The 53,503-nt window shown below is 62.8% G+C and carries 52 protein-coding genes, 2 tRNA genes, 1 other RNA gene and 1 pseudogene (1 of these 56 running past the window's edge); 27 read left to right on the forward strand and 29 right to left on the reverse strand.

Annotated elements, in window-relative coordinates; translation table 11 throughout:
* The 3 genes from ACXAHG_RS04550 to ACXAHG_RS04560 form a co-directional block, all read right to left on the reverse strand.
* A protein-coding gene (locus ACXAHG_RS04550) for an SLC13 family permease (RefSeq protein ID WP_475056115.1) crosses the window boundary here: on the reverse strand, positions 1–1,388 show its 5' portion. 391 nt of this gene lie to the left of the window's left edge; only the first 1,388 of its 1,779 coding nucleotides appear in the window; the start codon lies at positions 1,386–1,388; the stop codon falls past the left edge of the window.
* A gap of 200 nt (positions 1,389–1,588) precedes the next feature.
* On the reverse strand, positions 1,589–2,401 hold the full coding sequence (locus tag ACXAHG_RS04555) for a TIGR00282 family metallophosphoesterase (RefSeq protein WP_475056117.1): 813 nt from the start codon (positions 2,399–2,401) through the stop codon (positions 1,589–1,591).
* A 74-nt stretch (positions 2,402–2,475) separates the two neighbouring features.
* Positions 2,476–2,973, reverse strand: coding sequence for a lactoylglutathione lyase family protein (locus ACXAHG_RS04560; RefSeq protein ID WP_475042310.1), 498 nt, complete (start codon positions 2,971–2,973; stop codon positions 2,476–2,478).
* Between the two features lie 109 nt (positions 2,974–3,082).
* Here ACXAHG_RS04560 and ACXAHG_RS04565 point away from each other — a divergent pair, with 109 nt between their 5' ends.
* Positions 3,083–3,970, forward strand: coding sequence for a LysR family transcriptional regulator (locus tag ACXAHG_RS04565; protein WP_475042309.1), 888 nt, complete (start codon positions 3,083–3,085; stop codon positions 3,968–3,970).
* Here the strand turns inward: ACXAHG_RS04565 and ACXAHG_RS04570 are convergent.
* The gene (locus tag ACXAHG_RS04570; protein WP_475042308.1) at positions 3,967–4,524 is read right to left on the reverse strand and encodes a 5-formyltetrahydrofolate cyclo-ligase; all 558 of its coding nucleotides are present in this window, start codon (positions 4,522–4,524) and stop codon (positions 3,967–3,969) included. The two genes, ACXAHG_RS04565 and ACXAHG_RS04570, sit on opposite strands and share 4 nt — an antisense overlap.
* Before the next feature lie 9 nt (positions 4,525–4,533).
* Positions 4,534–5,922: a magnesium transporter gene (gene mgtE, locus ACXAHG_RS04575; protein ID WP_475042306.1), complete on the reverse strand. Its 1,389-nt coding sequence runs from the start codon at positions 5,920–5,922 to the stop codon at positions 4,534–4,536.
* 143 nt (positions 5,923–6,065) lie between these two features.
* Between mgtE and guaD the strand changes: the two genes are divergently transcribed.
* On the forward strand, positions 6,066–7,352 hold the full coding sequence (gene guaD / locus ACXAHG_RS04580; RefSeq protein ID WP_475056119.1) for a guanine deaminase: 1,287 nt from the start codon (positions 6,066–6,068) through the stop codon (positions 7,350–7,352).
* 64 nt (positions 7,353–7,416) lie between these two features.
* Here the strand turns inward: guaD and ACXAHG_RS04585 are convergent, their stop codons facing one another.
* The 3 genes from ACXAHG_RS04585 to ACXAHG_RS04595 form a co-directional block, all read right to left on the reverse strand.
* Entirely contained in the window at positions 7,417–8,751 is a 1,335-nt protein-coding gene (locus ACXAHG_RS04585; protein WP_475056121.1) for an 8-oxoguanine deaminase, read from the reverse strand.
* A gap of 108 nt (positions 8,752–8,859) precedes the next feature.
* The gene (gene hisN, locus ACXAHG_RS04590) at positions 8,860–9,660 is read right to left on the reverse strand and encodes a histidinol-phosphatase (RefSeq protein WP_475042302.1); all 801 of its coding nucleotides are present in this window, start codon (positions 9,658–9,660) and stop codon (positions 8,860–8,862) included.
* A gap of 96 nt (positions 9,661–9,756) precedes the next feature.
* Positions 9,757–10,128: a helix-turn-helix domain-containing protein gene (locus ACXAHG_RS04595; protein WP_291728680.1), complete on the reverse strand. Its 372-nt coding sequence runs from the start codon at positions 10,126–10,128 to the stop codon at positions 9,757–9,759.
* A 350-nt stretch (positions 10,129–10,478) separates the two neighbouring features.
* Between ACXAHG_RS04595 and ACXAHG_RS04600 the strand changes: the two genes are divergently transcribed.
* Complete coding sequence (locus tag ACXAHG_RS04600; protein WP_475042300.1) at positions 10,479–11,444, forward strand: NADPH:quinone oxidoreductase family protein; 966 nt, start codon at positions 10,479–10,481, stop codon at positions 11,442–11,444.
* Between the two features lie 184 nt (positions 11,445–11,628).
* On the opposite strand, the gene ACXAHG_RS04605 is transcribed toward ACXAHG_RS04600, so the two are convergent.
* Positions 11,629–12,510 (reverse strand): LysR family transcriptional regulator, encoded by an 882-nt coding sequence (locus ACXAHG_RS04605; protein ID WP_475042299.1) that lies wholly within the window; start codon positions 12,508–12,510, stop codon positions 11,629–11,631.
* Between the two features lie 125 nt (positions 12,511–12,635).
* Here ACXAHG_RS04605 and ACXAHG_RS04610 point away from each other — a divergent pair, with 125 nt between their 5' ends.
* The 3 genes from ACXAHG_RS04610 to ACXAHG_RS04620 all read left to right on the forward strand — a co-directional run bounded on the left by ACXAHG_RS04610 (position 12,636) and on the right by ACXAHG_RS04620 (position 14,375).
* Positions 12,636–12,857, forward strand: coding sequence for a DUF1127 domain-containing protein (locus ACXAHG_RS04610; protein WP_475042297.1), 222 nt, complete (start codon positions 12,636–12,638; stop codon positions 12,855–12,857).
* Between the two features lie 197 nt (positions 12,858–13,054).
* Positions 13,055–13,813, forward strand: a complete 759-nt coding sequence (locus tag ACXAHG_RS04615; RefSeq protein WP_475042296.1) for a Bax inhibitor-1/YccA family protein — start codon at positions 13,055–13,057, stop codon at positions 13,811–13,813.
* Between the two features lie 88 nt (positions 13,814–13,901).
* On the forward strand, positions 13,902–14,375 hold the full coding sequence (locus tag ACXAHG_RS04620; protein ID WP_475042294.1) for an N-acetyltransferase family protein: 474 nt from the start codon (positions 13,902–13,904) through the stop codon (positions 14,373–14,375).
* 2 nt (positions 14,376–14,377) lie between these two features.
* Here the strand turns inward: ACXAHG_RS04620 and ACXAHG_RS04625 are convergent, their stop codons facing one another.
* Positions 14,378–14,809: a hypothetical protein gene (locus tag ACXAHG_RS04625; RefSeq protein WP_475056123.1), complete on the reverse strand. Its 432-nt coding sequence runs from the start codon at positions 14,807–14,809 to the stop codon at positions 14,378–14,380.
* A gap of 210 nt (positions 14,810–15,019) precedes the next feature.
* Positions 15,020–15,187 (reverse strand): 50S ribosomal protein L33, encoded by a 168-nt coding sequence (gene rpmG / locus ACXAHG_RS04630; protein WP_008554190.1) that lies wholly within the window; start codon positions 15,185–15,187, stop codon positions 15,020–15,022.
* An 840-nt stretch (positions 15,188–16,027) separates the two neighbouring features.
* Between rpmG and ACXAHG_RS04635 the strand changes: the two are divergent.
* Positions 16,028–16,918: pseudogene (locus ACXAHG_RS04635) on the forward strand (adenylate/guanylate cyclase domain-containing protein); the annotation flags it as partial.
* Positions 16,919–17,013: 95 nt separating this feature from the next.
* On the opposite strand, the gene rnpB reads toward ACXAHG_RS04635, so the two are convergent.
* The 5 genes from rnpB to gatC form a co-directional block, all read right to left on the reverse strand.
* Positions 17,014–17,419: RNase P RNA component class A (gene rnpB / locus ACXAHG_RS04640), an RNA gene on the reverse strand.
* Between the two features lie 186 nt (positions 17,420–17,605).
* Positions 17,606–18,295, reverse strand: a complete 690-nt coding sequence (locus tag ACXAHG_RS04645) for an N-acetylmuramoyl-L-alanine amidase (protein ID WP_475042290.1) — start codon at positions 18,293–18,295, stop codon at positions 17,606–17,608.
* Positions 18,295–19,092, reverse strand: coding sequence for a hypothetical protein (locus ACXAHG_RS04650; RefSeq protein ID WP_475042289.1), 798 nt, complete (start codon positions 19,090–19,092; stop codon positions 18,295–18,297). Before ACXAHG_RS04650 ends, ACXAHG_RS04645 begins: the two co-directional genes overlap by 1 nt.
* Positions 19,093–19,132: 40 nt before the next feature.
* On the reverse strand, positions 19,133–20,620 hold the full coding sequence (gatA, locus tag ACXAHG_RS04655; protein ID WP_475042288.1) for an Asp-tRNA(Asn)/Glu-tRNA(Gln) amidotransferase subunit GatA: 1,488 nt from the start codon (positions 20,618–20,620) through the stop codon (positions 19,133–19,135).
* Positions 20,621–20,625: 5 nt separating this feature from the next.
* The gene (gatC, locus tag ACXAHG_RS04660; protein ID WP_475042286.1) at positions 20,626–20,913 is read right to left on the reverse strand and encodes an Asp-tRNA(Asn)/Glu-tRNA(Gln) amidotransferase subunit GatC; all 288 of its coding nucleotides are present in this window, start codon (positions 20,911–20,913) and stop codon (positions 20,626–20,628) included.
* Positions 20,914–21,117: 204 nt separating this feature from the next.
* Here gatC and ACXAHG_RS04665 point away from each other — a divergent pair, with 204 nt between their 5' ends.
* Together ACXAHG_RS04665 and ACXAHG_RS04670 are read left to right on the forward strand one after the other, a co-directional pair.
* A complete protein-coding gene (locus tag ACXAHG_RS04665) occupies positions 21,118–22,185 on the forward strand; it encodes a calcium-binding protein (RefSeq protein ID WP_475056124.1) in 1,068 nt (355 codons plus the stop codon).
* A 116-nt stretch (positions 22,186–22,301) separates the two neighbouring features.
* Complete coding sequence (locus tag ACXAHG_RS04670; RefSeq protein WP_475042283.1) at positions 22,302–22,994, forward strand: metal-dependent hydrolase; 693 nt, start codon at positions 22,302–22,304, stop codon at positions 22,992–22,994.
* A gap of 105 nt (positions 22,995–23,099) precedes the next feature.
* Here ACXAHG_RS04670 and ACXAHG_RS04675 read toward each other — a convergent pair whose 3' ends face one another.
* From ACXAHG_RS04675 to ACXAHG_RS04690, 4 genes are all read right to left on the reverse strand, one after another.
* Positions 23,100–23,723 (reverse strand): DNA-3-methyladenine glycosylase I, encoded by a 624-nt coding sequence (locus tag ACXAHG_RS04675; RefSeq protein WP_475056126.1) that lies wholly within the window; start codon positions 23,721–23,723, stop codon positions 23,100–23,102.
* A complete protein-coding gene (locus ACXAHG_RS04680; protein WP_475042279.1) occupies positions 23,720–24,013 on the reverse strand; it encodes a YciI family protein in 294 nt (97 codons plus the stop codon). The genes ACXAHG_RS04675 and ACXAHG_RS04680 overlap by 4 nt, the downstream gene beginning before the upstream one ends.
* A gap of 21 nt (positions 24,014–24,034) precedes the next feature.
* Complete coding sequence (locus tag ACXAHG_RS04685; protein ID WP_475056128.1) at positions 24,035–24,616, reverse strand: TetR/AcrR family transcriptional regulator; 582 nt, start codon at positions 24,614–24,616, stop codon at positions 24,035–24,037.
* A gap of 86 nt (positions 24,617–24,702) precedes the next feature.
* Entirely contained in the window at positions 24,703–25,152 is a 450-nt protein-coding gene (locus ACXAHG_RS04690) for a nucleoside deaminase (protein ID WP_475045263.1), read from the reverse strand.
* A gap of 242 nt (positions 25,153–25,394) precedes the next feature.
* Here ACXAHG_RS04690 and ACXAHG_RS04695 point away from each other — a divergent pair, with 242 nt between their 5' ends.
* The 6 genes from ACXAHG_RS04695 to ACXAHG_RS04720 all read left to right on the forward strand — a co-directional run bounded on the left by ACXAHG_RS04695 (position 25,395) and on the right by ACXAHG_RS04720 (position 32,013).
* Positions 25,395–26,408, forward strand: coding sequence for a pseudouridine synthase (locus ACXAHG_RS04695; RefSeq protein ID WP_475056129.1), 1,014 nt, complete (start codon positions 25,395–25,397; stop codon positions 26,406–26,408).
* Between the two features lie 174 nt (positions 26,409–26,582).
* The gene (locus tag ACXAHG_RS04700; protein ID WP_475056131.1) at positions 26,583–27,476 is read left to right on the forward strand and encodes a 5-bromo-4-chloroindolyl phosphate hydrolysis family protein; all 894 of its coding nucleotides are present in this window, start codon (positions 26,583–26,585) and stop codon (positions 27,474–27,476) included.
* Between the two features lie 16 nt (positions 27,477–27,492).
* On the forward strand, positions 27,493–28,683 hold the full coding sequence (locus ACXAHG_RS04705) for a toxic anion resistance protein (RefSeq protein WP_475042273.1): 1,191 nt from the start codon (positions 27,493–27,495) through the stop codon (positions 28,681–28,683).
* 32 nt (positions 28,684–28,715) lie between these two features.
* Positions 28,716–29,630, forward strand: coding sequence for a DUF2927 domain-containing protein (locus tag ACXAHG_RS04710; RefSeq protein WP_475042271.1), 915 nt, complete (start codon positions 28,716–28,718; stop codon positions 29,628–29,630).
* Between the two features lie 26 nt (positions 29,631–29,656).
* Positions 29,657–30,841 (forward strand): SPFH domain-containing protein, encoded by a 1,185-nt coding sequence (locus ACXAHG_RS04715; protein WP_475056133.1) that lies wholly within the window; start codon positions 29,657–29,659, stop codon positions 30,839–30,841.
* 53 nt (positions 30,842–30,894) lie between these two features.
* Positions 30,895–32,013, forward strand: coding sequence for a TFIIB-type zinc finger domain-containing protein (locus ACXAHG_RS04720; RefSeq protein WP_475056158.1), 1,119 nt, complete (start codon positions 30,895–30,897; stop codon positions 32,011–32,013).
* A 99-nt stretch (positions 32,014–32,112) separates the two neighbouring features.
* Here ACXAHG_RS04720 and ACXAHG_RS04725 read toward each other — a convergent pair whose 3' ends face one another.
* Positions 32,113–32,532: an Hsp20/alpha crystallin family protein gene (locus ACXAHG_RS04725; protein ID WP_475042268.1), complete on the reverse strand. Its 420-nt coding sequence runs from the start codon at positions 32,530–32,532 to the stop codon at positions 32,113–32,115.
* A gap of 130 nt (positions 32,533–32,662) precedes the next feature.
* On the opposite strand from ACXAHG_RS04725, the gene ACXAHG_RS04730 reads away from it, so the two are divergent.
* From ACXAHG_RS04730 to ACXAHG_RS04755, 6 genes are all read left to right on the forward strand, one after another.
* Positions 32,663–33,343: a nitroreductase gene (locus ACXAHG_RS04730; protein ID WP_475056160.1), complete on the forward strand. Its 681-nt coding sequence runs from the start codon at positions 32,663–32,665 to the stop codon at positions 33,341–33,343.
* A gap of 19 nt (positions 33,344–33,362) precedes the next feature.
* Entirely contained in the window at positions 33,363–33,809 is a 447-nt protein-coding gene (gene dtd / locus ACXAHG_RS04735) for a D-aminoacyl-tRNA deacylase (protein WP_475042266.1), read from the forward strand.
* A 440-nt stretch (positions 33,810–34,249) separates the two neighbouring features.
* Positions 34,250–35,833 (forward strand): ABC transporter substrate-binding protein, encoded by a 1,584-nt coding sequence (locus tag ACXAHG_RS04740; protein WP_475056134.1) that lies wholly within the window; start codon positions 34,250–34,252, stop codon positions 35,831–35,833.
* Between the two features lies 1 nt (position 35,834).
* On the forward strand, positions 35,835–36,791 hold the full coding sequence (locus ACXAHG_RS04745) for an ABC transporter permease (RefSeq protein ID WP_475042263.1): 957 nt from the start codon (positions 35,835–35,837) through the stop codon (positions 36,789–36,791).
* Positions 36,788–37,603 carry an ABC transporter permease gene (locus tag ACXAHG_RS04750; protein ID WP_475042261.1) on the forward strand — a complete coding sequence of 272 codons (816 nt, stop codon included), beginning with the start codon at positions 36,788–36,790 and terminating at the stop codon, positions 37,601–37,603. Before ACXAHG_RS04745 ends, ACXAHG_RS04750 begins: the two co-directional genes overlap by 4 nt.
* The gene (locus ACXAHG_RS04755) at positions 37,600–39,237 is read left to right on the forward strand and encodes an ABC transporter ATP-binding protein (RefSeq protein WP_475056136.1); all 1,638 of its coding nucleotides are present in this window, start codon (positions 37,600–37,602) and stop codon (positions 39,235–39,237) included. Before ACXAHG_RS04750 ends, ACXAHG_RS04755 begins: the two co-directional genes overlap by 4 nt.
* Before the next feature lie 53 nt (positions 39,238–39,290).
* Here the strand turns inward: ACXAHG_RS04755 and ACXAHG_RS04760 are convergent, their stop codons facing one another.
* Positions 39,291–39,455: a hypothetical protein gene (locus ACXAHG_RS04760; protein ID WP_475056138.1), complete on the reverse strand. Its 165-nt coding sequence runs from the start codon at positions 39,453–39,455 to the stop codon at positions 39,291–39,293.
* Here ACXAHG_RS04760 and ACXAHG_RS04765 point away from each other — a divergent pair.
* The 4 genes from ACXAHG_RS04765 (at position 39,454) to ACXAHG_RS04780 (ending at position 42,555) form a co-directional block, all read left to right on the forward strand.
* Positions 39,454–40,095, forward strand: a complete 642-nt coding sequence (locus tag ACXAHG_RS04765) for a DUF1326 domain-containing protein (protein WP_475042259.1) — start codon at positions 39,454–39,456, stop codon at positions 40,093–40,095. The genes ACXAHG_RS04760 and ACXAHG_RS04765 overlap by 2 nt on opposite strands.
* A complete protein-coding gene (locus ACXAHG_RS04770; RefSeq protein ID WP_475042257.1) occupies positions 40,079–40,927 on the forward strand; it encodes a DUF2182 domain-containing protein in 849 nt (282 codons plus the stop codon). The genes ACXAHG_RS04765 and ACXAHG_RS04770 overlap by 17 nt, the downstream gene beginning before the upstream one ends.
* Before the next feature lie 152 nt (positions 40,928–41,079).
* Positions 41,080–41,916, forward strand: a complete 837-nt coding sequence (locus tag ACXAHG_RS04775) for an alkaline phosphatase family protein (protein ID WP_475042256.1) — start codon at positions 41,080–41,082, stop codon at positions 41,914–41,916.
* Positions 41,917–41,997: 81 nt separating this feature from the next.
* Positions 41,998–42,555: a DUF4453 domain-containing protein gene (locus ACXAHG_RS04780; RefSeq protein ID WP_475056140.1), complete on the forward strand. Its 558-nt coding sequence runs from the start codon at positions 41,998–42,000 to the stop codon at positions 42,553–42,555.
* Positions 42,556–42,564: 9 nt separating this feature from the next.
* On the opposite strand, the gene ACXAHG_RS04785 is transcribed toward ACXAHG_RS04780, so the two are convergent.
* The 4 genes from ACXAHG_RS04785 to ACXAHG_RS04800 form a co-directional block, all read right to left on the reverse strand.
* Entirely contained in the window at positions 42,565–43,491 is a 927-nt protein-coding gene (locus ACXAHG_RS04785; protein WP_475056142.1) for an alpha/beta hydrolase, read from the reverse strand.
* Between the two features lie 118 nt (positions 43,492–43,609).
* Positions 43,610–45,499: an acyl-CoA synthetase gene (locus ACXAHG_RS04790; RefSeq protein ID WP_475056144.1), complete on the reverse strand. Its 1,890-nt coding sequence runs from the start codon at positions 45,497–45,499 to the stop codon at positions 43,610–43,612.
* Positions 45,500–45,734: 235 nt separating this feature from the next.
* Entirely contained in the window at positions 45,735–47,534 is a 1,800-nt protein-coding gene (locus ACXAHG_RS04795; RefSeq protein ID WP_475056146.1) for an ABC transporter transmembrane domain-containing protein, read from the reverse strand.
* A 168-nt stretch (positions 47,535–47,702) separates the two neighbouring features.
* Positions 47,703–47,776 (reverse strand) — tRNA-Gly (locus ACXAHG_RS04800).
* 173 nt (positions 47,777–47,949) lie between these two features.
* Here ACXAHG_RS04800 and ACXAHG_RS04805 point away from each other — a divergent pair.
* Positions 47,950–48,657 (forward strand): CbiX/SirB N-terminal domain-containing protein, encoded by a 708-nt coding sequence (locus tag ACXAHG_RS04805; RefSeq protein ID WP_475056147.1) that lies wholly within the window; start codon positions 47,950–47,952, stop codon positions 48,655–48,657.
* Between the two features lie 913 nt (positions 48,658–49,570).
* Here the strand turns inward: ACXAHG_RS04805 and ACXAHG_RS04810 are convergent.
* Positions 49,571–50,959, reverse strand: a complete 1,389-nt coding sequence (locus ACXAHG_RS04810) for a calcium-binding protein (protein WP_475056149.1) — start codon at positions 50,957–50,959, stop codon at positions 49,571–49,573.
* A 609-nt stretch (positions 50,960–51,568) separates the two neighbouring features.
* Between ACXAHG_RS04810 and ACXAHG_RS04815 the strand changes: the two genes are divergently transcribed.
* A tRNA-Cys gene (locus ACXAHG_RS04815) sits at positions 51,569–51,642 on the forward strand.
* A 136-nt stretch (positions 51,643–51,778) separates the two neighbouring features.
* On the opposite strand, the gene ACXAHG_RS04820 is transcribed toward ACXAHG_RS04815, so the two are convergent.
* Complete coding sequence (locus tag ACXAHG_RS04820; protein WP_475056151.1) at positions 51,779–52,588, reverse strand: replication-relaxation family protein; 810 nt, start codon at positions 52,586–52,588, stop codon at positions 51,779–51,781.
* On the reverse strand, positions 52,582–53,503 hold a 922-nt coding region (locus ACXAHG_RS04825; protein ID WP_475056153.1), incomplete at its 5' end, for a type IV secretory system conjugative DNA transfer family protein. The genes ACXAHG_RS04820 and ACXAHG_RS04825, both read right to left, overlap by 7 nt.

Raw genomic sequence — 53,503 nt, forward strand, 5'->3', positions numbered from 1 at the left:
GCACCAATCGCCAACATCGAGAAGATCAGCGCCAACAGCCGCCCATCAACAAAGGAAAACGCTTCATCCGCGTCGATGCAGCGGGTGACAAAGACCAGCGAAACCATCAGCAGCGACAGCATCAGGATCGGTGCGACGCCAAAGGCGGCCAGCAGCACGATGCCCAAGAGCGCAACAACGGCGATCGGCGCATGGCTGCGGCGGTAGGCACGCTGGGTCGGCTGCGAGACGTCAGCCAGGTCCATGTCGGCGGCCAGGCGCTGGATATCGGCAGGCGCGCCCTCCAGCAGCAGAGTGTCGCCGACCCGTACCACCAGGTCATCCAGCTGCACGCCGATATTCTGGTTCCGCCGGTGCACCGCCAGCGTATAAACACCATAGCGGCGGCGCAGGCGCATGGCGCCAAGGCTGCGGCCCACCATGCGGCAGCCGGGGGTGATCAGCACCTCAACAGTCTGGGTCTCCACCGCGGAAACCTGATCAACCCGCTTCAGCTCCTTGTTCGACTGCAGGCTCAAAAGCTCTGTCATGCGGGTGCGCAGCACCACCCGGTCGCCGACCTGCAGCTCCACCCCTTGGAGGTTGCGGCGCAGCGAGGCGTCGCCGCGGATCACGTCGATGAGGCGCACGCCGGGGCGCTTGAACAGCTGCACGCCGGTGACTTCACGGCCAATGAGGTTGCTTTCCGGCGGAATGACCGCCTCGGTGAAGAATTTCATCTTCGATTTGTCACTCAGCAGCTCTGCCATGCTGTCGCGGGCGGGCAGCAGCCGTGGTGCGATGAAGCGCAGGTAAATCATGCCGTAGGCGACCAGGATCAGGCCCAGCGGGGTGACCTCGAAGATCGTGAAAGGCTTCAGTCCCTGGGCACGGGCCACACCATCCACCAGCAGGTTGGTCGAGGTGCCGATCAGCGTCAGCGTGCCGCCCAGGATCGCCGCATAGCTGAGCGGGATCAGCATCTTGGAAGCGGAGACGTTCAGGGTCCGGGCGATCTGGATGAAGACCGGGATCATCACCACGACGACCGGCGTATTCGACACCACCGCAGAGGCGGTGATGACAAAGCCCATCAGCAGGGCCACAGACAGCCGCGGGTTCACCTCTGCCTGTTTCTTGGCGATCTGGGTGAAGGCATCCAGCGCGCCGGTGCGCACCAGGGCGCCCATGATGATGAACATCGCCGCAATGGTCCAGGGCGCCGGGTTCGACAGCACCGGCAGCGCCTGGGCATAGGGCAGAACGCCGGTGGCCAGCATCGCCGCCACGCCGGTCAGCGCCACCACTTCTGTCGGATAGGTTTCCCGCAGGAACGCCACGAACATCGCCAGGACAATCACAAGCGCCAGCACCGCGCTGCCGGTGTCACCAAATTGGAAATACTGCATAAACCGTGACTTTGCCCATTTTGTTTAAGGCGGGGTTAGCGCCCCGCCATCGCGCAGTTTCCCTGAAACCCAAGGGCTGAGCAAGAATTTCCGCAAGGCCAGACGGTTGGCCGGCTCCAAATGGGATTTTTTACGGCAATCGGCCCGATCGGCGGCAATTCATCCCGGCGGCAGGCGGCGGCGAAGGCGAAAAGCGCCGCCTAAGGAGCGGCGTCCTGCAGCAGCCCGCCGTTGCGCACCATGCGAATCTGTTTAGCAGCACCGGTGCGGTCGTCGGTTTCGACAAACACGCCGGACAGGGTTGCCTCGCCGTTTGCCGGAGTAAACCGGGCCTTGGGCATCCCTGTCAGGAACCGGCGCATCGGTTCGGCCTTGTCCATGCCGATCACGGAATTGTAGTCGCCGCACATGCCCGCGTCGGTCAAATAGCCGGTGCCTTCGGACAGGATCTGCGCATCCGCCGTCGGCACATGGGTATGGGTGCCCACTACCAGTGAGGCGCGGCCATTGCAGAAATGGCCCATTGCCATCTTCTCCGATGTTGCCTCGCAGTGCATATCGACGATGATCGCCTGCGCCAGCCCGCCGCGGGGGTGCGATTTCAGCACCGCTTCCACCGCGCCGAAGGGATCGTCGAAGGCGCGTTTCATGAACACCTGGCCCAGCGCCTGGACCACCAGCACCTTGCGCCCGCCCGGCGCGTTGAACAGCCGGTAGCCACGGCCCGGCGCGCCTTTGGCAAAGTTCAGAGGCCGGATGATGCGCTGTTCCTTCTCGATGAACTGCAACATGTCCTTCTGATCGAAGGCATGATCGCCCAGCGTCAGGCAGTCGACGCCCGCGTCCAGCAGCAGCTTGGCGTGCTCGCCGCTCAGCCCCATGCCGTTGGAGGCGTTTTCGCCGTTCACCACAACAAAATCGAGCCGCCACTCATCACGCAGCCGCGGCAGGGTTTCGGTAATGGCACGGCGCCCGGCGCGGCCCATCACATCGCCAAGGAAAAGAATACGCATGCCCGGCTGGTAGGCAACGCGGCGCCAAAGAGCAAGGCCCCGCGGTGTGTTTTCGCGTCAGTGTGGCGCCGCGTTCAGCTGTAGGCGCCCGCCGAGTAGGTCAGCTCGTAACCATGCGAATAGATCTCAAACACATTGCCAAAGGGGTCTTCGACATAGACCATGCGATAGGGTTTCTCGCCGGGAAAATACTCCCGCACAGGCATCCGCTGCTTGCCGCCGGCCGCGACGATTTTCTGTGCCAGGCCCTCAACGTCGGGGTCCTGCACACAGAAGTGGAACAGGCCGTGACGGCGGAAGTCCAGATTATCCGAAGGCGCGTAGTTTCCATCGAATTCGAATAGCTCAATTCCGACGCGGTCAGCGGTGGACAGATGGGCAATGCGCAGCCGCGACCAGCCCGCCCCCAGGACATCAGTGCACATCCGGCCGATATCGCTGTCGTCCTCAACCACTTCTGTTGGGCTCATAATAACGTAGAAGCCCATGACTTCGGAGTAGAACTTCACCGCGGCGTCCAGGTCTGGAACCGACAGGCCGATGTGGGAAAAGCTGCGCGGGGAGGTCAGCATGATAGTCTCCTTGGCTGATGTTTCGCTTGTTTCGAGCCGGAGATAGGCTTGCAGGATCTGAAAGAAAAATTATCATTCTTTATGCTATTCATAACGAATTGAGACAAAGATGCTGAACGCCGCCTGGCTGGACACCTTTACCGTTCTGAGCGGATCGGGCAGTTTCACCCGCACCGCAGCGCGTCTGAACATGACCCAGCCCGGGGTCACGCAGCACGTCAAAAAGCTGGAGCAGCAGGTGGGCAAACCGCTGCTGGTCCGCCATGGCAAAAGCTTCAGCCTGACGGAGGCAGGCGTTGCGGTGGCCGCCCTTGGCCGCAGGCGCCAGGCTGAAGAAGAAGCGCTGCGCCAGGATCTGGGCCAGGATGATCCGGGCCGCGGACATGTGCGCATCGCCTGCCCGGGCGGTCTGGCTGTACTGATTTACACCAAGGTGGAGGCGCATCTGGCGCGCTGGCCGGAGCTTGTGCTGTCGCTGCAAGCGGCACCGCAAGCGTCAATCGAATCCCAGCTGCTGTCGGGAGAGCTTGATTTGGGCATCCTGCACCGCAAGCTGGATGCACCGCGGCTAACGGCAGAACGGCTGGGGCGTGATCCGTTGAAGATGCTCCTGCCGCCGGATGCGGCGGACAGGCCCGATTTTGAAGCGCTGCAAGAGCTGGGGCTGGTGGATCACCCCGACGCCGCCGCCCTGGCGGACCGTCTGCTGGCGGCAAACTATCCCGGCTACCGCGGCGCTGCGGGGGTGCGCAGGCGGGCCTTTCTCAACCAGATCAGCCAGATCCTGAGCCCGGTGTCTGCCGGGGCCGGCTACACCATTCTGCCGCAAAGCGCGGTTCTGGCGCAGCAGGGCCAGGGGCAATTCCGCACCGCAACCCTGGAGGCGCCGCTGGAGGATGATCTGTGGCTGGTTCGGCAGCGGCATCAGACGCCCCCGGCCCGGCTTGCCTTCTTCGAGGCGGCAATCAGGGACGTCTGCGCCAGGCTGGCGGATTAGAACTGCAGGATGCGGCTTTCGGTAACGATCATGTCGAGCGGCTGGTCGGTCGGCTCCAGCGGCAGGTCCTCTGCCTCTTGCGCGTCGAAGGCAAAGCCAATGGCCAAAGTAGCGCGCTTGCCGCGCAGCAGCTCCAGGGTGCGGTCGTAGAACCCGCCGCCATAGCCCAAGCGCCCGCCTTTGATGTCGAAGGCAACCAGCGGCACCACCAGGATTTCCGGCTCAAGAAAGTCATCCACTTCCGGCACCATGGCGCCAAAGGGGCCTTCGCGCAGCGCCCCTTCGGGCTGCCAGCGGCTGAACTTCAGCGGCTGGCCGGCACCCATGATCACCGGCACACCGACAGGCCCATGGGCCGCAGCCTCAGCCATGGCGGGCAGCGGGTCGATTTCGGTGCGGATCGGCATGTAGCCCGAAAGCGGCACGCCGCGGTAGCCGGCCAGAACCTCCGACAGATGGCCAGCGGCGCCGGGGATGTTACGCGCAAAAGCTTCCTTGCGGCGGGCAAAGGCGGCCTTTCGGGCAGCGGCCTTGATTTCGGTCAGATCCGTCATGGCGGTCTCCTAGAGCAGTAGAGCGGCCGCAAGGCCCAGAAAGGCGAAAAAGCCCACCACATCAGTTACGGTGGTCACAAAGGCGCCTGAAGCCAGCGCCGGGTCAATTCCGGTTTTCTCCAATAGAACCGGGATCACGGTGCCCGCCAGCCCGGCCACGACCAGATTGATTACCATAGCGACGGCAATCACAACCCCCAGCATCGGCGAGCCGAACCAGGCAAGCCCCACCAGCCCCATCACGATGGCAAAGATCACCCCGTTGACCAGCCCCACCAGCACTTCGCGCCGGATCACCCGCCAGACGTTGGAGCCGGTGAGGTCGCGGGTGGCAATCGCGCGCACCGCCACCGTCAGCGACTGGGTGCCTGCGTTGCCGCCCATGGAGGCGACGATCGGCATCAGCACGGCCAACGCCACGATCTGAGCAATTGCCGCCTCGAACTGAGCGATCACCAGGGAGGCCAGCACCGCTGTCACCAGGTTCACAGCCAGCCAGGGAAAGCGGCGCTTGGTGGTTTCGATCACCCGGTCGGCAAGCGAGCTTTCCTCGCCCACGCCGGCGAGGCGCAGGATGTCCTCCTCGTGCTCTTCGTCCAGCACGATCATTGCGTCGTCGATGGTGATGACGCCGACCAGCCGCCCTTCGTCATCGACCACCGGGGCCGAAATCAGGTGGTACTGGTTGAAGGCGTAAGCCACGTCTTCCTCGTCCTGGTCAGCGGGAATGACCTGAAAGGTGTCCTCGACCAGATCGGTCAGCGGCACATGGCGCTTGGTCGCCATGATCCGGCCCAGGGTCACATTGCCGATCGGGTGCAGGCGCGGGTCGACCAGGACGACATGATAGAACTGTTCTGGAAGATCGTCGGAGTTTCGCATGAAATCAATGGCCTGCCCGACATTCCAGTGCTCAGGCGCCATCACCACTTCACGCTGCATCAGACGGCCGGCGGAGTTCTCCGGGTAGCTGAGCGACTGTTCGACCGCGACCCGGTCAGCATCTTCCAGCGCGTCCAGGATGGCTTCCTGCTGCGGCACCTCCAGGTCTTCAAGCAGGTCGACGACATCGTCGCTCTCCAGCTCCCGGACCGCGTCGGCCAGCACCAGCGGGTTGAGGGTCTCGATCACCTCCTCACGGATGCTTTCATCCAGTTCCGACAGGATCTCGCCGTCGAACTCCCGGTCGTAAAGACGGATCAGGCTGATCCGGTCGTCGGAATTGATCTGTTCCAGAAGGTCGGCGATGTCGGCTGCGTGCAGATCTTCCAGCAGCTCTGTCAGGGCTTGCTGATCGCCCTGCTCTACCGCGTCCAGAACCTGCGCAACCAGCTTGCGGTCGAGGTCATAGGCGTCTTCCTGAGACTGGTCGCCGGTGATGTTGTCGCCGCTGCTCATCTGATGCCCCCCGGATTTTCTTGGTCTTTGCGTGCAAAATAGAGGACGCCGCCACCGGAAAACAATGCCGATGCCGCAATTTACCCGCGCCCCTTCGGCGGGTATCCTGCGCGGAGCAATTTTGCAAGGAAAGGGTTCAGCGCATGGGCACCGCATACATCCTGAAGGGGCAGGTTCTTGCCTTTTCCGCCTCTCCCTTTACGGGCGAACGCCCGCAGGACGCGGCCCGGCTGCTGGAAGCGGTGGCGGTGCTGGACGGGAAGATTGCGGGCACCGGCACACTGGCGGAGATGCAGGCGCTGCTGCCGGAGGCGGAGACCGTGGATCACTCCGGCAAGCTGATCATGGCGGGATTTGTCGACGCCCATGTGCATTACCCGCAGACCGCGATCATCACCAGCTGGGGCAAGCGGCTGATCGACTGGCTGAACAGCTATACCTTCCCGGAGGAGATGCAGTTTGGCGACCGTGCCTATTCCGATGAAATCGCCAACCGTTATTTGGATCTGACTGCCGCCCACGGCACCACCACGGTTTGCAGCTATTGCACCATACACCCCGAAAGCGTGGACGCGTTTTTCACCGCCGCCCAGGCGCGCGGGCAGCGGGTGGTTGCGGGCAAGACCTGCATGGACCGCAATGCGCCGGAAGGGCTGCGGGACACGGCGCAGTCAGCCTATGACGATAGTGACGCGCTGATCGGGCGCTGGCACGGGGTGGACCGGCTGGAATATGCCATCACCCCGCGGTTCTCCCCCACCTCCACCCCGGAACAGCTGGAGGCGATGGGGGCGCTGTGGGCCAAGCACCCGGAATGCCTGATGCAAACGCATCTGAGCGAACAGACCGACGAGATCGAGTGGGTGAAGTCGCTTTTTCCGCAGGCCCGCGATTATCTGGACACCTATGAAGAGTTCGGCCTGTTGGGCGCCAAGGGGCTGTATGGCCACGCCATTCACCTGGAAGAGCGCGAGCGGCACAGGCTGCGGGACTACGGCGCGGCGCTGATCCATTGCCCGACGTCGAACACTTTCATCGGCTCCGGCCTGTTCGACACGGCCGGGCTGATGGCGGAGGGGCAGCGGATCGGCCTTGCCACCGACACCGGCGGCGGTTCCAGCTTTTCGATGCTGCGCACCATGGCGGCGGCTTATGAGATCGGCCAGCTGCGCGGCACCCCGCTGCACGCGGTGCAGCTGCTGTGGCTGGCGACCCAGGGCTCGGCCACGGCGCTGCGGATGGAAGGCAAGATCGGCAATATCGCGGCAGGCATGGAGGCGGATCTGGTAGTGCTGGATCTGGCCTCCTCCCCGGCCATCGCCCAGCGGTCCGCGCGGGCCGAAGACATTTGGGAAGCGGTGTTCCCGACCATCATGATGGGCGATGACCGGGCCATTGCCGAGGTCTGGATCGGCGGAAGCCGGGTTTAGGAGAGGCGCTGGCGCGCCTCTGCCTCCGGCGGGGATATTTGAAGCCAGAAGAAGGGGCTGTCTCTCAATCCATCAGGCGCTGCGCCAGCTGCCCATGGCGTTCGATCAAGCGCGGCAGGTCGAGGGTAGTGACTTCGCCATTGCGGATGATCTGCTTGCCCTCGGCAAACAGGTGCTTGACCTGGGTTGGGCCGGCCAGCAGCAGCGCGGCGGCGTCCCAGCTGCCGCTGGAGACGATGCCACGGGTGTCCCAGACGGCGATATCGGCGCGCTTACCTGGCTCCAGGCGGCCGCAGTCGGGACGGCCCAGCACATCGGCGCCGCCGCGAGTGGCGATCTCCAGCGCCTCATAGGCGCTCATCGCGTCAGCCCCGTTTGCCACCCGTTGCAGCAGCATGGCCTGGCGTGCCTCCGCTGCGAGGCTGGCCATGTCGTTGCTGGCGGAACCGTCCACGCCCAGTCCCACCGGCACGCCTGCATCGCGCATAGCGCGCACCGGCGCGATGCCGCTGCCGAGGCGGCAGTTGGAACAGGGGCAATGAGCCACGCCGGTGCGGGTTCTGGCAAAGAGATCAATCTCTTGCGCGTCAAGCTTGACGCAGTGGGCATGCCAGACATCATCGCCGGTCCAGCCCAGCTCCTCGGCGTATTGGCCGGGGCGGCAGCCGAAGCAGGCTTCAGAGTAGGCGATATCCTCGTCGTTTTCGGCCAGGTGGGTGTGCAGCATTACGCCCTTGTCGCGGGCCAGCAGGGCGGCATCGCGCATCAGTTCGCGGCTGACGGAGAACGGCGAACACGGCGCTAGGCCGACCCGGCACATGGAGCCTTCTTCCGGGTCGTGGAAGGCGTCCACGACCCGGATCATATCGTCAAGAATGGCTCGCTCTTCCTCGACCAGGCTATCGGGCGGCAGGCCGCCATCGCTTTCGCCGATGCTCATGGCGCCGCGGGTGGGATGAAAGCGCAGGCCAACCTCACGGGCGGCATGGATGGTGTCCTCCAGCCGGGCGCCGTTAGGGTAGAGATACAGGTGGTCGGAGCTGAGCGTGCAGCCAGACAGCGCCAGTTCAGCGAGGCCGAGCTGGGCGGAGACGAACATCTCGTCGGGACCAAAGCGCGACCAGATCGGATACAGTGTCTGAAGCCAGCCGAACAGCAGCGCGTCCTGTCCGCCGGGCACCGCGCGGGTCAGGTTCTGGTAGAGGTGATGATGGGTGTTCACCAGCCCGGGAGTGACAACGCAACCGCGGCCGGAGACCACATCGCCATTGGTCTGCAGCCCCTGCCCCACGGCAGCGATCACACCGCCGCGGATCAGCACATCAGCGCCATGCAGCACACGGCGGCTGTCGTCCATCGTCAGGACGGTATCAGCGTTTTGTATCAGGATCTCTGTCATATCCACACACTCCAATAGACAGCCCGCTTCATGGGAATGTGTGATCGGCCGATGGAAAACGGGCGAAGAACCGGCCTGTTTGGAAACTACAGGCCAGGGCGGCCAGTTTCAACCCGTTTGCGTCTGGCGCAGCAGGTCCAGGGCGGCAGCGTGGATCTCCGCATTGGCCGCAGCCAGGGCCCGGCCGCCATTGTGGGCCGGGTTGCCGTCCCAATCAGTCACGATCCCGCCCGCGGCCTGGATCACCGCAATCGGCGCCTGGATGTCATAAGCGTTGAGGCCCGCCTCGATCACCAGATCCGCCTGCCCTGCCGCTACCAGCGCATAGGCATAGCAATCCATGCCATAGCGCGTCAGCTTGGCTTGCGCCGCGACGCGTTCAAAACCTGCACGCTCTTCCGCGGTTCCGACCTCAGGGAAGGTGGTGAACAGGATTGCATCCGACAGCGCCGCTGTGCCGCGGGTCCGCAAAGGCATTTCACCCAGCGGACCGGTCATCGCGGCAATCTCTGCCCCGCCGCAGAAACGCTCGCCAGTATAGGGCTGGTCAATCACGCCCAGGAACGGGCCGTTTTCATCCGCCAGCGCAATCAGCACCCCCCAGGTTGGGGTGCCGCTGATGAAACCGCGGGTGCCGTCGATCGGGTCCAGAACCCACGTCCGCCCGGATGTGCCGGACGCGGAGCCGAATTCTTCTCCCAGAATTCCGTCATGCGGGCGCAGCTCCGCCAGCACTGCCCGCATCGCCTGTTCAGCGGCGCGGTCGGCAACCGTGACCGGATCAAAGCCCCTGTCGAGCTTGTTCTCGGCGGTCAGGGCAGATGTGCGGAAATGCGGCAGGATGGCACCGCGCGCGGCGTCCGCCATCCTATGTGCTACGTCAAGATCGGTGAGTGCGGCCTGTGTCATAGCCTGACCGGTGCCATCCGGTGCTTCAATTTGCAAGCGCAAAACCCGCGATTGCCGGTCTTGCGCTGCTCAGGTGTCTTGGCCGTTGTCCGGATTTCAGGCGACGTCGCTCAGCACCCGCGCCAGTTCAAACAGGCGGCGGCGCTGGTTTTCCGGAATTGCATAATAGGAACGCACTAGGTCCAGTGCTTCTTTATCTCCCATCAGGTCTTCCGGCACGGATGCTTTTTCCGCAGGCGCCTTGCCCTCTTCCTGCAGCCCTTCGAAGAAGAAACTGACCGGAACCTCCAGGGCGTCGGAAATATCCCAGAGCCGGGAAGCGCTGACCCGGTTTGCACCGGTTTCATACTTCTGAATCTGCTGGAATTTGATGCCGACCTGTTCGGCGAGTTGCTGCTGCGTCATGCCGATCAGCCACCGGCGGTGGCGGATGCGCTTTCCCACATGCACGTCAACGGGATGAGCCATGCGTTTCTCCTAGTCTCATAAATCCGGTCGTTACCCGGACCGCTTTTCCTATAACCTGTTCTGGCAGTTTTAAACTTTGCCGGAAACCGGGTTCCCCATCAGAGCGATCCAAGCTCAACCTCTAAGTAAAAGTGTACAACCCTTACGGTTGATTGCAAGACTGCCGTCGCCTGGAACAGGGGCCGGAATGTCAACCACATGATTTCAAATATCATTTTTCTAAAGGTTTTGTTGCCAAGCAGCTGGCGATCACGTACCTCCCCAGAAATAGCGAGGTGTGTTCTGCTTCCGAACACCGCCAGTGTCGACGTGCGAATCACTCGGATTCCCGCAGAAGGTGAGGAGAAATCATGCAAGCCTTTCAAGTTTCCGCTATTGGCAAACCCGCGGCTTTGACGCAGGCAGCCTGCCCGCGCCCCGGCCCCGGACAAGCCGCTGTCGACCTGCGCGCCTGCGGCTTGAATTTCGCCGATCTCCTCATGATGAAAGGCACTTATCAGGACACACCGGAGCCGCCGTTTACCCTGGGACTGGAAGCTGCAGGGGTGGTCACATCGCTCGGCAGCGGCTCTGAGGGGTTTACAGCCGGCGACCGGGTGGCAGTTTTCAGCGGCGCGGGCGGGCTGGCAGAAGCCGGGGTATTTGACACGGAGCGGCTGATCCGCATCCCCGATACCATGAGTTTCGAACATGCCGCCGCCATGCAGATCGCCTATGGCACCAGCCATATGGCGCTGGATCATTGCGCCCGGCTTCAGCCAGGCGAAACCCTGCTGGTCACGGGCGCGGCGGGCGGTGTCGGGCTGACGGCGGTGGAAATCGGCAAGCTGATGGGGGCAACGGTGATTGCCCAGGCCCGCGGCCGGGACAAACTGGAGGTGGCGGCAGCCGCCGGTGCGGACCACCTGATTGACGCCGGCGAGGACCTGCGCAGCGCGGTAAAGGCACTGGGCGGGGCCGATGTGGTCTATGACGCAATCGGCGGTGATGTCTGGAAGGCGGCTTTCCGCTCTGCCAATCCCGGCGCCCGGCTGCTGCCGGTGGGCTTTGCCGGCGGCGAGGTGCCGCAGATCCCTGCCAACCATCTGCTGGTGAAAAACCTGACGGTGATCGGCTTCTATCTGGGCGGCTACATGAAATTCCGCCCCGAGGCGGTGCGCCGGTCGTTTGAGACGCTGTTTGCCTGGCACGGCGAGGGCCGGATAAAGCCGCATATCAGCCACACGCTGCCGCTGGCGCAGGCCACCGAGGGGCTGGAGCTGCTGCGCAGCCGCAAATCCACCGGCAAGGTGGTGATCACCATGGGCGGCAGCTGACGCGCTGTCCCCGTCCCGCCAAAGGCGGGGCAGCTCCCGCCCGCTGACAGCGCATTTTTGCAAAATGCACCGCAGCCGTTGGGCCAGGCTCAGCGCCTGCGGGCGCGGGAGTTCCGCCCTGCCCGCCTGCACCAACGCTTTTCCTGGTGGAGAGCATTGCCGCAGCTTTCCGCCCGCCAGTATTTCAGCTGGCGGCCCGCAGCGGCGTGGCCCACAGCCCCTGGAAGCCCTGCCGGATAAACTCCGCCAGTTCCTCGACGTAAGGGGCATGCACGCGCTCCGCTCCGTAGAGATTGATGTGCTGCATCGGCAGCTCCGGCAGGCCGCTGCCCTGGGGAATCAGCTCCTGATAAGACGGCTGGGTCCCTTCCAGCAGCACCCCCGCGGCCAGATCGGCGCTGACGGTTGCCTCGACCGTGCGGTCGGAATCGCTGTCCAGCGCCATTTCCCATTCGATGCCGGCCTCATCCAGCGCGGCCGTGGCCACCGGGCGGAAACTGCAATTGCGGCAAAAGCCAAGCCGCAAGGGACGCTGCCGCCAGACTGACCCGCCGGGCGCGCCGACCCAGCGCAGCGGCATGCTGTGAATGGTCTCGCCGCCCTCACCCGCGCCGGTCTCCGTCGTCAGGATCAGGTCGAAGGCACCGCGCGCGAACTCGGTCTTGAGATCGCGGGTGTTAGAAGTGCAGAGGTTCACATTGACCCGCGGATAGCTGAGGTTGAACCGCTTCAGCACCTGCGGGATCACCGGGTGCACCACATCATGCGGCACCCCCAGCAGCACCTCGCCCTCAAACGCCTGATCGGTCAGCCGGCTGATCACCTCATCATTCAGCGCCACCATCTTACGGGCATAGCCCAGCATCTGCTCGCCCTCGGCTGTCAGCGCAATGGTGCGCCCGGACCGGTCCAGAAGGTCCAGCCCCAAAAGCTCCTCCAGCCGTTTCATCTGCATCGAGACCGCCGACTGGGTCAAATGCAGGAAACCGGCGGCACGGGTCACCCCGCCGTATTCCGCCACCGCCACAAAAGAGCGGAGCGTGGTGATATCGAGATTTCTTACCATCACAGAACCTGATTCATTGGATCAAAAACATTCGTTTTTAAAATATGGCACACAGGCCCATATTCATCAACACAATTGATCACCCAGAAGGGATGCATCACAAACGCAACTGAAGGACCAAGCCCATGACCCTCGCGACCTCAAACTGCACCACCTCTTGCCACAGCGCCAAGCCGCAGCTGTCCCTGACCGCCCGCCTGCGGCTGCACATGGCGGCCTGGCGCCAGCGCCGGCAGCTGGCGCGGCTGGACGCCCGCGCGCTGGAGGATATCGGCGTGACCCGCGCCCAGGCAGACGCAGAGGCCCGCGGCGGGTTTTGGAAGGCGCCGGATCACTGGAGTTTCTGATCAGGTTGCACGCCTGTTCACAGCCTCTTTGCAGACGGGCCGCGGCCTTGCGGCCCGTTTGGTTGTTTTTCATGTATTTCTTTGTCTGAAATACTTGAACCGAACTCCGCTTCACCCGATATTTGGCAGGAAAGCTGCCGCCCGCGGTCCCGTTCGTGTGCCGGCAGCGAGGGAGTAGACCACGGAGACCATTCAATATGGCACAATTCGACACCATCCGCTCTGCCGCCGGCGCCCGCGCCCAGCAGATTGACGAGGGCCTGCGCGCCCATATGAACAAAGTCTATGCCACCATGTCGGCAGGCACGTTCATCACCTTCCTGGCCGCCTGGGCAATTGCAGGCCTGGCCGTGACCACTGATCCGGCAACCGGCAGCAAGGCCTTCACCCAGATCGGCTATGCGCTTTATGCTTCGCCGCTGAAATGGGTCATCATGTTTGCGCCGCTGGCCTTCATTTTCGGCATTGGCGCTGCTGCCAACCGCATGTCCGCGGCCGGCGTGCAACTGCTGTTCTATGTCTTCGCAACCGTGATGGGCCTGTCGATCAGCTCGATCTTTCTGGTCTTCACCGGCGAAAGCATCGTGCAGGTCTTCCTGATCACCTCCATCGCCTTTGCGGGCCTGTCGCTGGTGGGCTACACCACCAAGAAGGACCTCAGCGGCATGGGTTCCTTCCTGATCATGGGCCTGATCGGCCTGATCGTGGCCTCGATCGTCAACATCTTCCTGGCCTCTTCGGCGCTGGCCTTTGCGGTTTCGGTGATCGGCGTGCTGATCTTTGCGGGCCTCACCGCCTATGACACCCAGCGGATCAAGAACGATTACCTGCAGATGGCCCATTCCGGCGATCAGGAGTGGCTGGCGAAATCCGCGATCATGGGCGCCCTCAGCCTCTACCTGGACTTCATCAACATGTTCATGATGCTGCTTCAGCTGCTTGGTAACCGCGAATAAGCGCAAGCCGAATTCCAACACAGCGAGGGGCGGATCACAGCGATCCGCCCCTTCTTCTTTTTGAACCATAATAAAAAGGGGCAGACCCATGAAAATCATTGAAATCAAAACCGGCGAGGCGCACCGCTTGCTGCCGCTGCTGCAGGATCTGCACGCTCTGCACGCCGCCTATCAGCCAGAGCGCCACATTCCGGCGCCGGGAAGCGAGGCGCTGGCCGCCTGGCTGCGGGAGTGGCTGGAAGAGGAACAGGTCTGCGCGCTGGCGGCAGAGAGCCCGCAGGGCAAGCTGCTGGGCTACGCGGTCTATGAGCTGCAGCACCGCCCTGCCCTGCCGGTCCGCCCGGCAGAAACGCGCGCCATGCTGCATCACATCTCTGTCACCGAGGCCTGGCGCCGGATGGGGGTCGGCAAAGCGCTGGTCGAAGCCATGAAGGCAAGGGCGCTGGACGCGGGCGCCACCGTGATCGCCGCGACCTATGCCCCCTTCAACACCGCCTCAGCGGCGCTGATGAAGGGCATGGGCATGGAACCGGTGCTGACAATGGCAGAATGGCGCCGCTGACCTCAGGAACCCCCGTCCGAGCAATCCAGCCCGGCGGACAGCGCAATTGTGCCGCGGCGGCTGGAGACCTCGCGGACTTCGCCGTCCGGGCGGCAGCCGGAGGCCCGGCTGACGAGGTCGAGAAACTCTGCCTGCGGGATCGCTGGCAGGCTGGGAACAGCGCTGTTATCCGGCACACTCAGCATTGCCATGCCGGCGCTGCCGGAGCGGACCAGGCAGAGGGCCAGATCCCGCCCCTGCAGCTGCACGATCTTGTCGATAACAGCGCGGTCCGGCGCGGCCGGTTCCGCCGCCTTATGCAAGGCGGGCGGCGTGGCGTGCAGATGCACTGCCGCGACCGGCGGCGGCGGCGGGACCGCTGTTGCCGCATCAAAGGAACTGGACACCGGCGCCCCGGCGGCGGCCATCATTGCCGCAAACAAATAAACCCTCACAGCACATCCACCCGTCTGTTCATTAACCCACGGCAGCAACCTGGGCGCGGAATGCGGCGCAAACATGCCGTAATGCGGGACGCCGCGCGAAAACCACCCGGCATTTTCAGACAATTCAAGAGGCTTCCGGCGGCAGGACTGCGCCCGGAAACAGAAAACGGGCCGCGGCAGCCGCGACCCGTTTTCAGAAAATCTATCCCAAAGGAAGGCTTACTTGATTTTGCCTTCTTTGTACTCGACGTGCTTGCGCACAACCGGGTCGTATTTGCGCACGACCATTTTCTCGGTCATGGTGCGTGCGTTTTTCTTGGTCACATAGAAGTGGCCGGTGCCCGCGCTCGAGTTCAGGCGGATCTTGATGGTGGTCGGCTTCGCCATGGTGCTTCTCCTGCGTCCGAAAAGGCAGGGGCCTCTCGGTAAATTCCTATCTGAAGCCCGGCTTTTACCCGCCCTGTGCTGCAAGTCAACAGCCAAATCGCCCGGAAGCCGCCGCCAAGGGCCAATTCTGCCAGCCAGGCGGCGGAATTGGGGTTTACAACTGCTTTCCCCCTGTTGGGACGCGGTGAAACGTAGCCTTACCCGCCGTTTGCCCCATTTCAATGGCTGAACCAGCCGCACCACAGCCCAAGGGCCTTGCCGATGCCTGAGCACAGGGAGACCAGCCAGACAGATCCGCAGCCGAATCCTCTGGTGCGGGCGGTGGCCGGGCTGGCGGTTTCCCTGCAGCACAAGCTGCTGGCTGCCTTTCTGACCGGCACCGCGCTGGTGATCCTGCTTGCCGTTCTGGGGCTTCAGACGTTGCAGCAGGCAAATGAACGAACCCGCCTTCTGATCCGCGATCAGCAGCAGATCGCAACCTACAACCGCATCTATCAAAGTGCAGGCGACACCATGGTATTTGCCCTGTCCAGCAAAACCGGGTCTCCTGGACGGATGGGGGTGCCCTCTGCGCAGGCCCTGAACGAAGCCAATGACCTGACGGTGATCATCGCCCGTTACGCACGGAAAGTGGAGCGGCAGAAGCTGCCAAAGGATCCCCGGCTTGCGGACCTGCAGAGAACCGCAAACCGCCTGCCGGGGGTGGCAGCAGACCTCGTGCAGGCGCGCAGGTCGGGTGAGATGGCCAAGATCGCGGAGCTGGTCGATAAGCAATTCACCCCGATCGCCCTGAGCCTGCAACGCGATGCCTATACAATCGCCAGAGACATCGAAACCCGGATGAACCGGCGCGCACAGGAAACCGCCAGAGCCTACGGGCGCGCCCGCGCCCTGGTCATCGGGGCCAGCGTGGCAGCGGTTCTTTTGTCGCTGCTGGCGGGCTATGCGATTTCCTCCTCCGTGCTCTGGCCGGTGGAGCAGATCGGCCGCACACTGAGTTCCGTCGCCTCCGGGAATTTCACGGCCCGGGCCAATGTCCCCAACGGGGATGAATTCGGCGGGCTGGCACGGAATGTGAACAGCATGAGCCGCGAACTGGGCATGCTGTACGAGGAGGTCAACGCCCAGAAGGAGGAGCTGCAGTCCTGGAACAGCCAGCTGGAGCGCAAGGTGGCACAGCAAGTGGCAGAGCTGGAACGGACCAGCCGCCTGCGCCGTTTCCTGCCAGAGCCGGTGGCGGCGATGATCGTGAATGCGGGTGAGGGCAGCACCCTGCTGAACAGCCGGCGCCGCACCGTGACGGTTCTGTTTGCCGATCTGCGCGGCTTTACCGCCTATGCCAGCGCGGTTGCTCCTGAACAGGTGATCGCCGCGCTCAACGCTTTCCATCAGGCCTCTGGCCCGCTGATTGAGAACGCCGGCGGCACGCTGGAGCGGTTTTTGGGCGACGGCCTGCTGGTATTGTTCAACGCGCCGCTGCCCTGCGAGGACCCGGCCAGACGGGCGCTGGCCCTGGCACAGCAGATGCAAGCGGTCTTTCCCGCGGCGATGCGTCCCTTTCAAACCGGCGGCAGCCGGATCGGCCTCGGGATCGGAATTGCCACTGGCGAGGCAACAACCGGCCAGATCGGCTTTGAGGGGCGGCTGGATTATGCCGCGATTGGCGCCGCGCCGAATCTGGCAGCCAGGCTTTGCGGCAAGGCGGGCAGCGGGCAGATCCTGCTGTGTGAAACCACAGCCCGGGCCCTTGGCGCGGGCCTGCAAAAGGCCGGTGTGTTCGACCTCAAAGGTATTCCCGGGCCGGCAACCGCGTATGAACCGGAGAAACGCGCAGAAGGCCTGTAAGCCGGATCCTGTCCCCCCTGCCCCGTAAGGCAGGGCTCGACGGCCATTCATCTAGGCGGCGCATTGCTGCGCCGCTCAAGCTGCCAACCCGGTCCCTCTCGGCTGAAGCGAACCTAGCGGCGGTTTTCCGGCGGACCGGAACCTGCCCGCGCGGGGACCCTATTTGGCATTGCTCCCGGTGGGGCTTGCCGTGCCGCCCCTGTTGCCAGGGGCGCGGTGGGCTCTTACCCCACCGTTTCACCCTTACCAGCCCGGAGGCTGGCGGTCTGTTTTCTGTGGCGCTTTCCGTCGGGTTTCCCCGCCCGGGCGTTACCCGGCACCGCTGCTTCATGGAGTCCGGACTTTCCTCGCGGAGCTTGCGCCCCCCGCGGCCATCCAGCCTTCTGCGCGGCCGCAGGCGTAGGAACATTGGCTCTCGGCGTCAAGCGGATAGTTTAGCGAAGGGGCGCTGCCCCTCTTGGCCTGGCGGCCAATTCACCCAGGGATATTTTCAGCCGGATGAAGAAGGGATCCAGCCTTCTTCTGGCCCAAATATCCCGGAGCGCGAGGCAGAGCCTCGCAAAATACCGGCCCTTAGCAGACCAGCGGGTGCAATGGCAGGAAATCCTCAGCCGAAAGCGGCCCGCGCGCCCAGGGCCGGAACCGCAGCCGAACGGCCGTCAGAAGCGTTTGGTCGTCTGCCGGGGCCGTGAAACCAGCTGCGGCGGCGGCTTTGCGAAAGCTTGGAAAGGCCACTGGCCCCGGCCAGGGTGCGCCAGCCCCGTCCGCAGCCAGGCCTTGCCGGGCCAGCCGCGCCCAGTCGAACCGCGGGCCCGGATCGAACTTGCGTCCGGGCGCCATGCAGGAATGGCCGATCACCCCCGCAGGCGGGATGCGCCAGCGCTGCATGACGCCGCGCATCAGACCTTCGAGCGCCGCCATCTGCAGCGCGCTGAACGGATGGCTGCCAAGGTTATCCAGTTCGATGCCGACGGAGCGGGAGTTGATGTCCCCCTGGCCGCGCCACTCTCCGGCTCCGGCGTGCCAGGCGCGGCTGTCTTCGGCCACCATCTGCCAAAGCGCGCCATCCGCGCCGATCAGATAATGGGCCGAGACTTCTGCCACAGGGTCGCAGAGCCGTTCCAACGCGGCCTGCGCGCCATCCATGGCAGTGTAGTGCAAAACGATCAGGGACGGCTTCAAACCGTCCCTGCGCGGCCCGAAATTCGGGCTGGGGTGCCAGATTGCACCCGGCTGGTCAGGCTGGCGCGGATCCGCTGCCATCAATCCTGCACGGCAAGCCGGTAGGGCGCCGGGTCCCAGCCGCAGGCAAAACCGTCACCGTCCGGGTCCAGGGCCTTGCGGTCCCGCTGCGGGCCTCCGGCCTCAAGGAAGGCAACCTGGGCCTGATCGGGAGAGGCGAATTCTGCGCAGTTGCGCTTGCTGCGGGCCTGCAGGTTGATGCCAGCCCGGCTGTAGACGCGCACGCCTTTGGGATTGGAAGTGCTGAGCGCATAGCGGACGATGTTGGGCCCCGCGCCCTCTGTCCGTTGCGGCACCGCCACTGGCTGCACCTGCTGGTACTGCGCCCGCTGGCGCTCCAGCCGGGCGGCATCGCTTTCGATTGACTGACGGGCCGAGACCGCCTGGAAATCATTCTCATCCGAGATACCGGCATTGCCAGCCAGTTCCGGTGCCGGGTTGGAGGGGCTGGCCTGAAGCGGCGCAACGCCCGAATTGGCCTGAGAGGCCGCCAGGGCGGCCGCGGCCTCGCGGGCGATATCCTCATCGGTGACGGCAGCCGGGGCGGCCGGTGCCGGCGCAGGCGTTGAGGGCGCAAAGGTTCCCGCCGCAGCAACAGATCCGGGGCTGCGCGGTGCAGGAGAGACCTGGAACGGCTCGGAAGAAACCCGTGCGGGCGGCACCAGCGGTTCGCCGGTGATGGTCGTTCCGGCGGCCGGCGGCGGCGCAAAGGGGTCGCCGTCGATGCCAACGCCTGCGGCGCTGTCCGGAACCTGGGGGGAACAGGCAGCCATAACCAGAAGGCTGCCTGCGGCGGCGTAAGATGCGAATGCGCGCATGGGGTACCTGTCAGCTCTGCTCAATTGCTTGCGCAGAGGTTTACCACCATTGCTGCGGCTTGGCTACAAAGCCGGCCGCATTCTCCAGCGCATAGGCAGTGTTCAGCAGATCACCCTCTTCCCAGGGCTTGCCGATCAGCTGCAGGCCCAGCGGCAGGCCTTGGGCATCCAGCCCTGCGGGCACCGCAACCCCCGGCAGGCCTGCCAGGTTCACAGTGACTGTGAACACGTCATTGAGGTACATCTGCACCGGATCCGCGTCCTTCATCTCGCCCAGGCCAAAGGCCGCGGACGGGGTGGCGGGGGTCAGGATCGCGTCGACACCAGCGGCAAAGACGTCCTCGAAGTCCTTTTTGATCAGGGTGCGGACGCGGCGGGCGCGGTTGTAGTAGGCATCATAGAAACCTGCCGACAGAACATAGGTGCCGACCATCACCCGGCGCTGCACCTCGTGACCGAAGCCCTCGGCGCGGGTCTTCTCGTACATTTCGGTGATGCCGTCGCCCGCTTCCAGCGTGGCGCGGCGGCCGTAGCGGACACCGTCATAACGCGCCAGGTTCGACGACGCCTCAGCCGGGGCAATCACGTAGTAGGCGGGCAGCGCATACTTAGTGTGGGGCAGCGAGATATCGACGATCTCAGCACCGGCTGCTTTCAGCATCTCGGCGCCGTCGGTCCACAGTTTTTCGATCTCGCCCGGCATACCGTCCATGCGGTATTCCTTGGGGATACCGATTTTCTTGCCCTTGATGTCGCCGGTCAGCATCGCCTCGAAATCCGGCACCGCCAGTTCGGCAGAGGTCGAATCCTTGGGGTCGTGGCCGCACATGGCTTCCAGCATGATGGCAGCATCGCGCACCGATTTGGTCATCGGGCCTGCCTGATCCAGCGAGGACGCAAAGGCGACAATGCCCCAGCGCGAGCAACGGCCGTAGGTCGGCTTGATGCCGACAGTGCCGGTGAAGGCCGCGGGCTGGCGGATCGAGCCGCCAGTGTCGGTGCCGGTCGCCGCCAGGCAGAGGTCGGCCGCCACAGCAGAGGCGGAACCGCCGGAGGAGCCGCCCGGGGTCAGCTGGGCGTCGTCATTGCCGCGGCGCCAGGGGCTGACCGCATTGCCGTAGACGGAGGTCTCATTAGAGGAGCCCATGGCGAACTCATCCATGTTCAGCTTGCCCAGCATGACGGAGCCCGCGTCTGCCAGCTTCTGGCTGACGGTGGATTCATACTCCGGCTTAAAGCCTTCGAGGATCTTCGAGGCCGCCTGCGAGGGCACGCCCTTGGTGCAGAACAGGTCCTTGATGCCGATCGGCAGGCCGCACATGGAGGGAGCATCGCCCGCCTTGATGCGGCCGTCCGCAGCCTTGGCGCGTTCCATCGCCAATTCAGGCGTTTTGTGTACAAAAGCATTGAGCGCATCAGCCGCATCGATTGCCTTGAGGCAGGCCTCGGTAAGCTCGACGGAGGTGGTGTCGCCCTTGCGCAGCGCGTCGCGGGCCTCTGCCAGGCCCAGTTTGTTCAGATCGCTCATGTCTTTCACTCCACGACTTTGGGCACTGCGAAGAAACCTTCGCGGGCGTCCGGCGCATTGGCCAGAACCTTGTCCTGCTGGCCGCCGTCGGTGACTTCGTCCACCCGGCGCTTCAGGCGCTGCGGGGTGACAGAGGTCATCGGCTCGACGCCCTCGACATCCACCTCGTTCAGCTGCTCGATGAAGCCCAGGATATTGTTGAACTCGTCTGCCAGCGCCGGCAGAGCGTCGTCCTCGACCTTGATCCGGGCCAGTTTGGCCACCTTGGCGGCGGTGCTTTGGTCAATCGACATGGAAACCCTCATCTGGTGTTGGCTAGGCATTTACCGCCGCACCGTCCGCGCTGCAAGCCTGCGGACGAACCCCATGCAGCACAGTATGCCATTTTTTCCTTGCACTTTCCGGACCGCGCCACTCAACCTCCACAGGCAAGCCCCCGCTCCATATCAAAGCCAGGGCGCGGCAGATGTATTTAAGTATTTCATTCGGAGTTAAAGATGACCGTCTTTTCCACAGGCAAGAAGAACAACAGCGCCGCCTTCCGGGATATTGCCCCCGGCCATGACATCTGGCGCGATGCGGGCGGCACCGACACGCTGGTGCTGCATAGCCACACGGGGCCTTTTCTACCGCCCGCCTGGCAAATCAAGGCCAGCCAGGAAGGGCTGACGGTGACCAGCTGGGATGATTCCTCGCTGCTGATCGAGGGGGACCATGCCAGCGGCGAAGGCGCCGAGTTCATCAAGCATAAGATCACCGCCTGGAAAGACGGGCAGAAACAGACGGAAACGGCGCTGCTGGAAATTGTGACCGGCCGGGAAGCCGTCTCAGCCCTGACGGTTGACGGGACACTGGACAGCCACGCCGCCATCATCGCCGATGGCCGGGACGATGTGATCCGGGCGCCGTCGGCGGGAACGGCCGGAGCGGGTTTCAGCGAAATTTATGGCAACGGCGGAAACGACAGCATTACCCTGTCCGATACCTTCCAGTTCAGGGCTTTTGGCGGCGGCGGGCATGACATCCTGCGCGCCCAGGGCAGCCCGGATACAGTGCTGGCCGGCGGGCGCGGCCGGGACACTTTGATTGGTGCCGCCGGGGATGATCTGATGCATGGCCAAAGCGGCGCCGACCTGATGCGCGGCGGCCGCGGCGATGACACGTTGAACGGCGGCAACGGCGAGGACACGCTCAGAGGCGGCGCGGGCGATGATGAGCTGTCGGGCGATTCATTCGGCTTTGGCCTGCGCAACAGTATTCGCGACCGGCTGCATGGCGGCGCCGGAAACGACACGCTGCACGGCGGATCGGACCGGGATGTGCTGACAGGCGGCTCCGGCGCGGATGACTTTATGTTCCAGACAGGCGCCGGTCCGCGGACGGACATCATCACCGATTTCAATGCCGCAGAGGACCGCATCTTTCACGACAACCACACCTCCCCCGGCCGCTACAGCGTGCGCCACGATGACGGAGACACTTTCCTGCGCTTTGGCGGCAATACCTTTGCCATCCTGCGGGACGTGGAGCTGACGCTGGCCGAGATTGACCTGAACAGCTGGTAGCCCAGGGCAAAGGATTGAGCCGGGCCGCCGCGGGTTCCAGCAACTGTATTTCTCAGGTGACCTGAGAAATACAGTTGCTAGAATTTCAGAAACGGTTCAACGGGAGGAATAACATCATGAAGATCATCTGGCTCGGCCACGGGTCGTTCCGCATCGAGACCAGCGGCCAGGTGCTGCTGGTGGATCCCTGGCTGACCGGCAATCCTGTGCTGCCGGAAGAGAGCCACGAGGCCGCCATTGCGGGTGCCACCCATATCCTGCTGACCCATGTGCATTTCGACCATGTGGTGGACGTGCTGCCCCTGGCCAAACGGCTGGAAGTGCCGGTAGCGGGGCAATACGACCTGATGGGCCTTTGGGGCGAAACCGAAGGGGTTGAAACGATAGGCTTCAACAAGGGCGGCACCGTGGATCTTGGCGGTGTGAAGGTTGCAATGGTGCCGGCCTCGCACAGCTCCACCTTCAACACCCAGGATGGTCTGCGCACCGGCGGCTCGGAAGTCGGCTACATGCTGATGGCAGAGGGCAAGACGGTCTACCTGTCCGGCGACACCGCGATCATGGCCGACATGGAGTGGATGGGCGATTACTACAAACCCGATGTGGGCATTCTGTCGGCGGGCGGCCATTTCACCATGGACATGAAACAGGCGGCTTATGCAGCCAAGCGGTACTTCAATTTCAAGACGGTGATTCCCTGCCACTACAAGAGCTTCCCGATCCTGGAGCAGGACGCGCAAGACCTGATCGAGGGGCTGCCGGAGGCAGAGGTGATCGAACCGGAAGTGATGAAGGCGATCGAAATCTGACGCAATCAGACTGGCAGCGCCACTCCCGCCCGTCGCCAGATCTGCCTGGCAGATCCGCTCCCGTTGGGCGTGGCGCCGGGCCTGCCGGCCCGGCGCGGACAGGTTTCAGGCCGCCGGTTTCATCTGCGGAACGGTAAACGCCTGCCGTGCCGCGGCCGCCTTCTCCCGGCAGATACAGCCGCGGGCGTGGTCATTGATCAGCCCCATCGCCTGCATGAACGCAAAGACCGTGGTCGGGCCGACAAATTTCCAGCCGCGCTTCTTGAGCGCCTTGGACAGCGCCACGGATTCAGGGCTGGTGGAGGCGGTCTGCGGTTCCGGCAGGTCTTCCGCTTTCGGCTCATAGCTCCAGAAAAACGCGGCCAAAGACCCCGCTTCCGCCACCAGCTCCTGCGCGCGGGCGGCGTTGTTGATCACCGCCTCGATCTTGCCGCGGTGGCGGATGATGCCCTTGTCCTGCAGCAGCCGCTCCACGTCCGCCGCGCCGAATTCCGCCATCTCGTTGAAATCGAATCCGGCAAAGGCGGCGCGGAAGTTCTCGCGCTTGTCCAGAATGGTGCGCCAGCTGAGCCCGGACTGGAAGCTTTCGAGGCAGACCTTCTCGAACAGGCGGATATCGTCGCCCACCGGATAGCCCCATTCCTCATCGTGGTAGCGCAGGAAATCGGGTGCCGAGGCCGCCCAGGCGCAGCGGGGCTGACCGTCGGGGGCCGTGTACAAGCCGCTCATTCGCCGCCCCGCAGGAAATCAAGCCGGGGGTCCATCATTGTGGGCGCAACGCCGATGATTTCCGGCTCCACCACGCCACCGGTCACAAAGGGATCCAGCGCGATGCGGGCGGCCAGTGCGTCCTCGTCTTCGCCCACAGCGAGGATCGCACCGCCCTCGCCATCAGTCATGGACCCGGCAGCAAGGAACACCCCGTCCTCGAACCCCTTCTGCAGCCAGGCCTTGTGGCCGTCAAGAAACTCGGCCAGGCGGCCCTTCTGCTCCGCGAAGGAAAGCAAAATGAAATACATGATTATCTCCCATGGTGAATGTTAGGAAGGGTGATTCCCCTGCAGCTCATCGCGGAGCCACTCCTGCATCAGCGCCACTTCCCGGTTGATGAAGTCCGCATCTCCAAACGCCTGCGCCAGCGCCGCCGCCCCCTGGCTGCGGGCCAGCAGATGCATGGCCAGCGAGTCGGAATTCCCGCCGCAGCCCGCTTCTTCGAACTGGCGGGCCAGCCAGTTGCGGAACAGGGTGAAAACCGCGCTGGCCTGATCCTGCGCCGCGTGATCCAGCTTGCCCAGTTCCGCCACCAGCGTGCCAACGGGACAACCGTAGAGAGTGATCTTAGCCTGGTTGGCGATCAGAATGCGGATGAAACAGGTGATCCGCTGTTCCGGGCCTGCGCCTTCGGCCTGCCAATTGCTCAGCATGGAGCGGGTGCTTGCCATGCGGCGCGCGATCACTGCTTCAAGAATCTCGTCCTTGGTCTTGAAATGATAGTAGAAATTGCCGCGCGAAATACCGACCGCCGCAGCAATATCCGCAAAGGACGCGGCCTCGAACCCGCGCTCATAGAACAGCTGGTCTGCTGCCTCGGCAATCCGGTCTCTGGTAGTTGTCTGCGCCATGCCGCCCCCTAGGACAATTGACCTAATCCTTACTTAGGACAAACGGCCTAATCCGGCAACGGCAAAGTCAGCCGCCCATTAGGCGCTCAGCGTTTCGCTGCAAAGAACGCCTTGAGCAGCGCGCTGGCCTCGGCTTCCGCAATCCCCTCATAGACCTCCGGTGCGTGATGCGCCTGGGGGTGGGAGAATACGCAGGCGCCATGCGCCACTCCGCCAGATTTAGGATCGGAGGCGCCATAGTAGACCCGGCGGATACGGGCAGCGGCGATGGCGGCGGCGCACATCGCACAAGGCTCCAGCGTCACATAGAGGTCGTAGCCCGTGAGACGTTCACTGCCCAGGGCGTCACAGGCCGCACGAATGGTGAGGATCTCGGCGTGGGCGGTTGGGTCGTTCAGCTCGCGGGTGCGGTTGCCTGCCAATGCCGCCACCTGCCCGTCCGGTGCGATCAGTGCGGCGCCCACGGGCACCTCGCCGCGCTCTGCCGCTGCCCGCGCCTCTGCCAGCGCCTTGTCCATATGGGAATTGAAGACCATTTCGTGCAATTGGCTCGCTGCTTGGGGGTTGCCCCTTGAAATCAGGACTTTGCCCAGCACCGCCAGGCAGCGCCCTTCCGCCCCGTCAAACCGGAGGTTTGCCTCCGGCAAAACGGAGCGGGCGCTTCGTTTCCGCCCGCGGCCGGGCGCTGCCCTCACCGCCTTCTTTCATAGGTTCTGGAACGGGCGCGGTCAAACATGCCCGCTTTCGCAAGGCGGCGGAATACTCTATGGCACGGGGCATGAGCAAAACACCTGCATCCCCCAAAGGCAAACCGGCCCCGAAATCCCAGCCCCGCAAGGCCCCCGCAAAACCTGAGGGTGCCGCGCCCGAAGGCGACCGCATCGCCAAGGTGCTGTCGCGCGCCGGCGTTGCCTCGCGCCGCGAGGCAGAGCGCATGATCGCCGAGGGCCGTGTGTCGGTGAACGGCAAAAAGATCGACAGCCCGGCGCTAAACGTGACCGCGGCGGACCGTATCAGCGTTGACGGCCAGCCCCTGCCGGAGGCCGAAGCGCCGCGGATGTGGCTGTATTACAAGCCCACCGGCCTGGTGACCTCGAACAGCGACGAGAAGGGCCGCAAGACGATTTTTGACGAGCTGCCCGAGGACATGCCGCGGGTGATGACGGTGGGCCGCCTTGACCTCAACTCCGAGGGGCTCTTGCTGCTGACCAATGACGGCGGCATCAAGCGCAAGCTGGAGCTGCCCGCCACCGGCTGGCTGCGCCGCTACCGGGTGCGGATCAACGGCCGCCCTAAGGACGAGGATTTTGCCCCCCTGCGCAAGGGCCTGGTGATCGAGGGCGAGAAATTCCAGCCGATGACCGTGTCGCTGGACCGCCAGCAGGGTGCCAATGCCTGGCTGACCGTCGGCCTGCGCGAGGGCAAGAACCGCGAGATCCGCCGCGCGATGGAGGATATCGGCTATAGCGTGAACCGGCTCTTGCGGGTGTCCTACGGGCCGTTCCAGCTGGGCGATCTGAAACCGGGCGGCGTGGAAGAACTGCGTCCGCGCGTGGTGCGCGACCAGCTGGGGCTGGAGCCGGAAGAGGAAAAACCGGCAGGCCGCCCCACCCGCTCCCGCGGCGGCAAGCCTGGCGTCGGCCGCCCGGCGGGCAAGCCCGGCAGCAAACCGGCAGCCAAGGCACCGGGAAAACCTGCCAAACCCGGCGGCAAGCCCGCAGCACCGCGCAGCGACCGCCCCGCCCAGCGCGGCGGCGGCAAGCGTCCGATCGGCAAGAATCCCCGCCGCTGAGCCAATTCCCGCAGACTTCCCCCTAGCAACACCGCCCGCTATCCCCTAGATTTCCAATCAGTTAATCTTCGCTGGCGGTTATGGGGGCCATTTGCGTGCAGAAACTTGCCTATGCTGCCCTGTTGATCCTGATGCTGGGCCTCAGCACCGGCTGGATCGTGGGAGGCTGAGCTGATGGCGCAGCGCTACGGCGGCAAGTACAGCCCGGATGGCAAGAGCGAGGCCAAGGACGCAGGTCCGCAGCCCTCTTTCCGCAATGCGCAGGTAGATCCCGTTGGCATGCGCGCCAACCTGATGTTCCTGCCGCCCGCCCTGCTGACATTGCTGTCCTTAAACGATGGTGCCACAGGGCTGGCGCTGGGGCTGATCGGTGCCGGGCTCTGGACCGGCGGCGCCTTTCTGCTGCGCGAGGGGCTGAAGGCCGAAGCCGCCTATGCCGCCCGCAAGGTGGCGCGCAAACCCGCCCTGCCCCGCAAGATCCTGGCCGCGCTTCTGGCGGGCGCCGGCGCGGCACTGGCTGCGTGGAAAGCCGAGCCCGGCATCCTGATTGCCGCCATCTATGGCGCCGCAGCAGCCGGTTTGCACATCGCTGCTTTTGGCATTGATCCTTTGCAGGACAAGGGCGTCGAAGGCGTTGACGATTTCCAGCAGTCCCGGGTCGCCCGCGCTGTGGATGAGGCGGAACAGAATCTCGCCGCCATGACGGACGCCGCCCTGCGCGCCCGCGACCGCAAGGTCCAGGCCCGGGTGGAGCAGTTCCAATCCATCGCCCGCGACCTGTTCCGCACAGTGGAAGAAGACCCGCGCGACCTGACTGCCGCCCGCAAGTATCTGACCGTCTATCTGCAGGGCGCGCGCGATGCGACAGTGAAATTCGCCGACATTTACAGCCGCAGCCAGGACAGTCAGGCCCGTGCTGACTATCTGGCCCTGCTGGACGATCTGGAGCAGAACTTTGCTGCGCGCACCCGCAAGATGCTGGTGGAGGACCGCACGGATCTGACCATTGAAATTGATGTGCTGCGCGACAGGCTGCAGCGTGAAGGGGTCCATCTGGACCAAAACTGATTAAGGGGAGCCGTTCATGTCTGAAGCCATTCAACAAAAAGCCGCCCAGGCCGAGGCCCTTGTTAACGAGGTCACCGCCATTGAACTGCCAGAGCCTGCAGCCGAGGTGCAGCCGCTGGAACAGGCCGACGCGCCGACCAGCGCAGGGATCCGGCAGCGGATGGACCAGATCGACATGGGCGATACCAACTCAATCATCCATTTCGGCTCTGCCGCGCAGTCTGAACTGCAAACGATCAGCCAGGCCATGCTTGCCGATGTGCGCAACAAGGATGTGGGGCCCGCCGGCGACAGCCTGCGCAATATCGTGACCACCATCCGCGGCTTCTCGGTCTCTGAACTGGACATCCGCCGCAAGCCGACCTTCTGGGAGCGGCTTCTGGGCAAGGCCGCGCCTTTTGCCAAATTCACCGCGCGTTATGAAACCGTGCAGGGGCAGATCGACAAGATCACCGACGACCTTTTGGGCCATGAGCACACGCTGCTGAAAGACATCAAGTCGCTCGATCTTCTCTATGAAAAGACGCTGCAATTCTATGATGAGCTGGCGCTGTACATCGCGGCGGGCGAGGCCAAGCTGGCCGAATTGGATGGCACCGCGATCCCAGCGAAAGAGGCTGAAGTGCAGGCCGCCCCCGAGGACGACCAAGTAATGAAGGCGCAGGAGCTGCGCGACCTGCGCGCCGCCCGCGACGATCTGGAGCGGCGGGTGCATGACCTGAAACTGACCCGCCAGGTCACCATGCAGTCGCTGCCCTCGATCCGGCTGGTGCAGGAGAACGACAAGTCGCTGGTGACCAAGATCAACTCAACGCTCGTGAACACCGTGCCGCTGTGGGAGACCCAGCTGGCGCAGGCGCTGACCATCCAGCGCTCGGCCCAGGCGGCAGCAGCGGTGCGCGACGCCAATGACCTGACCAACGAGCTATTGAAATCCAACGCCGCCAACCTGCGCCAATCGAATGAGATGATCCGCCAGGAGATGGAACGCGGCGTGTTTGACATCGAAGCGGTCAAGCAGGCCAATGCCGATCTAATCGGAACCATCCAGGACAGCCTGCGCATCGCCGATGAGGGCAAGGCCAAACGCGCCGCCGCCGAGGCAGATCTGCAGAAGATGGAAGCCGAGCTGCGCGACACGCTGGCTGCCGCCAAGGCGCGCCGCGACGGGGTTGGCGACACCGCCGCCACCGCGGTGCCGAACTAAGAAAGGCAGCCGGGGTGCGGGCGATCCAGACCATGCGGAAAAGTGCGGCGGCCCTGGCCGGGCTGGCTGCTCTGACCGCTTGCCTGCCTTTTGACCAGGCGGAGTCGCTGGTGCCGCAGGCCCGGCCGGCCTCCTTGCAACCCGCGGCGTATAAACCCTCTGCCGACAGTGAGCAGCTGGCCTATTACTATAATGCCCTGGAGCGCGACCTGCTGACCCGCGGCCTCTTGCGCACCGACGGCGGCGGGCCTGATACGCCCTATGACGCCGAGGATCTGGCCAGAAGCTTTGAGGCGCTGGCCTTTTACGACGAATACGGCGGCGCGGGAATTTCCGGCGGTCTGGGCCGCTGGTCCGGGCCGGTGCGGATCGTGTCCGAGTTCGGGCCGTCCGTGCCTGCCAAACAACGGGCCGCTGACCGGCAATCGGTGACGGAATATGCGGCAAGGCTGGCGCGGATCACCGGCCATCCCGTCAGCACCGTGGCAGCGCGCGCCAATTTCCACGTGATCTTTGCCAGCCTGGACGACAGCGCCTTTGTGGCCGAGCGGGTGCGCGAGCTGCTGCCCTCGATCAGCGCCCGCGACCTGTCGCTGCTGGCGGCGCCGCCGCGCAGCTATTACTGCCTGGTGGTGGCAGGCGGGCCGCAGGGCGATCCGCTGTCCTATAGCCGCGGGGTGGCGCTGATCCGCGCCGAACACCCCGATCTGGTGCGCAAAAGCTGCGTGCACGAAGAAGTCGCGCAAGGCCTGGGCCTCAGGAACGACAGCCCGCAGGCCCGGCCCTCGATCTTCAACGACGACGACGAATTTGCGCTGCTGACCAGCTTTGACGAAAAACTGCTGCAGATGCTGTATGATCCAAGGCTGAAGGCGGGGATGAGCCTGGAACAGGCCCGCCCCCTGATCCGCATTCTCGCCCGCGAGGCGATGGGCCAGGAACTGTAGGCCGCCAAAGTAAGAGGACCTGAAACATGGGTATTTTCGATTTTCTCAAAGGCGAATTCATTGATGTCATTCACTGGGTGGATGACACCCATGACACCATGGTCTGGCGGTTTGAGCGCGAGGGCCATGAAATCAAATACGGCGCCAAGCTGACCGTGCGCGAGGGCCAGGCAGCGGTATTCGTGCATGAGGGTCAGCTGGCCGATGTCTTCACCCCCGGTCTCTACATGCTTGAGACCAACAACATGCCCATCATGACCACGCTGCAGCACTGGGACCATGCCTTCCAGTCGCCGTTCAAGTCAGAGGTGTACTTCGTCGACACCACCCGCTTCAGCGACCTGAAATGGGGCACCAAGAACCCGATCATCTGCCGCGACCCCGAGTTTGGCCCGGTGCGCCTGCGCGCCTTTGGCACCTATACCATCCGGGTGGCCGATCCGGCCCGCTTCCTGACCGAGATCGTCGGCACCGATGGCGAGTTCACCATGGATGAGATCTCCTATCAGATCCGCAATATCATCGTGCAGGAGTTCTCCCGCGTGGTGGCTGGCTCCGGCATCCCGGTGCTGGACATGGCCGCCAATACCGGCGACCTGGGCAAGCTGGTGGCGGCAGAGATTTCCGGCACCCTGGCCGAATATGGCCTGATGATGCCCGAGCTTTACATTGAAAACATCTCGCTGCCCCCCGCGGTGGAGGAAGCGATGGACAAGCGCACCCAGATGGGCGTGCTGGGCGACTTGGGCCGTTACACCCAGTTTTCCGCGGCCGAGGCGATGACCGCAGCAGCCCAAACCCCGAACAGCGGCATGGGCGCCGGCATGGGGATGGGCATGGGCATGGGCATGGCGATGGCCCAGCAGATGGGCAATATGGCAGCGGGTCAGCCCTCCGGTCCCTGGGGCGCCCGTCCCGCCCCCGCTGCCGCCGCACCGGCAGCCCCTGCCGCAGCCCCGCAGGCCGCCCCCGCCGCACCGCCCCCGCCGCCGGTCGAACACGTCTGGCATATCGCGGTGGACGGGCAGACCTCCGGCCCCTTCTCCAAGGCCCGGATGGGGCGGATGGCGCAGGAGGGCACACTGACCCGCGAAACCCATGTCTGGACCCCGGGCCAGGACGGCTGGAAACGCGCAGGCGATGTGATGGAGCTGGCACAGCTGTTCACCATCCTGCCGCCGCCTCCCCCGCCGCCGCCTCCGGCCGGCTGATCTGCTCCGATTAACTCCAACCTCTGCTGCACGACAGGCTTGCTCCCGTGACCATGCCCCCGCCGCCGCCCTCTTCTGCGGCCTCCAACAATGAAGAGAGCCACCGCTTTCCCTGCGAACAATGCGGCGCGGATTATACCTACGACCCGGCCAATGGCACCCTGATCTGCGGCCATTGCGGCCATACGGACAGCATCCGCAGCGGGCCGTGGAAAGGCAGCGCCCTGCAGGAACTGGATTTCCGCGCCGCGGTGGCAGAGCAGCTACCGGAGGCGGAGATCGAAATCACCCGGGTCTCTGCCTGCCCCAACTGCGCCGCGCAGGTGGAATTCGACCCGGACACCCACGCCAAGGAATGCCCGTTCTGCGCCACACCCATGGTGACCGGCACCGGCGAGAACCGGCACATCAAGCCCAAGGGCGTGCTGCCCTTTGCAGTGGAGGAACGCGCAGCGCACAGGGCGATGACGGACTGGCTGGGCGGCCTGTGGTTCGCCCCGAACGGTCTCAGGGAATATGCCCGCAAGGGGCGGCGGATGCAGGGGATCTATGTACCCTACTGGACCTATGACGCCCAGGCCCGCAGCGCCTATACCGGCCAGCGCGGCATCGTTTATTATGTGACCGAGACCTACCAGCAGGACGGCGAGACGAAGACCCGGCAAGTTTCCAAGGTGCGCTGGACGCCGGTCTCAGGCCGGGTGCAGCGGTTTTTCGACGATGTGCTGGTGCTGGCCTCGAACAGCCTTCCCAAGAAATACACCGAGGCGCTGGAGCCCTGGGACCTGGCGCAGCTGGAACCCTATCAGCCGCAGTATCTGGCAGGGTTCCGGGCCGAGGCCTACACCGTGGATCTGGAGGCAGGCTTTGCCGAGGCCGGGCAGAAAATGGACCGGGTGATCGAGCGCGACGTAAGGTTCGACATCGGCGGCGACCGCCAGCGCATCGCCCATATCGACACCAAAGTGTCTGAGGTGACCTTTAAGCACATCCTGCTGCCGGTCTGGCTGGCCGCCTACAAATACCGCGGCAAGACCTACCGTTTTGTGGTCAACGGCCAATCCGGCCGGGTGCAGGGCGAGCGGCCCTACTCAGTTTGGAAAATAGCCCTTGCCGTTCTGCTTGCACTGCTGATCGGTGCCGGCATCGCCCTAGTCGCCAGCCAGCAGTAGCTCCTGCAAATAAGCGGAAGGGGGCGCAGCCGCCCCCTTCCTGAACCGGCCGGTTCCTTTCCCCGGATTCTGAGCCGGAACCCTTGGCCAGCCTCCCTGTCAGCCCTTGCTGATTTCAATCCTGCGGGCGGTCTCCGGCTGCTCCAGCGCCCGTTTCGGCACCGCGATATGCAGCACGCCGTCCTGCATCCGGGCAGAGGCCGCCTGCCCGTCCGCATCCTCCGGCAGGCGGAAGGAACGGCGGAACGCGCCATACTGGCGCTCGCTGAAATACCAGGTGTCGCCTGTCTTCTCGGACTGGGTCTTCTTCTCGCCCCGGATCGTCAGCACCCCGTTGTCCACGGTCAGCTCCACATCCTCCAGCGCAACACCCGGCAGTTCCATGGCGATGTCATAGGCCTCCTGCCCGGAGGACGCCTCGGTTGCCGGAGTCAGCCAGTCGGCGAGCCGGGCGCCAAAGCTGCGGAAAGGATCGTAAAGCGACGGCCAAAAGCCGCCATGTTCGGTTTTTTCCACCATTCTTCATCCTCCTTTCTAGTTTCGGCCCATTTTACCTCTGACGCTGCGGCACCGCCTTGATCCCGCGCAAAACTGTGGCTTGCGCAGGCGGATTACAGTCGCCAGTCTGACCGGCAGCTACCGGAAAGGACTGGATGTGACCCCCGATTTGCCAAGCCTGGACGCCCTGTTCGCCGCCCGCCGCAGCTGCCGCGCCTTCCGTCCGGATCCGGTACCGCGGGCCGTGATCGAGGCCATCCTGCAAACCGCGCAAAAGGTGCCCTCCTGGTGCAATGCACAGCCCTGGAAGGTGACAATCTGCAGCGGTGCGGAGACGGACAGGATACGGGCAGCCCTGCTGCAGGCGGCAGAAGGCGGCGGTCATGACCCGGACCTGCAGTTTCCGGATGCCTATAGCGGCGAATACCAGCAGCGGCGGCGCGACTGCGGCTGGGCGCTCTATGAGGCCGTCGGGGTGCAAAAGGGAGACCGGGCAGGCTCTGCCCGGCAAATGATGGAAAATTACCGGCTGTTCGGGGCCCCGCATTGCGCGGTTCTGTCCTCTCCCGCAGAACTCGGGCCTTATGGCGCGATAGACTGCGGCGGGTTTGTTGCCGCCTTTACCCTGGCGGCGCAAGCGGCTGGTGTCGCAAGCATTCCCCAGGCGGCGGTTGCTTCCTTTGCGCCGCTGCTGCATGGGCTGCTGGACATTCCGGACGACAGGGTCATCCTCTGCGCGGTCTCCTTTGGCTATGCCGATGGGGATAATCCGGCCAATAGTTTCCGCACCAGCCGGGCGGCGCTGGCAGAATTCGCGGACTGGCGCGGCTAAGACAGGACAGGAAGAGAAAATGCGGGCATTGATACAGCGGGTCAGCGAGGCCTCGGTGACGGTAGACGGCGAAATCATCGGGGAAACCGGCCCCGGGCTATTAATCCTGATCTGCGCCATGCATGGCGATACTGAAGCGCAGGCAGACCAGCTTGCGGCCAAGATCTCCAAACTCAGGATCTTCAAGGACGAAAACGGCAAGATGAACCGCTCCGTGCGCGACACCGGCGGCAGCGTCCTGGTGGTCAGCCAGTTTACCCTGGCCGCCGACACCCGCCGCGGCAACCGCCCTGGGTTTTCCGCCGCCGCAGCGCCGGCTGACGGGGAGCGGCTTTATGAATATTTCGCGGAGCGGATGGCCGCACTTGGTTTGAAAACTGCCAAGGGCCGGTTTGGTGCTGATATGAAAGTGCGGCTGTTGAACGATGGCCCCGTCACCATCTGGATGGACACGGATCAGCTCTGAACTGCCGCCACACCCGCCCCCCCGCAGATGAGCCGCCAGCGGCTGCCCCAGGCACATTCCTTTGCGGCACTGCCGCCCCCCGCACACTTGCCCAGGTGCGGCAAGGACGCCGTTTTTTGGCGCAAAAACATCGATTCTTTCACAACATGGGTCAGCACACCTGCCCCTTCCTGCCAGATTCGTAAAATTTCCGTCAGCCAGAAGCACAAATATTTCCTGTCGCATTCCTGATGTTTTTTTGCTCTAAGCTGGGCATTACACGTAAAAACGGCACCTTACTTAAGAAAGGCGACACCGCCCCGACCGAAGCTTTCAGCCTGTTTACAGCTCCGCAAAGCGTTTCGAGAATAACGCTTGCGAGGTTGCAGCAAATGCGCAAATCTTGAACCACCAATCAAAAAACGGGTGCTTACAGCACCGCAACCAATCGGGAGAAATCTATGAACAGACACATGCAGTATCTGGCCAGCCAGGCTGCGGCAGGCAAGCTGTCGCGCCGCGACTTCCTGGGCAAGGCGGCCGCACTGGGCTTTACCGCTGTTTCCGCAAACCTGCTGCTGTCCAGCGCAGCCCAGGCCGCCGGCCCGCAAAAAGGCGGCACCCTGCGCATGGCGCTGCAGGGCGGCTCCACCACCGACAGCCTGGACCCGGCGCTGACCACCAACCAGGTCGGCCTGATGCTGATCCGCATGTGGGGCGAACCGCTGGTTGAGCTGGCACCCGACGGCGGCATCGAAGGCAAGGTCGCCGAAAGCTTTGAAGCCTCCGCCGACGCCAGCGTCTGGACCTTCAAGCTGCGCCCGGGCGTGATGTTCTCGAACGGCCAGGCGGTGACCGCGGACGACGTTGTCGCCACCATGGACCGCCACTCGGGCGAGGAAACCAAATCCGGCGCCCTGGGCATCATGCGCGGCATCAAGAACGTGCGCGCCGACGGCGACACCGTTATCTTTGAGCTGGACTCGCCCAACGCCGACCTGCCCTATCTGCTGTCCGACTACCACCTGGCAATCCAGCCCAATGGCGGCAAGGACGATCCGGCAGCTGCCATCGGCACCGGCCCCTATGTGCTGAAAGACGTCAACATGGGCGTCCGTTTCGTGGCGGAGAAGAACCCGCACTACTGGGGCGACCTGGGCAATGCCGACACTCTGGAGCTGGTGGTGATCAACGACAACACCGCCCGTGTTGCCGCGCTGCAGTCCGGCCAGGTCGACCTGATCGACCGGGTGCCGCCGAAGACCGCCAAGCTGGTTGGCCGCGCCCCGGGTGTCACCGTGCACTCCACCGCTGCTGCCGGCCACTACGTCTTCATCGCGCATTGCAACACCGCACCGTTCGACAACAACGACGTGCGGATGGCGCTGAAATACGGCATCAACCGCCAGGAAATGGTCGACAAGATCCTGAACGGCTTTGGCTCGATCGGCAACGACACCCCGATCAACGCCTCCTACCCGATGTATACCGAGTTCGAGCAGCGTGAATATGACCCGGATAAGGCCATGTTCCACCTGAAGAAATCGGGCCACGACGGCGGCATCCTGCTGCGCACTTCGGACAACTCCTTCCCGGGCGCTCCGGATGCGGCGGCGCTGTTCCAGCAGTCCTGCGCCAGCGCCGGCATCAAGCTGGACATCAAGCGCGAGCCGAACGACGGCTACTGGTCGGAAGTCTGGAACGCGCAGCCGTTCTGCACCAGCTACTGGGGCGGCCGCCCGACCCAGGACCAGATGTTCTCGACCGCTTACAAGTCGGACGCAGACTGGAACGACACCCGTTTCTTCAACGAGCAGTTCGACCAGATCCTGGTTGCCGCCCGCGGCGAACTGGATGTTGCCAAGCGGACCCAGATGTATGCCGACATGTCGGCCATTCTGCGCGACGAAGGCGGCCTGATCTGCCCGATGTTCAACGACTTTGTCGATGCAACCACCGACAAGATCGACGGCTGGGTGGAAGGCGTCAAAGGCCAGCCCCTGATGAACGGCTACGCGCCTATGAAGATGTGGGTCAAAGCCTAATATGTCCCCGATCGTAAAACTTCTGGCTCAGCGCATTGCGCTGAGCCTTCTCCTGCTGCTGCTCATCTCCATGGTGATCTTTGCCGGCACAATCGTTTTGCCTGGTGATGTTGCTCAATCCATTCTCGGCCAATCCGCCACCCCTGAAGCCCTGGCCAACCTGCGCAAGGAACTGGGCCTGAACGAACCGGCGCTTCAGCGTTATTTCTCCTGGCTGTTCGGCGCCCTGCAAGGCGACCTTGGCACTGCTCTGACCAGCGGACAGGACATCACCACCGCAATTGCCGGCCGTTTCTGGAACACTCTGTTCCTGGCTTTCTGGGCTGCCGTGGTTGCCGTTCCCCTCGCGATTTTCCTGGGCCTTCTTGCCGTCCGCTTCAAGGACCGCTGGCCTGACAAGCTGATCTCGGCCGTCACCCTGGCCTCGATCTCGATCCCCGAATTCCTGATCGGCTACGTGCTGATGTTCTTCATTGCGGTGCAGCTGCGCTGGTTCCCGTCCGTTGCGATGGTCAACGACAGCATGAGCCTGTTTGAAAAGCTGAACGCCATCGCCCTGCCGATTGCCGTGCTGACACTGGTTGTTCTGGCCCACATGATGCGGATGACCCGCGCTGCGATCCTCAACGTGATGCAGTCGGCCTATATCGAAACGGCTGAGCTCAAGGGCCTCAACGCCTTCCAGGTGATCTACCGCCATGCTTTCCCGAACGCGATTGCGCCCATCGTCAACGTGGTGATGCTGAACCTCGCCTATCTGGTGGTCGGCGTCGTGGTGATCGAGGTGGTCTTCGTCTACCCCGGCATGGGCCAGTATCTGGTCGACCACGTGTCCAAGCGTGACGTGCCTGTGGTGCAGGCCTGCGGCCTGATCTTTGCCGCCGTCTATATCGGTCTCAACATGATCGCCGATATCGTCGCCATCCTGAGCAACCCGCGCCTGAGGCACCCGAAATGAAGAATATCCCCATTTCCGCACTCATCGGGCTGTTCTTCACCGCCCTGTACTTCCTCGGCGCCATCTTTGCGCCGCTGCTGGCCCCCTATGGCGTCGGCGAAGTGGTCGGCGATGTGTGGGAGCCCTCCAGCGCAGACTATCTGCTGGGCACCGACAACATCGGCCGCGACCTTCTCAGCCGGATGATCTATGGCGGCCGCACCACCATCTTCATCGCCACCGCTGCGACTGTTCTGTCCTTCACCCTGGGCTCTGTCCTTGGCTTCTTTGCCGCGGTGATGGGCGGCTGGGTCGACCAGGCGCTGTCGCGCTTTGTCGATCTGGTGATGTCGATCCCGACGCTGATCTTTGCCCTGGTGGTGCTGTCGGTTGCACCTGTCACCATTCCGATGCTGATCATCGTGATGGGCCTTCTGGATGCCACCCGCGTCTACCGCCTGGCCCGTGCCGTTGCGGTCGACATCGAGGTCATGGACTACGTCGAGGCAGCCCGCCTGCGCGGCGAAAAAACCGCCTGGATCATCTTCCGCGAAATCCTGCCCAACGCGCTGTCGCCGCTGATCGCCGAGATGGGCCTGCGCTTCATCTTCGCGGTTCTGTTTGTCTCCACCCTGTCCTTCCTGGGCCTGGGCGTGCAGCCGCCTGAGGCTGACTGGGGCGGCATCGTGAAGGAGAACAAGGAAGGCATCGTCTACGGCATTCCTGCGGCCCTGATCCCGGCCTTTGCCATCGCCACCCTGGCGATCTCGGTCAACCTGGTTGCCGACTGGGTGCTGAACCGGACCACATCGCTGAAAGGAGGCCGCGGATGAGCGATACCCTGTTGAAAGTCCGCGACCTGAAAATCGGCGCGACCATCTACCCGCCGGGCGAACGCCCCCGCGACATCGAGATCGTGCACGGGGTCAGCTTTGACCTCGCGCCCGGCAAGGTCTTGGGACTGATCGGCGAATCCGGCGCCGGCAAATCGACCATAGGCCTTGCGTCAATGGCCTATGGCCGCGGCGGCGTGAAGATCACCGGCGGCGAGGTCTGGGTCAACGGCCGCGACATCCTGAAGGGCGGCCACAAGGACATCCGCAAACTGCGCGGCGCCGAGGTGACCTATGTGTCGCAATCGGCGGCTGCCTCCTTCAACCCGGCCAAGAAGATCATGGACCAGGTGGTTGAGGCAGCGGTGGAGCAGAAAAAGTTCTCCCGCAAGGAGGCCGAAGACCGCGCGCGCACCCTGTTTGCCAAGCTGGGCCTGCCGGATCCGGACAATATCGGCGAACGCTACCCGCACCAGGTGTCGGGCGGCCAGCTGCAGCGCTGCATGACCGCACTGGCGCTCTGCCCGGAGCCGGATCTGGTGGTGTTCGACGAGCCGACAACCGCGCTCGACGTGACCACCCAGATCGACGTTCTGATGGCGATCAAGGAAGCAATCCGCGACACCGGCGTGGCCGCGCTCTACATCACCCACGACCTGGCGGTTGTGGCACAGGTGAGCGATGACATCATGGTGCTGAAGATGGGCAACACCGTCGAATACGGCAATGTTGACCAGATCATCAATGATCCGCAGGAGGAGTACACCAAGGCCCTGGTCTCGGTCCGCTCCATCGAGCATGAGGAAAAGGCCCCGACCCCCGATCCGGTGCTGAGCGTGCGCAATATCACCGCGCGCTACAAGGGCACCCAGTTCGACGTGCTGCACAATGTGAACGTCGATCTCTACCCCGGCCAGACCCTGGCGGTGGTGGGGGAATCCGGGTCCGGCAAATCCACCCTCGCCCGGGTGATCACCGGCCTCTTGCCGCCGCGCGAGGGCGAGATCGAATTTGCCGGCCGCAAGCTCTCGCCGGATCTGGCGGGCCGCACCCGCGAGGACCTGCGCGAGCTGCAGATGATCTACCAGATGGCGGACGTCGCGATGAACCCGCGCCAGACCGTCGGCACCATCATCGGCCGCCCGCTGGAATTCTACTTCGGCATGCGCGGCGCGGAAAAGAAGAAACGGATCATCGAACTCTTGGATGAGATCGAACTGGGCGAGAAGTTCATAGACCGCTACCCGGCGGAACTGTCCGGCGGCCAGAAGCAGCGCGTCTGCATTGCCCGCTCGCTGGCGGCCAAGCCCAAGATGATCATCTGCGACGAGGTCACCTCGGCGCTCGATCCGCTGGTGGCAGACGGCATCCTGAAGCTGCTCCTGGATCTGCAGAAGATTGAGGACGTGGCCTATCTCTTCATCACCCACGATCTGGCGACCGTGCGCGCCATCTCCGACAACATCGCGGTGATGTATCAGGGCAAGGTCCAGCGCTACGGCGGCAAGTCCAAGGTGCTGAGCCCGCCGTTTGACGATTACACCGACCTGCTGCTCAGCTCTGTCCCCGAGATGCGGCTGGGCTGGCTGGAAGAGGTGATCGCCAACCGCAAGATGGAAAGCGCCGGCAACTAAGCTCTCAGCGCTTCTGAAACAGCCCCTGCCCGCCCGGGCGGGGGCTTTTTCATTCAAAAATGCATCTGAATGTGATATTTTTTCGCCACCGGGGAGAATGCGGCGGACCCAGCTGCAAATAACAGCAACATCAAAGATGTGCGGCTTTCTTCGTACAGGCCCAGCCGGAACTTTCCGGGCAGTTTTGCTTGCGCAGGCAGAACAGGAGGGACTGTCATGAAAGACTGGGCCATTCACGGGTTTGAAATCGCCAATTGCAACTGCCTCCCCGGTTGCCCCTGCCAATTCTCGCAGCTGCCCAATGACGGCACCTGCGAAGCGATGCTGACTTTCCGCATCGACAAGGGGCACCATGGGGATACGGTTCTGGACGGGCTGCTGGCCGCCGCCATCTACAAATGGCCCGGCGCCATTCACGAAGGCAATGGCGAGATGCAGCTCATCATTGATGAACGCGCCACGCCGGACCAAAAGGCCGCGCTGGAGGCCATCATGACCGGACAGGACACCGATGAGTTCGCCACTATGTTCTTTGTCTTCAACGCGATGTGCACGACCCGGCATGAAACTCTCAGCGCCGCCGTGTCGCTGAGCTTTGATGCGGAAACCGGGATTGGCCAGGGCAAGGCAGGCAGCATCGGCGAAACGAAGGTCGCGCCGATCGCCCATATCGTCTCCGGCGCGCCGCATTCGGTGCAGATCAAGCTGCCGAACGGGTTTGAATATTCCGAAGCCTCCGTATGCCAGGGCACGACCCGGACGCCAGGCTCGGCCATCAGCTTGGAAAAGAACAGCGGAACCCACGCCCATGTCGCCGAATTGCACCTGACAGGCAGAGGCATTGACCGGGCGGCCTGACGCTGCCGCGGCTCCGGACCGGCACGGACCAGGCGCGGCAGAAAGACTGGCCCGCCATGAGCAGGCGGTTGTCCTTGGTGCGGTTGCTGCGGTTGTGCTGCTGAGCGCGCTATATACGGTGGCCGGCATCGGTATGGGGATGAGCGCCATCGAGATGACCCGCATGGCCCGCCCGATCGGGGAGCCGATGCAGATGGGCGGGAACACAGTCTGGACGCCTGCCTATGGGGCGCTGATCTTCCTGATGTGGTGGATCATGATGATCGCCATGATGACGCCCAGCGCTGCCCCGATGCTGCTGCTGTTCACCGCGATCAAGAAGGCCGGTGCCAGCGCGCTGCAAGCGCCGGTTCTCAGCCTGCTGTTCCTGGGCGGCTACTTACTGGCCTGGGCCTTCTTCTCTGCGGCTGCCACCGCCCTGCAATGGCGGCTCGAAACAATGGGCCTGTCCGATGGCCCGATGATGTCGCTCAGCAGCCGCGCCCTTGGCGGTGCGGTGCTGCTGGCGGCGGGCGCCTATCAGTTCACCCCCTACAAGCACGCCTGTCTCAATCATTGCCGTATGCCGGTGCAATTCCTGACTGCGCATAATCGCAGAGGCGCGGCCGGTGCTGTTCTGATGGGCGCCCACCATGGAACCTTCTGCCTGGGCTGCTGCTGGGCATTGATGCTGCTGCTGTTTGCCGGCGGCATCATGAACCTGTACTGGATCACCGGCCTGGCGCTTTATGTCCTCGCAGAAAAGACCGTTCCGTACCCAAGGGCGTTTGCCTTCGCCACCGGCGCGCTGCTGATCCTGGCAGGCCTTTACGTTCTGGGCACCGCATTCTGACAGCCTGCCCGCCTGCGGCATCCGTTTCTGGGGAATGTTTCCCGGGGAAGTGGCGGAAACAGGCCATTCTGCCGTTTTTTTTGAATGGCAATTCAAGAATCAGGCATGAAGATGCAGCACTGAGGCCTCTGCCATGCAAAAGGATTCGGCGAATGGACAACAAACTCCTGCTCATCATTCTGGACGGTGTGCCGTGGCGCAATTTCCGCCGCCTGTTCGGCAACCTCGAAGGCTGGGTTGACAGCGGCGACGCGCGCGTCTGGAAGCTGCGGGCGGTTCTGCCGTCGATCTCGGCCAGCTGCTATGCCTCGATCCACACCGGCGTGGCGCCCGCCATCCATGGCTGCACCGGCAACGCCAATGTGTTCCGGCTGAAAGAGAAAGACGTGTTCAGCCAGGTCCGCGAAGCGGGCGGCGTGACCGGTGCCGTTGCGCACAGCTACTGGTCCTCCTTCTTCAACCGCCATCCCTTCGATTACGTGCGCGACATCGAATATGACGAGCCGGAAAGCAAAACCATCAACCATGGCCGCTTCCACTCGATGACCGGCTATGGCAAGGACAATCAGATGACGCCCTCGGATGTCGACCTGTTCGGCACCCTGACCAACCTTTGCCTGCGCTTCGGCCTCGATTACGGCATGCTGCACACCTGCACCCTGGACAGCATGGGCCACCGTTTTTTCCACGACTGCCAGGAAATGGACCACGCCTGTTTCGTGATGGACGAGATGCTGGCCCCCTTCATCACCCGCTGGCGCGACCTGGGCTATGAGGTGATCGTCACCGCCGACCACGGCCAGGACGAGCGCGGCCACCACGGCGGCCGCGGCGCGCTGCAGCAGGAAACCGCGCTTTATTACTTTGGCGATGCGGACGGGCCGGACCAGGGCGACGTGATCGACCAGCGCCAGCTGGCCCCGACCATCCTCAAGCGCCTGGGCGCGCCCATTGCGGAGACCATGAAGGCGGAGCCCTTCCTGAAGTAACCCCAGGCTCCTGACTTTTTACGGCGGCTCTGTGCTAGACTGGCACGCAGCCGCCGTTTTCATTTGTCAGGAAGGATTGCCATGAAATCCCTTGTGTTTGCCGTTTCCCTGCTGGCCTCCCCGGCTCTGGCCAGCGACGCCTGCCACGATCTGTGGTTCACCCGCAACGCGGTGATTGACCGGGCTGGCTACTGCTTCGGCTCACCGCTGGGCCAGGCTGTGTTCAACAACGGCGACTGCACCGGCAAATCCGTCTCGCTGCCGCCGCAGGCCGAACGCATGGTGGCCCTGGTCAAGCAGATGGAATCGCGTTTCGGCTGCCGGGTGAACAACAAGCAGACCTATCTGGATCTGGACGATCTGTTCCTGCGCTACCAACTGTGGGACCTGCCGGTCCGCGATGAGTTCGAAAGCGCCTGCCTGGGCTGGCTGGGCCCGGTTATCGGGCTGCGGGCCGGGCACAGGCCGGATGCGCCGCTGATCGGGCAGATCACCCCCGGCGATTATGTCAGCTATTCGCATATCCCGGCCGGCAGCTGGACTTATGTCACCACCTCCGGCCCGGACTGGCAAACCGTCAGCGGCGGCTGGCTGGACACATCGCTGTTTCAGGAGCAATGCCGGGACTATGCCGGCTAGGCCGCGCTGCTACTCATCATAGGACCAGATCCCCTGCCCCAGCGCCTCAATGGCAATTGAGATGCGTTCGAAACTGTCGCGGGCCCGGGTCACGCTGTGGCGCGCACGCAGGTAGCCGTGAATGAGCCCCGGTTCATTGATCCAATGGGCCTTGCCGCCCGCGTCCAGAATGCGGTCGCGGTAGGCGCGGGAGTCATCGCGCACAGGATCGCAATCCGCCGTCACCAGCACTGTCGGCGGCAAGCCCGAAAAATCGCTGTCAGCCAGCGGCGCAAACAGCGGGTCGGTTTTGTGCTGCTCGCCAGCCGCACGGATATCCGTGTAGTAAATCACATCCTCGCGCGTCAGCATTGGCGCCTGCGCGTGCTCTACGTAGGATCCCTGGTCCAGATCGCCGCCAAAGGCGCCGTAGACCAGCACCTGGCCCAGGATGGCATCGGTCCGGCCGCGCGCGTGATGCGCCACCGCCGCACACAGATTGGCACCAGCGCTGTCGCCTGCCAGCACGATCCCCTTGCCATAAACCTCCTCGGCCCACTCCAGCGCCGCCCAGGCGTCCTCGAATGCGGCGGGGTGTTTGTGTTCGGGCGCCAGCCGGTAATCCACCGCCACCACGCGGTAGCCGGTCTGGGCGCAGATCTCGGCACAGACATCATCGTGGCTGTCCAGCCCCCCGACCACAAAACCGCCGCCATGGCAGAACAGCACCGTGCGGGTCGGATCGCCCGCTGTATAGACACGCACCGGCACCCCTTTGGCAGAGGTATCCGCAGCTGAGACCACATCCGGCCGCGGCACCCGGAATTCCCGCGCCATACAGTCATAGATGCGGCGCTGCTCCTCGATCGGCATATCAACGGCATCATCGGGATAAAGTTCCCCAGTCTTCTGGATGAAGTCCCAGGTCTCCTCGTCGATCAGCCGTTCATAATCCATCTGCGAGCCTCCCTGCGCGCCCTGTTTTCCAGAGCCTAGGCAGAGTCTCCCGTAAATGGAATGCCTGAAAGAAAAAGCGCCCCGGAGGGCGCCCTTTATCCCACGCCCTGCGGCAGGATCACGCTGCCGCGGCAGGCTCCCAGGGCCGTGTGAAATTGTTCAGCACGCCATTGATCTCCGCCTCCGGGCTGCCGTTGGCGGCGACCTGCGCCACCAGCCCGCGTTTCTTGTCATCAATGACGCTGACAACACGGGCGGCCACGCCGGCCTGCTCCAGCGCGCCATTGTAAACGCGGGTGATCGCCATCTTGCGCAGATCAGGCTTGAACACCTTGCCTACCGCGGTCTTCGGCAGCTCCTCCAGCACCGTCAAATGCTTGGGGATCGCGGCCCGCTCATGCACATGCACCTTGCAGTACTCCAGCAGTTCCGCCTCGCTGACGCTGGCGCCATCGACCAGTTCGACAAAGGCGCAGGGCAGCTCGCCCGAATGCGCGTCCGGCTGGCCGATCGCCCCGGCAAAGGCCACCGCATCATGCCCCAGCAGCGCCTCCTCGATCTCAGCCGGGTCGATGTTGTGGCCGCCGCGGATGATCAGGTCCTTGGCGCGGCCTGTGATCCACAGGTAGCCATCCTCGTCGATCCGCCCCAAATCGCCGGTGCGCAGGTATTTCTCCTGGTAGTAGAGATCCGCGTTCTTGTCGGCCTCGGTATAGGTGTTGCCGGCAAACACGCCCGGGTTCGATACACAGATCTCCCCCACCTCGTCAGGTCCGCATTCCAGCGCCCCGTTGTTGGTCTGCTTGACGATGCGCACATCGGTATAGGGGAACGGGATGCCGACGGACCCCACCTTCTTCTCACCGCCCGGCGGGTTGCAGCTGACCAGGCAGGTGGCCTCGGTCAAGCCGTAGCCCTCAACAATGGTGACGCCCGATGCGCTCTCAAACCGCTTGAACAGCTCCATCGGCATTGGTGCCGAACCGGAAAAGGCAGTTTTCACCGACGAGATATCGGCATCCACCTCCCGCTGCATCAGCGCCGACACGGCCGTAGGCACGGTGATGATAAAGGTGATCTTCCAGCGCTCGATCAGTTTCCAGAAATTGTCGAACACGCCCTCGCCGCGATACCCCTGCGGCGTCGGGAAAACCACATGCGCGCCAGAGGCGATGGCCGCCATCATGATCACATGCACCGCAAAGACATGGAACAGCGGCAGCGGGCACATGATGTTGTCTTCTTCGGTGAACAACAGGGTGCTGCCCAGCCAGCCATTGTAGACCAGCCCCGAATACTTGTGCTGTGCCACCTTGGGCATCCCGGTGGTGCCGCCGGTGTGGAAATAACACGCCACCCGGTCGCCTTCGCTGTCGGCAAAATTCAGCGTCTTGGGCTGTTTCGCCATCTCCTTGGAGAAGTTCAGATAGTCTGCATGGCTGGGCCGGCCGTCCATCTTGGGCCGCACCAGCGGCACGATCCAGGATTTCGGCGGCGTCAGATAGCGGTTCAAGTCCACTTCCAAAACCGTGTTCACGCCCGGCGCATGGCGCACTGCCTCAGCCACCTTCTGCGCCACATCCGTTTTCGGGAAGGGCCGCAGGGTGACAACAACCTTGGCCTTGGTCTCCCGCAGGATGGAGGCGATCTGCTCCGGCTCCAACAGCGGGTTGATCGGGTTCACAATCCCCGCCACCGCGCCGCCCAGCATGGTGACCAGCGTCTCGTTGCAGTTGGGCAGCACATAGGCCACCACGTCCGTTTCGCCGATCCCCAACGAGCGGAACATGTTGGCGGCCTGGCTCACCTGCTCCTTCAGCGTGCGCCAGGTCAGCGTCTCCGCCTTGTCCTGCGGCCCGGAGAAAATCTGATAGCTGACTGCCTTGCTGTTCGGGTACTTGTCCGCAGTGCGCGACAGCAGCCCGTACAAAGTGGCCGGCAGGTCCCGCGCCTCATACGGCATTTCATTCTGCAGCGCATCGCGGTCCGCGTTTCCGGAAAAACCCATAATTCTCCTCCCCGTTCCCTCCCCCGGTGCACAGCCGGTGTACGGGTGGTGCACGGAGTGTGACTCTGTTTTTGCCCAGACTATTGCAAACGCGTGATTGCGCAAGCGCCGCGGCAGGGTCACGCCAAGGCAGCTTGCAGCATGACGTGGCGCCAGTTCGCGGCAACGGGCGGTTTTCAACGAAAAACGCCCCGGATCAGCTCCGGGGCGCTTCTACTGCAAATCTGCTCAGCGCTTATTCCGCCGCCAGCCCTTCGGTGAACTGCAATTTGGCCAGCCGCGCATAAAGCCCGCCCGCGGCCACCAGTTCGTCATGGGTGCCGCTGGCAACGATCTGCCCTTGGTCCATCACCACGATCCGGTCGGCCTTTTTCACCGTGGCCAGACGGTGCGCCACGATCAGCGTGGTGCGGCCCTGGCTCAGCTCATCCACCGCGGCCTGCACCAGACGCTCGCTTTCCGCATCCAGCGCCGAAGTCGCCTCGTCCAGCAGCAAGACCGGCGCATCCCGCAGAATGGCGCGGGCAATGGCAATCCGCTGTTTCTGGCCGCCTGACAGCATTACGCCGCGCTCACCGACAAAACTGTCATAGCCGTCCGGCAGTTTCGAAATAAACTCATGCGCCGCGGCCGCTGCAGCCGCGGCCTCGACCTCGGCATCGGTGGCCTCAGGCCGGCCGAACCGGATGTTCTCGCGCGCGGAGGCGGCAAAGATCACCGGATCCTGCGGCACCATCGCAATATGGCGGCGGAACTCATCCCGCTGCAGCTGCGTCAGCGCCACACCATCCAGTTTCACCGCGCCCTGGTTGGGGTCATAAAACCGCTGCAGCATCTGGATGATAGTGGTCTTGCCCGCGCCCGACGGGCCGACAAAGGCCACAGTCTCACCGGGTCTCACCGTCAGCGACACCTCGTCCAGCGCCGACACATCCGGACGCGACGGGTACCGGAAGGAGACGTTGTCGAACGCAATCTCCCCCTTCACCGGCGCGGGCAGCACCTGGGCCGCAACCGGGTCCAGCACGGTATCCTCGGCATTCAGCAGCTCCACCAGCCGCTCGGTTGCACCGGCAGCGCGCTGCAGCTCGCTCCAGATTTCCGACAGCGCCGCGACCGATCCGGCCACCAGCACCGCATAGATCACGAACTGGATCAGCGTGCCCTCGGACATCACACCGGCGCGCACGTCGTTGGCGCCCATCCACAAAACGCCCACGATGCCGGAGAACACCAGGAAAATCACAATCACCGTCAGCATTGCGCGGGTCTGGATACGGCGGCGCGACACGTCATAGGAGGTTTCGGTCAGCTCGGAAAACTTCTCGCGGCTGGCGCTCTCGTGGGTGAAGGCCTGCACCGTCTGCACTGCCCCCAGCGCCTCGCCCGCGTTACCGGAGGACGCCGCGATCCAGTCCTGGTTTTCCTTGCTGATGGCGCGCAGGCGGCGGCCCAGCACCAGGATCGGCACGATCACCGCCGGCACGATCAGCAGCACCATCATGGTGAGCTTCGCCGAGGTCAGCAGCATCAGCACCATGCCGCCCAGGAAAATCAGCAGGTTGCGCAGCGCAATCGATACCGACGAGCCCAGCACCGACTGGATCAGAGTGGTGTCGGTGGTGATCCGGCTCAGCACCTCGCCGGTCATGATGCGTTCATAAAACTCCGGGCTCATGCCGATCACCCGGTCGAACACCGCCTTGCGGATATCGGCCACCACCCGTTCACCCAGCCGCGTCACCAGCGCATAGCGCACACCGGTGCCTACGGCTAGCAGCGCCGCGATGACCAGAGCGGCACTGAAGTAAAGGTTCAGCAGCTCGGAATCAGACACCCGGAAATTGTCCACCACCCGGCGCACCGCCAAGGGCAGTGTCAGCGACAAAGCCGCCGTCAGCACCAGCGCGCAGGTTGCTGCCATCATCAGAAGGCGGTAGGGGCGCATGAACGGCCACAGCGCCGACAGCACGCCAATCTTCCGGGATTTCTCCCGCTCTTGCTCCGCATTCGGGGCCGCATTATTCCGCGCCATTCCGGATCCTTCTGCACTTTGGTCCCGCGGGTCCCGATGCCCGCATAATTGCCAAAGGTTCATGGCCCCGCAGGCCCCGCGCGTCAAGCGCAGAGCGGGTTTAAAACGCAAGCCGGGGATCCCAAGCCGCGCTGCTAAACGCCGCATACCAACAGTTCAGGGAGACGCTGGAGCGGGTAGCGGGAATCGAACCCGCACCTTAAGCTTGGAAGGCTCTTATGATACCATTTCACCATACCCGCTCAGAGTGTTTGCTGATTTAGGTGAAGCTCAGGGGAAGGTCAACCACCTTGTTTTCGTTTGCGTTTGGCGCCGAAAAAAAATCCGCTCACCTCTTGCGGTTCCCCGGGCATGCCCCCCAGATCTAAGCCAGCCCAGCGGCACAGCCGCAGCCTCAGCAAACCGGGATCCCGCCTTGTCTCAACCACCGCGCACCGCCATCCTGACAGCCCATGGCCAGCCCTCTGCACCCGCGCCGGCAGAAGCCTCCCTGGCAGATCTTGCGGCCAGGGTGGCAGGCCATCTGCCCGGCTGGGATGTGCGTTCCGCAACCCTTGCCGCCGCCGGACGCCTGGAAAAGGTCATGGAAGACGGCGCCGTTGTTTATCCCTTCTTCATGTCGCGGGGTTTTTTCACCAGCAAAGCGCTCCCAGGCCGGCTGCAAGGGCGGTCCTACCGCATGGCCGTGCCCTTCGGCCTTGATACCGGCTTGCCGCAGATCACCGCAAACGCCGTGCAGCAAGCTGCGGCGGAACAGAATTGGCCTCTCAGCTGCCTTCATCTGCTGCTGGCCGCCCATGGCTCCGCCCGCGGCCCCAAGGCGGCGGAGGCCGCAGAAAAATTTGCAGCCCGGCTGCGTCCTTTGCTGCCGGGCTGCGCGCTGTCGCTTGGCTTTGTCGAGCAATCCCCCCGCGTGGAAACGGCCGCAGCCCCGTTGCCCAGGCAGGCCATTTGCCTGCCGTTCTTTGCCCAGTCTGGCGATCACGTCACAGGAGACATCCCCGAAGCGCTGGAAACAGCCGGGTTTCAGGGGCTTGTGATGCCGTCCGCTGGCGGCCTGCCAGGGGTCCCGGCCCTAATTGCCCAAGCCATTCAATCCGCGGCCGCTGCCGACAGCATGTGACCACCGCGGGCTCAACGCGGTGAAGCGCTCCCGGCGATCTGCAATGTCAGCGCGGCCCGGAACCTCAGGACCTCAAAAGCAGCTTGCTTGACCCGACGGCTTCGGCAAGACGCTGATAGTGGATGGAACGTGTTCGGGAAGAGTTTGCAGACCTGAGAAGTGTCGTTTCAGCTTCAGACACTATTCGGAATGCTTCGGCTTTGACGGTTTCAATCGCTTCAGGTGCCACGGGACTTATCGGTGGCGTCAGCCGTTGCGCCTGCGATGAACTCCCGGGCAGCCGCACTCTCACTCTTGGCTGCGTCCCGTCAGTATTCCGCCGCACCAGGCTCCTGAGCTCAGAGGCGGCTTGATGCAACGTTCGTTTTGCCCGTCTCAAATCCGAATTGTTCGGGATCTCATCCGCCGCAGTTTGCAGCGTTCTGGCCAGGCAATCCACGACGTATTTGTCCGGAATTTTACCGCACGCTATGGATGCCTCCTGTATTTTAAGCGCAATGTTGCTTATCGCTTCTTCAGATGCAGGGGCAGATGCGTTTGCCCCCCCTCCCAAATCAGTGTCATTATTCGTTCCGGCATTCGTGTTGCCTCCGCCAGTCTGTCCTGTGCCGATCGAAGGCCCTGTCACTTGCGCCAAGTGGAGAAGTTTTGGGAACTCAATTGGACTTGAAGATTGCCCGTTTATTGCACTCCCCCCGGCCGAAGTTGCGTGACCTGAAACCGCACTGGCCAAGAGAGCGTTTATTAATAGATACCGCACATCCCGCTTCATAGTTCCCCCCAACACATTTCACAAATTCCAGCATCGACTCCGCGAGAGGGCAACTGCATTCCCCCGTCACGCCAAGACAATTCCAGATATCCCCCCTTGAACATCGGTTCCGCCGAACACTCCAAAACCTTTCTAGGAGGTTCAAACGGGCAGCAAAAAGTTGGATTCTGTCAAGTCATGCTCCCCAAGCAGTAAAATCTCAAAACCGCCATCAAGGAAACTTGGATCCGGAACATTATCCGAAACAATACTGGCGATAATATGGGTCCCCTCAGCATCCGTGGTGATACCTAAGACAATATCCACATCTTCAAGCGGTTCTCCGACAGTAGGCTCGTGATCAGAATCGCCATCATCCGGCCAAAGATGCTCAAACACGTCAACAAACACAGGCTCATCGGCGCCAGGCGGGAAAGAAATAACCGTTTCGACAAGATCCACATGAAGATTTTGCCCCCGGATTTCATCCAGGATGATGCCGCTGAGATCAATCTTGTCAAAAGCGTCGTCGAAATCCTCGATAACATCACGGCGCTCCGCGCCCTCGCCATTATCCGAGAAGCTTCGAAACACAAAAACGTCCATTGTTTCTTCAGACGGGCCGCCCGACAAAGTGTCTGCTCCGCTCCCCCCGGTCAGCCGGTCTTCGCCTGCGCCGCCCCTTAGAACATCGCCGCCAGCCCCGCCATCAAGCTGGTCCGCCCCGTCTCCGCCTTCAAGCGAATCCTGGCCACCCTCTCCAAAGATACTGTCTTCTCCGTCACCGCCAAAGGCACTGTCCCGGCCGCGTCCGCCTTCGATGGAATCATTGCCATTTCCGCCGAATAACCGGTCGCTGCCTGCCCCAGCTATTAGGGTGTCATTCCCGCCCCCTCCTCTCAGGACATCGTCTCCGCCCCCGCCCGCAAGGGAATCTGCACCGCTGCCGCCCTTTAATGTGTCGCTGCCCCAGCCTCCCATAAGGGTATCATTGCCTTTTTCTCCTAATAACCGGTCAGCTCCGGAGCCTCCTTCCAACCGGTCCCCCCTGTTACCGCCAAGGATACGATCCTCACCGCCCCCGCCCAACAAAACGTCCTTGCCCCCTCTGCCGTTAAGGACGTCATCGCCTTTAAACCCAAAAATTGTATCCGCCCCGGATGATCCCGTAAAATCATCCTCCCCGCCATAGAACATGTTAAAGAAAGAATTCCCCGTTTCCGGATTTTCCTTGAAAACGTTAATTGCCGGGATATTCAAGCCTGTCACAGAAAACACATGATCACCTTCTGCCTTTTCAGAAGACGAATACTGGTGATATTCCTCTATATCGCCCTCGGTGATGACATACCTTGCGATATCATCCTCGCCACGATCATTAAATTTGAGTCCCCGTATTAAGTACTCTGCATAAAAACTTTCAGTGGCTTCGCTCCGAAGAATGACATACCGCAACTTCGCTTCGTTATCGACAAATTCTCCGATGTCAAAATAGATACTTCCAACATCAGACCCGACTTCGAAGGGGGAGGAAAACTCAACAACCGCCATTTCAGCAACCACCGTACAATACCCAACCCCGCAATAACACAAACGGCAGCCGGAAGGACCACTTACAACCAGACAAGAACCCTAAGACAACCATGGCGCAGTACATATCAAACGACGGCCATGAGAGTCCGAAATTCTCATGACAAACATTCGATTTCTCTTTGCGTGTCAGATGGTCTCAACCGCCCCTCAAGTTGACACTCAACTACAGCATTATATCATAAAATCATTTCTCTGTCCCCTTTGAAAAAGGCATAAAAACCAAGGCGGTTTGAAACAGCGGACTTTACCGTTTCTCTCTGTTCAGCTGGACGCTTAACACGCTTGATGAATGAAATCTGAAGTGACCCGCCCTTGTGTTCTTGAAACAATGGCTCGGAACATGACCCGCTCCGCCATGCGTCATGCGAAGCCTTCAGCCTGCTTGCGGTTGGCCATCCCTTTGGCGTTGGACGGCCGGCCTGACCGTTGCCGGCGCCTCGCGATGCGCCCGCAAAGCCTCGAGAGGCGAGGAATGTGAACAGAATAGAATAGTGAGAGGAACTGCGCGGCAGAGGCCCTTGCGCTCACCTTCGGAATCACCTAATACGCCCCTACCACATCGGCTTAGGCGAGTTGGCGGAGTGGTGACGCAGCGGATTGCAAATCCGTGTACACCGGTTCGATTCCGGTACTCGCCTCCAAACAAAATCAATCACTTATGAGATATTGAGCAACCCCCGCAGCGGGTTTAGTCTCTTTTTAGTCTCATGAATCTGATGGTTTTGGATGCTTAGGCATGTTCAGCAATGCTCACTTAGATTTCCACTCTGCATGAGTTCAAGGAGACAGCATTGCTGAGTTTCCCTTCTGATCCAGGATGTTCACATCCAGATTCGGGATACCCCAATGAGATTTATAAGTCTGGGCTTTGAAAAGTGCGGTATAGGCCGTGCGTTTCTTTGCGCTGCTGGATGCTGATGTATCCAAGCGATAGGCAGGACTTGTGCGTTCACACTCCAGCGCCCAGAAGCGGTAGCGGCTTTCACCGCCTATTTGATACTCGATGCCGTAGAGCGCATCTGGAATAATGTGCGTGTTCACTCCGCCAACGCAAACAGGAATCGCAAGCGGGTTCTTGGCGTTCCTCGTCGCCTCTGGTGCACGTGACAGGATTTCGTCAACGGGGACAAACCTCTGATCTGCGGTCGCTTGCGCCGATAGCTCAATCTCAAGCAGGGCCTCAATGATCATCATTGTGTGAAGAAACTGAGGGCTGAACGCTTCCCGGTTCCGGCGGGAGAAGGTGACAGCACGGTGTGGCAACGCATTCAGTGCTTCCAGGTAGGAAACACCCTTTTCGCTGATCTCATAGAGCATGGGTGTGGCGCGTGCATCAAACAGCGGCGCTTGCAGCATGGGCCGGTGAACAAATCCTGTCTCATGGAAAAGGTCGCCCAATCGTTCTGCCAAACGCTTTGGAGATTTCGGGGCCAGAATACGCGAGAGATGATCAAGGCGCAGATATCTGTAACGGTACAGCCATTCTAGAATCTGCTGATCGCGGGGCGTGAGCCGCAAGCGTTTGCCTCGCGGGCAGCGCTCGAACCGGCTTCGGCGTCCCAAAGTATCGAGGGAAGGCGTCACCATGGCATCGGTTCACCATTGTCTTGCGGAGGGCTGTTGTTTTCTTCTGGTTCTGAAGGCTCCTCCTGAGTTGAGCCAAGCTGGGTGTAATGCACCGCATAGCGCTCGCGCATGACATTTCTGATTTCTACGCGATCTTCTGCACTCATCCGAGGAGCTTGCTCCATCTGCCCTGGCTCAATGCCGAGCGAAATGGCACGTTTGGTCTGCCCCTTTATGAACGCGGCAAAATTGAGCTTGGTTTGCTCTGTGATGAACGTGGCATCAGCACGCAGATCGTTTGCCAGTGAACGGGCATCTTTGGCAGAGACGCCCCCTGCAAACTTGATCGCCGTGTTGGCCGAGATCGCATCCTGCAAGCGTGGTTCGAGCTGCCCCAAGAACTGATGCGCCAGCACCATCCCCACATTGTACTTGCGGGCCTGTGACAGGATGATGCCGACGTTACGATCAAAGTAATCGCTTGCTTCATCCACATACACAAAGGTTGCTTTCCGCTCTGATTTGGGAAGCACTGCCCGTTCTTGGGCCGCTTGGGCAATCAGCGCAATGAAGAACCGGCCAAAGATTTCTGTGCCTTGTTCTTTGAGGAGGTCTTTGGCCGTGTTGATCAGAATGACCTTACCCGCATTCATCTCCGCAAAGAGGTCAAGCTTGCTCTTGGGGTGCGTGAACATCCGCTCAAAGGTCTGGTTCTCCAAAATCCCATAGAGTCGGCGCACGACCTGACGTTTCGTGGCAACAAACTCTTTGCCGTTGAACTCCGTATCGAAAAACGTGCGGGCCGACCCTTCCAGCTTGTTGATGTAGGCTTGATATTTTTGAGCTGGGGAGCCTGATCTGACTGGTCCGGTTTGATTGTTAGTGCATGACTGGCCTTCGGTCCATCGGGACAATGGTTTCCGGCGCAGGCGGCCG

The organism is Leisingera sp. ABD4_442 (assembly GCF_056160905.1).

Coding starts and splice junctions, on each gene's coding strand:
- ACXAHG_RS04755 (WP_475056136.1), top strand. CDS start 37,600: ATGAGCGATACCCTGTTGAAAGTCCGCGACCTGAAAATCGGCGCGACC.
- ACXAHG_RS04820 (WP_475056151.1), bottom strand. CDS start 52,588: ATGGTGACGCCTTCCCTCGATACTTTGGGACGCCGAAGCCGGTTCGAG.
- ACXAHG_RS04765 (WP_475042259.1), top strand. CDS start 39,454: ATGAAAGACTGGGCCATTCACGGGTTTGAAATCGCCAATTGCAACTGC.
- ACXAHG_RS04795 (WP_475056146.1), bottom strand. CDS start 47,534: ATGGCGCGGAATAATGCGGCCCCGAATGCGGAGCAAGAGCGGGAGAAA.
- ACXAHG_RS04555 (WP_475056117.1), bottom strand. CDS start 2,401: ATGCGTATTCTTTTCCTTGGCGATGTGATGGGCCGCGCCGGGCGCCGT.
- ACXAHG_RS04595 (WP_291728680.1), bottom strand. CDS start 10,128: ATGGCTCATCCCGTTGACGTGCATGTGGGAAAGCGCATCCGCCACCGC.
- ACXAHG_RS04775 (WP_475042256.1), top strand. CDS start 41,080: ATGGACAACAAACTCCTGCTCATCATTCTGGACGGTGTGCCGTGGCGC.
- ACXAHG_RS04790 (WP_475056144.1), bottom strand. CDS start 45,499: ATGGGTTTTTCCGGAAACGCGGACCGCGATGCGCTGCAGAATGAAATG.
- rpmG (WP_008554190.1), bottom strand. CDS start 15,187: ATGGCGAAGCCGACCACCATCAAGATCCGCCTGAACTCGAGCGCGGGC.
- dtd (WP_475042266.1), top strand. CDS start 33,363: ATGCGGGCATTGATACAGCGGGTCAGCGAGGCCTCGGTGACGGTAGAC.
- ACXAHG_RS04665 (WP_475056124.1), top strand. CDS start 21,118: ATGACCGTCTTTTCCACAGGCAAGAAGAACAACAGCGCCGCCTTCCGG.
- ACXAHG_RS04650 (WP_475042289.1), bottom strand. CDS start 19,092: ATGCGCGCATTCGCATCTTACGCCGCCGCAGGCAGCCTTCTGGTTATG.
- ACXAHG_RS04720 (WP_475056158.1), top strand. CDS start 30,895: ATGCCCCCGCCGCCGCCCTCTTCTGCGGCCTCCAACAATGAAGAGAGC.
- ACXAHG_RS04725 (WP_475042268.1), bottom strand. CDS start 32,532: ATGGTGGAAAAAACCGAACATGGCGGCTTTTGGCCGTCGCTTTACGAT.
- gatC (WP_475042286.1), bottom strand. CDS start 20,913: ATGTCGATTGACCAAAGCACCGCCGCCAAGGTGGCCAAACTGGCCCGG.
- ACXAHG_RS04690 (WP_475045263.1), bottom strand. CDS start 25,152: ATGGTCTTCAATTCCCATATGGACAAGGCGCTGGCAGAGGCGCGGGCA.
- ACXAHG_RS04620 (WP_475042294.1), top strand. CDS start 13,902: ATGAAAATCATTGAAATCAAAACCGGCGAGGCGCACCGCTTGCTGCCG.
- ACXAHG_RS04785 (WP_475056142.1), bottom strand. CDS start 43,491: ATGGATTATGAACGGCTGATCGACGAGGAGACCTGGGACTTCATCCAG.
- gatA (WP_475042288.1), bottom strand. CDS start 20,620: ATGAGCGATCTGAACAAACTGGGCCTGGCAGAGGCCCGCGACGCGCTG.
- ACXAHG_RS04600 (WP_475042300.1), top strand. CDS start 10,479: ATGCAAGCCTTTCAAGTTTCCGCTATTGGCAAACCCGCGGCTTTGACG.
- ACXAHG_RS04715 (WP_475056133.1), top strand. CDS start 29,657: ATGGGTATTTTCGATTTTCTCAAAGGCGAATTCATTGATGTCATTCAC.
- ACXAHG_RS04685 (WP_475056128.1), bottom strand. CDS start 24,616: ATGGCGCAGACAACTACCAGAGACCGGATTGCCGAGGCAGCAGACCAG.
- ACXAHG_RS04610 (WP_475042297.1), top strand. CDS start 12,636: ATGACCCTCGCGACCTCAAACTGCACCACCTCTTGCCACAGCGCCAAG.
- ACXAHG_RS04710 (WP_475042271.1), top strand. CDS start 28,716: ATGCGGAAAAGTGCGGCGGCCCTGGCCGGGCTGGCTGCTCTGACCGCT.
- ACXAHG_RS04750 (WP_475042261.1), top strand. CDS start 36,788: ATGAAGAATATCCCCATTTCCGCACTCATCGGGCTGTTCTTCACCGCC.
- ACXAHG_RS04570 (WP_475042308.1), bottom strand. CDS start 4,524: ATGACGGATCTGACCGAAATCAAGGCCGCTGCCCGAAAGGCCGCCTTT.
- ACXAHG_RS04700 (WP_475056131.1), top strand. CDS start 26,583: ATGGCGCAGCGCTACGGCGGCAAGTACAGCCCGGATGGCAAGAGCGAG.
- ACXAHG_RS04680 (WP_475042279.1), bottom strand. CDS start 24,013: ATGTATTTCATTTTGCTTTCCTTCGCGGAGCAGAAGGGCCGCCTGGCC.
- ACXAHG_RS04670 (WP_475042283.1), top strand. CDS start 22,302: ATGAAGATCATCTGGCTCGGCCACGGGTCGTTCCGCATCGAGACCAGC.
- ACXAHG_RS04810 (WP_475056149.1), bottom strand. CDS start 50,959: ATGGCGGTTGTTGAGTTTTCCTCCCCCTTCGAAGTCGGGTCTGATGTT.
- ACXAHG_RS04780 (WP_475056140.1), top strand. CDS start 41,998: ATGAAATCCCTTGTGTTTGCCGTTTCCCTGCTGGCCTCCCCGGCTCTG.
- ACXAHG_RS04745 (WP_475042263.1), top strand. CDS start 35,835: ATGTCCCCGATCGTAAAACTTCTGGCTCAGCGCATTGCGCTGAGCCTT.
- ACXAHG_RS04585 (WP_475056121.1), bottom strand. CDS start 8,751: ATGACAGAGATCCTGATACAAAACGCTGATACCGTCCTGACGATGGAC.
- ACXAHG_RS04615 (WP_475042296.1), top strand. CDS start 13,055: ATGGCACAATTCGACACCATCCGCTCTGCCGCCGGCGCCCGCGCCCAG.
- ACXAHG_RS04760 (WP_475056138.1), bottom strand. CDS start 39,455: ATGACAGTCCCTCCTGTTCTGCCTGCGCAAGCAAAACTGCCCGGAAAG.
- ACXAHG_RS04645 (WP_475042290.1), bottom strand. CDS start 18,295: ATGGCAGCGGATCCGCGCCAGCCTGACCAGCCGGGTGCAATCTGGCAC.
- ACXAHG_RS04565 (WP_475042309.1), top strand. CDS start 3,083: ATGCTGAACGCCGCCTGGCTGGACACCTTTACCGTTCTGAGCGGATCG.
- hisN (WP_475042302.1), bottom strand. CDS start 9,660: ATGACACAGGCCGCACTCACCGATCTTGACGTAGCACATAGGATGGCG.
- ACXAHG_RS04560 (WP_475042310.1), bottom strand. CDS start 2,973: ATGCTGACCTCCCCGCGCAGCTTTTCCCACATCGGCCTGTCGGTTCCA.
- ACXAHG_RS04740 (WP_475056134.1), top strand. CDS start 34,250: ATGAACAGACACATGCAGTATCTGGCCAGCCAGGCTGCGGCAGGCAAG.
- ACXAHG_RS04675 (WP_475056126.1), bottom strand. CDS start 23,723: ATGAGCGGCTTGTACACGGCCCCCGACGGTCAGCCCCGCTGCGCCTGG.
- mgtE (WP_475042306.1), bottom strand. CDS start 5,922: ATGAGCAGCGGCGACAACATCACCGGCGACCAGTCTCAGGAAGACGCC.
- ACXAHG_RS04695 (WP_475056129.1), top strand. CDS start 25,395: ATGAGCAAAACACCTGCATCCCCCAAAGGCAAACCGGCCCCGAAATCC.
- ACXAHG_RS04605 (WP_475042299.1), bottom strand. CDS start 12,510: ATGGTAAGAAATCTCGATATCACCACGCTCCGCTCTTTTGTGGCGGTG.
- guaD (WP_475056119.1), top strand. CDS start 6,066: ATGGGCACCGCATACATCCTGAAGGGGCAGGTTCTTGCCTTTTCCGCC.
- ACXAHG_RS04705 (WP_475042273.1), top strand. CDS start 27,493: ATGTCTGAAGCCATTCAACAAAAAGCCGCCCAGGCCGAGGCCCTTGTT.